A 55,620-nucleotide genomic window follows, 5' to 3' on the forward strand; every position below is an offset into this window, starting at 1 on the left:
CAGAGCTGCTTCTCGCCGGCCGTCCAGGCCAACCCGACGGCGGCGTCGCTGCGGGTGCCGAGGACGCCGGACACGGCCGGGTTCCAGGCGGGGTCGGCCCAACCTGACTGGTTGACGACGCTCACGAACTCGTAGCCCCGGCCGCTGGACACCTTGCCCGTGGCCAGCACCCGGTCGCCGAGCAGGGCGGTCGGCGCGGTGTCGGCCGGCACGTTGACGACGCCGAGGCGTGTGGTGCCCTCGCGGGTCAGGTCGGCCATGGTCAACTGGTTGTCGGTCACGACGGCGATGCGCTGACCGTCGTCGCCGACAGTCCAGCGGCTGCCCTCCGGAGCGATCTCCACCGACCGCCCGTCGACGGGCTGGAGGTAGACGCCTCCGCTCGCGTTGCCGTAGAGCCAGCCGGCCGGCACCCGGTAGACGCTTTCGACGTCGCCGTGGGCGCCCAGGTCGAGGCGGCGGCCGTCGGTGGTCCACAGCAGGTCGCCGATCCGCAGGTCGAGGCCGAGACTGGCGACGTCGTGCGGGTTGATCGACGCCGTCACCAGAGGCTCGGGCAGCGCGGTGGGGTCGGCCGAGAGGACCGAGGGGTCATAGCCGGTGCGCGTCGTACGCAGCAGTTGCCAGCCGAGCGCGCCACCGAGCAGCAGCGCGAACGCCAGGACCGCCGCGAGCGAGGTGCCCACGCGGCGCCACCGCCGGCCGCGACCGGTGCGGCGGATGATCTGGTCGGCGCGGTCGGTGCCGGCCGGCGTCAGCTCGACCCGGTCCTGGAAGGCTTCGCGCAATCTTTCTTCGAGCATCAGCGCCCCTCAACTCCTCCCGCCGGCGCGGGAATGCGGGGGGCGGGGGCACGCACCGGGCGCGGTGGCGCCGGTGCCTGCCGGGGGATCGGGGGCGGCCCGGACTGGGCCGCGGCCAGCTCGTCGACCCGGGCCTGCTCCGCGGCGCGTTCGGCACCGAGCCGGCCGCGCAGGGTGCTCAGGGCCCGGGACGTCTGGCTCTTCACCGTGCCGGTGGAGATGTCGAGGATGGCGGCGGTCTGCGCCTCGGACATGTCCTCGTAGAAGCGCAGCACCAGCACCGCTCGCTGGCGGGCGGGCAGCGCCTGCACGTGCCGCCACAGCGCGTCCCGTTCGAGCTGTTCGTCGACCCGGTCGGCTACGGCCCGCTCGGGCAGCACCTCGGTCGGGCGTTCGCCGTGCCAACGCCGGCGCCACCAACTGATCGACGTGTTGACCAGGACCCGGCGGGCGTACGGCTCGACGGCTTCGATCTCACCGAGGCGCCGCCAGGCCAGATAGATCTTGGTGAGGGCCGTCTGCAGCAGGTCCTCGGCGGTGGCCCAGTCACCGGTCAGCAGGTAGGCGGTGCGCAACAGGGCCGGCGAACGGGCGGCGACGAACTCCCGGAAGTCGTCTTCGACCGACTGCCTGTCCGTCACCGGACGCCCTCCCTCGGGTACGCGTGGGTGCAGACTTACACACGCGCATGGGTGGGGTCTACGGGGCGAACGGTCGCCGAGTAACGACTAATCGGCAACCGTCGTTAGGCCCTGTTTCGTATCTGAGGCCGGGCTGCGGCGGGCCCAGGTGTCGTCTGGCCGCACGGCACCTTCACCCGGATACAACACCGGTATCCGGGCAAAGCCGCCGCACACCCAGACGACACCTGGACTCCGCCTCGCCTCGACCCCAGATACGAAACAGGGCCTATGCGCCGTCGTCGGCGCGGGCCTCGTCGGAGTCCTTGCCGAGCCGGGCTTCGACCGCCTGCGGCTCGTACATCTCCTCGACGACGCGGAGGTAGAGCTCGTTGGGGTTCGGCAGGTGCTTGATCTCGCGCAGTGCCTGCTCCTGGCCCGCGGACTCGAGCACGAACGTGCCGTAGTTGAGCGCGCGGCCCAATGGCGACTGTTCGTATTTCATGTCGGTCACCCGCAGCAGCGGCATCATCGCGACCCGGCGGGTGATGATCCCGCTGACCACCATGACCCGCTTGTTGGTCAGGATGAACCGGTCGAAATACCAGTCGCCGACCTTCCAGGCGACCCACCCGAAAATCGCCACCCAGACCAGGATGGCGGCGGTGGTCATGCCGGCGGCCTCCTGCCGGAACAGGAAGCCCGACAGGTAACCGAGCACGAAGGTGGCCACGATGATCACCAAGAGCGGCGTGCTCAGGTGGATCCAGTGCCGCTTCCACTCGCCCCGGTAGCGCTCCGTCGGGAAGAGGTAGCGCGAGACCAGCGGGGTCGGCTCGTCTTCGAGCGGGAGCACCCGGCGCGGGCCCAGCGGCAGGCCGGACGCGTCGACCTGGAGCCCGGCCAACTCCTCTTCGGAGATCTCGGTCGCGGTGTAGCCGCCGGCCGTGCGCTGCCGGGCCGTGGTCTCACCGTGCGCGTAGTCGGCCGAGTCGCCGAACCCAGCGCCCTGGGCGTAGCCCGCGCTGGGTGAGTAGGCGGGGCCGTCGCTGTAGCCCGGGCCCTCGTCGACCGGGGGCACGTCATCGCGCGCCCAACGGTCGCGATCGGACTCGTCAGGGTCTGGAGAAGGTGCGGACGGTCGGCCCATAGGTGACTGTGGCGCCTAGGCGACGAGGCTCGTGAAGAAGTCGCCGAAGCCTTCCGCGACATCCATGATGCCGCCACCGATGTTCTTGAAGACATCGGCCGACTCGTTAGGTCGGAACGCAATGAAGAAAACGAGGAAGGCGATTCCACCCCAAGTGAGGATCTTCTTGAGCATTGCGGCCCAACCCCCTCTGTCGCGGCGCCGGCAACTTGCCGCGGCAGGACTCAGCGTATCAGTCGTTGCGCTCAGGTTGAATGAACTGCGCACAATCCGCACAAGCGGGAACGCCCCGCTCAGGCGAGCCCATGCAGGTACGGAGAAGGAGCACCGTACACGAGTTCCGGGGGCAACCATTCACAAAGATCGTGCAACATCACGTCTTCTGCGAGAACGTACCCGGCGTGTGCTGGCCAAGCTATGGCATAAAGCCACATTCCGCGCGCCTCACCGACGTACGCGCTGCGATCCTCGGCCGTGGAGATCGACCACAGTGGAGTCGGATGTCCGTCCACTTTGATCTTGGCATGCGCGCCGGTCGCCTGGCCCGGCCCGGGGTCCGCCGAGACCGAGGTGAGGTCGCGGACCAGGTGGGCGCCGGGATCGCTGCCGCGTACGCCGGCGAACCGGTTGCCCAGCCCCACTCCCGGCTCCTCGGCGACGATCACCAGGTCGGCGGGGCCGCCGCCGAACGGCGCGGGTCCGCTGCACGCCAGCGCCGCCGCGCGTACACCTGAATGGTCGTCACCCGCCCAGGCGACCCCGGTCACGGTCCAGTCGAGCAGCAGGGGCCAGGTGCACCAGAGCGGCACCGACGAGCGCCCGGTGGTGATCGAGTTGACCACGCTCTTCACGATCTCGGCGTTGTTGTGGTCGGCGATGTGCAACGGAGGGACGTCTCCGCACCCGTCACACCGCCAGTCGCGCATCAGGTCCGGTGGCCGCACCGCACCACCGCACCTCGGGCAACTCACCGACATGCCCACGTCCGTTACGTTCCTCGCGGTGCGGGTGGCGAGTCAAGCATTCCGGCTGTTTCGGTCAGCCTTACGAGGGCGGTGGCTCCCCGTACGTCCGGATCCAGGCGTGCATGGCGATGCCACTGGCCACGCCCGCGTTGATGGACCGGGTGGAGCCGTACTGGGCGATCGAGAAGAGCTGGTCGCAGGCGCCACGGGCGGTCTCGGAAAGGCCCGGACCCTCCTGGCCGAAGAGCAGCACGCACCGGCGCGGCACGATCACCGTCTCCAGCGGGCGCGAACCGGGCAGGTTGTCGATCCCGATCACGGGCAGGTCCGCCGCGTGCGCCCAGGCCACGAACTCCTCGATCGTCGGATGGTGGCGGACGTGCTGATACCGATCGGTCACCATCGCGCCCCGCCGGTTCCACCGCCGGTTGCCGACCACGTGCACCTCGGCGGCCAGGAACGCGTTGGCGTTGCGCACCACGGTGCCGATGTTGAAGTCGTGTTGCCAGTTCTCGATGGCCACGTGGAAGTCGTGCCGACGCAGATCAAGGTCGGCCACCACCGCCTCGTGCCGCCAGTAGCGGTAGCGGTCGACGACGTTGCGCCGGTCGCCGGCTTCCAACAGCTCCGGGTCGAATTTCGGATCGGCCGGCCACGGACCCGGCCACGGCCCGACCCCGACCTCACCCTCCGCTTCCACATCGGCAGATTAGAGGGGTACGCACGACGGGGCGGAAGCCGGCCCGATGATCAGACCATGCCCAGGGCGTGCCCGAGGTCGGCCAAGAACCTGCGGTCACCCGGGCCGAGCTGACCGACGGCCGGCCCGCGACCCCCGGTGCAGACGCGGGCGGCGATCGACTGGACCCACTGCCGGTAGGCGGCGGAGTCAGCGGGATCGGCACGATCGCCGAGGACGCGGACGGCGTCCCGGCACTCGTCGAGCAGGTCACGGGCGGGGCGGCTGGGGACGCTCGGCAACCGTTCGGCGTAGACGGCGGCGACCACCGCGCGGACCAGGTCGCTGTCGAAGGCGCGGCCGGCTGCCATCGCGTCCAGGCCCGCCAGCCCCTCACGAACCGACCGTCCCGGGCGACCGGTGTGGGTGGCCGCGACGATCACCCGCCCGGGCAGCCGCACCAGCAGCTCCCATTCCTGTGCGGTGAACACGTCGATCGCGACGTTGGGGAACGGCAGTGCTGACTTCAACTGGTACGAAAGCGGATCGCCGGGCGCGGGCTGGCTTGGCATAACGACCTCCCAAGGTCAGCATATGCCGCATTTGGCCCAGCGCGACCAGCCAGTTTCTAGGGGGTGATGGGCTCGGGAAAGCTCGGCCGCTCCGGGTCCCGTCCGTCGACACTCGTCGCGTGCTCCCGCTTGGGCACCATCACCTTGCGGCGGAAGACGCAGACCATCGTGCCGTCCTGGTTGTAGCCGCGGGTCTCCACCGCGACGACTCCGCGGTCGGGCTTCGACCCGGACTCCCGCTTGTCGAGCACCGTCGTCTCGCCGTAGATGGTGTCGCCGTGGAAGGTCGGCGCGACGTGCCGCAGCGACTCGACCTCGAGGTTGGCGATCGCCTTGCCGCTGACGTCGGCCACCGACATGCCGAGCAGCAGCGAGTAGATGTAGTTGCCGACCACCACGTTGCGACCGAACTCCGTGGACGTCTGGGCGTAGTGGGCGTCCAGGTGGAGCGGATGGTGGTTCATCGTCAGCAGGCAGAAGAGGTGGTCGTCGGCCTCGGTGACGGTCTTGCCGGGCCAGTGCCGGTAGACGTCGCCGACCTCGAACTCTTCGAAATAGCGCCCGAACCGCATGCCCGCACTTTAACGGCGGCAGGCCCCAGCGTTGGCAGGCTCAAAAAATGGTGCGGACGCAATGAGCGGCGGGGCCCTCCCCGGCACCCGCCGCCCACGCTTGTCCCTACGATTTTGCCGGACCAACCGGTACCAGAAAACCCTTCGGGAAGTGACGGGGGTCACCCGTTATGGTTCTGCAACATTACGTATCGTAAGAGTGATCGACTTTCGGACCGTTCGTCACCCGTGTCGTTTTCCCTTGCCCCGACAGTGATCGAGGGATAGCGGCAGCACGATGGACCTCACGGTATGGAATCGCTCCCATCACCGTACGCGATGCTGATCTTGAATGGTTCCAGAGTGGCCAAAGTGACCGCCGCCACCTTGCCCGACCCTGGCCGGGTTCGGAGGGGAATGGCATGGGGCGCTGCGTCGTTATGAACCACGGATGCCTCAGGTGGGGCACGCACCAGCACCGATCGGAGTGATCAATGGCGACCGTTGAGCTGACCACGGAGAACTTTGACAAGGTCACCGGCGGTGACGGCATCGTTCTTGTCGACTTCTGGGCGAGTTGGTGTGGGCCGTGTCTGCGGTTCGCGCCGGTCTACGACAAGCAGAGCGACAAGCACGAGGACATCGTCTTCGGCAAGGTCGACACGGAGGCCCAGGTCGAGCTGGCCGCCCGCTACGACATTCGCTCGATCCCGACCCTAATGGCGCTTCGCGACGGCGTCATCGTCTTCTCGCAGCCGGGCGCGCTGCCCGAGTCCGCGGTCGAGTCACTGATCTCCCAGGTCCGCGAACTGGACATGGAAGACGTACGCAAGCAGCTCGCGGAGCACGCCTCCCACGAGCACTGAGCCAACTTTCGACCAGGGCGTCCCGCTTCGCGCGGGGCGCCCTGTTCGCGTCTGTGAGCAGGGTGCTTGCAATCTTGCTCGTACACGTGTTCGAATCAGGCAATGCGTTGGGACAACCTGTCGGCTCTCCCCGCCTCGGTCGTCCCTGACCGGGCGGCGCCCGCGACACCACCCCTGCCGCTGGCGCTGCCCGGCGCAGTAGCCCGCACCTTCGACACCCCCGGCTTCGCCGGCATGACGTTCTACGAGGTACGCGCAAAGTCGATCATCAATCGGGTGCCCGGCAACTCGCGGATGGGCTTCGACTGGACGATCAACCCGTACCGGGGCTGCAGCCACGCCTGCACCTACTGCCTTGACGGCGACACCCGCATCCTGATGGCCGACGGCCGCACCCGCGCGCTGCGCGACCTCAAGGTCGGCGACCGCATCTACGGCACGGTCCGCAGCGGCAGCTACCGGCGCTACGTGATCACCGATGTGCTCGCACACTGGCGCACGACCAAGCCGGGCTACCGGGTCACCCTGGCCGACGGCACCGAGCTCGTGGCCAGCGGCGACCACCGCTTCCTCACCGAACGCGGGTGGAAGCACGTGACCGGCTCGATGGGCGGCGCCGACCAGCGCCCGCACCTGACCAGCGGCAACAAGCTGATGGGAGTCGGCCAGTTCGCCGCGCCGCCGGCCGACACGACCGACTACCGGGCCGGCTACCTGTGCGGCATGAGCCGCGGCGACCTCAGCGTCACCGACCGCGAGCCGCTCGACCGCACCCGCCGCTACCTCGCCGAGGCGCCGCCGTCGGTGGCCCGGCTGGCGGCCGAGGGTCGCATGGTCTTCCCGGCGTCCATCAGCGACGACTGGCGCAAGGGCTTCCTGGCCGGCGTCTTCGACGCGCAGGGCTCGCACGATGGCACCGCGTTGCGGATCGGCAGCATCGACCGCGAGACGATCGACCAGGTCGCGGCGGCGCTGCGGGCGCTCGATTTCGACTTCGCGGTCCGCCGCACCGGCGGCGCCAAGGGTTGGTACGTGCGGATCGTCGGCGGCCTGGCCGCGCGGCTGCGCTTCCTGCACACCACCGACCCGGCGGCCACGGGCAAGCGCTCGATCGAGGGCCTGGCCCTCAAGTCCAACGTCCCGCTGGACGTGGTCAAGGTCGAGCCACTCGGCGTCGACCTGCCGCTCTACGACATCACCACGGGCACCGGCGACTTCATCGCCAACGGCGTGGTCAGCCACAACTGCTTCGCCCGCAACACACACACCTACCTCGACCTGGACCCGGGCCACGACTTCGACAGCAAGATCATCGTCAAGGTGAACGCCGGCGACCTGGTCCGCAAGGAACTCTCGGCCCGCCGCTGGCAGGGCGAACACATCGCGATGGGCACGAACGTCGACGTCTACCAGCGGGCCGAGGGCCGCTACCGGCTGATGCCCCAGATCCTGTCGGCACTGCGCGACTTCGCCAACCCGTTCTCGATCCTGACCAAAGGCACCCTGATCCTCCGCGACCTCGAGTTATTGAGGCAGGCCGCTTCCGTGACCTCGGTAGGCCTGTCGTTCTCGATCGGCTTCGTCGACGAGGAGCTGTGGCGGCGGGTCGAGCCAGGCACCCCGAGCCCGCAGCGCCGCCTGGACGCGGTGCGCCGGTTGACGGACGCGGGCTTCCGGGTCGGGGTCCTGGTCGCCCCGATCCTGCCGGGCCTGACCGACAACGAGGAGTCCATCGACCGCACGGTGGCATCGGTGGCCGCGGCCGGGGCGGCCGGGGTAACCGGCATCTCGCTCCACCTGAGGCCCGGCACCCGCGAGTGGTACGCGAAGTGGCTGGGCCGCGAGTTCCCGGACCTGGTGCCGCGCTACCGGGAGCTCTATCGGGCGGGGTCCTACGTGCCGAAGGACTACCAACGCGAGATAACGGCGCGGGTACGCCAGGCCGCCCGCCGCCACGGCCTAGACCGCCAGGAGAGCTTCGAGTCGCGCCAACTCCCCGACTCCACACCGCCGGAGCCGGAGCAGCTCACCCTGCTTTGACGGTCAGGCGGCGTCGGCGACGTGCGATGGCAACAGATGAACCGCCCCGCCCGCGACGCCGATGGCGAACGCCAGCCCGGTCGCCCTGGTCAGTTTGGCGAGTGTGTCGAGCGTCGGTTGGATCTCGGCGTTCTCTAGTCGGGCGACGGCGGGCTGCTTGAGGCCGACCCGCTCGGCCAGATCGCGCTGGCTCAGGTCGTTGTCGGTGCGGTACCGCACAACCTGAACAGCGATTTCCCGGGCGATGGCGAGCCGGTCCCACGCCTCGCGGAACTCGGGATCCTTCCGACGGCGCTCCGCCACGATCTGGTCGGAGGTCTTGAGATCAGTGAGTTTCATCGGGCACACACCTCACGTCGTGGCGGCCGGCAGTCGCTGGGCCGGCGGTTCAAGAGTCTTCAATCGTCGCGAGCCGCTTGACGGCGGCGTCCACGGCCTGATCAAAACCGCGTTTGTCCTTCGCGGCCTCAGGCCCGATCGATCCGACGACGCTATGCGCGTCGTAGTCGCGGTAGAACGCCCGCCATGGACTAGCTCCGCGGCGCGGGCGCAGTTCTCTGAGCGGCTCGTCGGTGCCCCGCACATCGCTGCGATGGGGATGGGGCAATGCCCGGCCCATGGCCTTGAGCTTGTCGATGGCGAGCAGCATCGAGCGTTCCTCTTTCGCGGGCAACCGCAACAGCTCATCCTCGGCGTCGGGATGCACATAGACGGTCCAGCCCATGAGGTAGACGATAACATCGTTGTTATCGTCGTGCGACCGAAAAAGGCCCAGCCTCACCGAGACTTGGCCTTGCCGAAACCTGCCGCAGGACTACCCGACGCGAGATCACCGCACGGGTACGCCAGGCCGCCCGCCGCCACGGCCTGGACCGCCAGGAGAGCTTCGAGCCGCGCCAACTCCCCGACTCCACACCGCCGGAGCCGGAGCAGCTCACCCTGCTCTGACTGTTCGGTGTTCGGTAATGACCGGACACCGAACGCGGTACCCTGAGCGCCATGCGTGCAGGCCCTGGGTTGAACGGCGTCGAGGAGCTTCGGGACGCCGCACTGGCGGTGGGCTTGGTGGTCGAGGATCCGGCACCCGATTCCGGCGCTGACCTGATCCTGGTCAACACGGCCGGCGGCCGGACCCCGGTGCAGATCAAGCGGGTGTCACTCGCCGCGGAGGCCGACTTGGAAAAGCGGCTGGACAAATGGGAAGGCCGAGATGCGGGCATCCGGGTGCTCGTTGCCGACCGGATCACCGAGCAGGCGCGGCAGATCCTTCGGACCGCCGGCTGGGGTTGGCTGGACCTTCGCGGCCACCTTCACCTCGCAGCCGAGGGCCTGTTCGTCGACGCGAATGTGCCCAGGCTAGGACCGTTGTCGGACCAGTCACCGCCGCTCGCCGGCCGGGTGAGTGAAGAAGTGGCGGCGCTCATGCTGCTGCAGCCCGGTGAACCGTCAGCTGTTCGCGAGATCGCGCGAACTCTTGGTCGCTCAGCGAGCACGGTCTCGAAGGCGATTTCCGACCTGCGCACCGCCGGCCTGGTCGACGTGCACCGTAGGCCCGTTGTTCCCGACCTGTTCTGGCAACTCGCCGACCGCTGGAAGCCGATGCGTGCGGACCTAGGCCGGGTGCCCTTGGTAGGAACGGCCGGTCCGGTCAATGACGCGCTCCGGCTGGGGCGCGACGACGTCGCGACGACGACTGGCTGGGCGCTCACAGACAGCGTCGCGGCTGCGGCGTATGGCGCGCCCATCGGCATCAGGGCGGATCACCCGCCGGACTTCTACGTGCCCGACCAGATCATTCTGCGCAGGGCCTTGCAGTTGCTGGGTGCGGCGCCGAACCACGAATCGCGTGCCGCGACGATTCGGGTAGCTCCCTTTCCCTTGGTCTGCGGCCGCCGCGTCGAATGGCCGGGCGAGACCTGGCCGCTCGCGCGGCCCTTGTTCGTCGCGCTGGACCTGGCGAGCGATCCGGGACGCGGGCGCGAGGTCCTGGCGGGCTGGACCCCGCCGGCGGAAGCAGGTCCCCGTGTCTGGTAGCGACGCCCGGCCGGTCGTCGATCTGGCCGGCACGTCGATGTCGGCACTCGCCCTCGCCATACCGGCTGTCGCGGAACGCACCGGCCGCGACGTCACCGTCGTGGGTGGGCTCGCCGTAGTCTGCCGGCTGAGTCGGCCGTATCGAGCGACCACCGACCTGGACACCGTGCACCGGCGGCGCGACGACGAGCCCGCACAGCTCGAGCTGCTGCTGGCCAGTGGTGCGTCGCGCAGCGGTCCGGCCGGAGTCCTGGTGCCGACCGCGGTCGGGCAGGTCCAGGTGGACATTCTGGAGGTAACGGACGCCGACCTCGCTCGGCTGCCGGAAGACCCCACCGATCGTCTGCACGTGCTGTCGCACGCGTGGGCAGCGGCCAGCGCCACGCTGGTGACGATCCGTGCGGTCGGCGTTCCTGACCTGGCAGTGGGCGTTGCGGAACCAGGACCGCTCGTCGCCATGAAGCTTCAGCCAGTGATGAACCGCGGCCGAGCGAAGGAGGCCACGGACCTTCTCGACATCATCCGGCTCTGTCTCGACCCGGTTGCCGGGCCGACGGTGCTCACTCAGTTGGCGAACAGCGAGCCGCAGCTTCGGGAGGATGCCGGTCGCCATGCCGGTCGATGGTTCGACCATCAGGCGGGGAGATCATTGCGGGTCGTACGCGCCGTGCCAGAAGGGCAGGGAATCGAGTTGGACGACCTGCACCTCGTGGGTGAGTTGCTGCACAGCGTGTTGCCTGTTGGTGGAGCTGAGGGGATTTGAACCCCTGACCCCCTCGATGCGAACGAGGTGCGCTACCGGTCTGCGCCACAGCCCCGCCGCCAAACTTGCGTCTGGCGAACCGGCGATAAGGCTAACAGGTTGGCCCTCCGGACAGCGAACCAGGGTTAGGGGGTGTCTCGTGGATCAGGGCGGCACTCCGCCGGGCCCAGACGACGACCGACCGCACGCGAAGAGCGGCCAGATACAACACCGGTATCCGACCACTCTCCGCGCACGCCCGGACGCCGCCTGGACCTCGCCGCAGCACCACCCTGATCCACGAGACACCCCCTAAGCCGTGTTGCTGCGCCGCGCCTCGTAAGGGCGGCCTCGCAACCCGCCCGCCCTGCGGTAGGAGACCGAGCCTGTCGCGGCCGGGGGTAGGTCGGCCGGGCGGTCCAGGCCCATGGCGGCTCGGCGGACGGCCTCGCGCTGGGCGGCCAGCCGCCGCTGCTGCTCCCGGCGGAGCTCCGCCCGCCGGGCCTGCTCGGCCCGGACCTCGGCCTGGCGGGCGGCCAGCCACGCCGCCCGGCGGGCCTGGTGCCGGCGGCGGGCCCGGTCGGCCAGTGCCCGGCTGCGCAGGTGAGCGAGATAGATGAAGAGCAGGGTGCCGGTCACCGCGACGCCGACCCAGAAGCCCGGGCCGACCAGGAAGACGCCGACGAGCTCGACCAGGTTGAGCAGGATCAGGGCGGCCAGGACCCGGCGGCGGCGGTAGATCGCGGTCGCGTGCCGGCGGGCGGCCGGGCGCTGGCGGCGGGACGGGCGCGCCATGACGCCCGGCGGCACCGCGCGTAGGCGGGGCGAACGACGGCCGGCCGGCGGCGCGGAGACTGGTGGCGCCGAGACCGGGGGAGCAAAGACCGGCACTTCTGGGCGCAGCGGAGGGACCACCGCGCGGCTGCCGCGGATCGGGCGGCGGCCGGGCACGGTGCGACGCCGGCGGCGGCGGGACAACACGCGCGCCGTCGACAGTGCCCTCTCCGCGACCAATCGCTCGGTGGCGTCGTACCGGCGCACGAGGGCCGGTGCCAGAGCGAGCAGCCCGGCGGCGGCGAGGACAGCGAGGAGCACCGAGGTCGGCACCCTCACCCCTCCCGTCAAGATACGGTGACAACCCGATCATGCGGATTGATGAGGTTGCCGTACATTCGTAATTTGAGGTTACGGCCGGCCACCGAACAATGTGGCGCAACGCGCCGACTTGCTCAAGATCAGGATGTGGCGGTGCGTACGCGGTGCCAGCGGGCCAGCAGGCCGCCTTCGGCCACGACCTCCTCGCTGGTCATCGCGTATCCGATGTGGTCGCGCCAGGCGCCGTCGATGTGCATGTAGCGCGGGTGGTACGCCTCTTCGCGGAAACCTAGCTTCTCGACCACCCGCCGGGACGGCTTGTTCTCCGGCCGGATGTTGACTTCGATGCGGTGCAGGCCGCCGTAGCGGAAGGCGTGGTCGACGACCAACGCCAGCGCTGTGGGGATCACCGCGCGGCCGGCGATCCGGCCGTCGACCCAGTAGCCCACATAGGCCGAGCAGAACGCCCGGCGTACGACGTTGCCAAGATTGATGTGCCCGACGAAGCGATCCTCGAGGCACACCGCGAACGGCATGCTCTCACCGCGCCGGGCCGACTTGCGCTGGTCGCGGTGCACGAACCGGTACGCCGCGATCGAGTTGAGCTCGTTCCAGTCGCCGGGCGCCGACGGCTCCCACGGAGCCAGCCACGCCCGGTTCGCTCGGCGTACCTCCGACCAGGCCGCCGCGTCCGAGCGGCGGTAGGGGCGCAGCAGGACCGGCCCGTCACGTAGGACGGCGGGCCAGCCCGGAGCGGCGCCGAGTGGGATCACTTGCGTCTGTCCAGCAGCAGAACATCCACTGTGGAGCCGGCGGCCGCGGCGGTGACCCGCTCGCCGAGCACCACGAGGCCGTTGGCCTCCATCAGGCCGGACAGGGTGTACGGGCCGCCGTGCAGCGGCTGCACCGTGTAGCCGCCACCGCGGCGCTCGGCGACGTGGGCCGGGCGGAACTCGCGCAGGCCGGCCGGCGACGTGACCGTGTCGAGCAGGTGCGCCCGCACGCTCGGGCGGAAGACCGGCTCGGCGCCGGCCAGGAGCTGGATCGCGGGGCGGGCCAGCACCTCGAAACCGATCAGGGCGGCGCCGGGGTCACCAGGCAGGCAGACCACGGGCACCTCCTCCGCACCGACGGTGCCGAATCCGAGCGTGGTGCCAGGGTAGAGGGCCACCTCGGTGAATGCCACGGGTCCCGTGCGCCCGCCGTCGCGGCGGGACAGGATGCGGCGCACCATGTCGCCCGGGCCGGTGCCGGTGCCGCCGGTGGTCAGGATCAGGTCGGCCCGCAGCGTCTGGTCCTCCAGCAGCGCGCGCAGCCCCTCAGGGTCGTCGTCGCAGATGCCGACCCGGTAGGCCAGCGCGCCCACCTCGGCCGCCGCCGCGGTCAGGGCGTGCGAGTTGGCGTCGACCACCTGGCCCGGCTGGCTGCCTCGGCCGACCTCGACCAGCTCGTCGCCGGTGGCGATGATGACCACGCGCGGGCTGGACCGGACCACCACGTGTCCGATGCCGGTGGCGGCGAAGGCCGCGACGAGCGCCGGCGTGATCGTGGAGCCCGCCCGACCCAGGGTCGAGCCGGCGGCCAGCTCGTCGCCGGCGCGGCGCAGGCCGGAGCCGCGCTTCGGCGGCTGGAAGATCTCGACCGCGGCCATGCCCTGGTCGGTCCAACTGATCGGGACGACCACGTCGGCACCGCCGGGCAGCGGGGCACCGGCGGCGACCGAGAAGCACGTGCCAGGGGTCAGCCGCACCGGGCGCCAGCTCGACGCGGACAGGTCGCCGATCACGTTGAGCCGCACCGAGGTGCCGCGGCCCGCGGTGGCGACGTCTTCCCAGCGCGCGGCGTACCCGTCGATCGAGGCGAGGTCGAAGGCCGGGAACGGATGCGGTGCCACGACGTCCTGCGCCAACACGTTGCCGTACGCCTGGGTGAGCTCGAGGTCGAGCGGTGGTAGTGCGCGCAGCCTCCGCAGCGCGCTGCCGAGATAGTCGGCCAACGGTGTCAGTTCTCTGGCGGCTACCTCCGCGTCGGCTGTCTGCGTCATGAGCCGACCCCTCCCGCTCGCACGAACTCTTCGAGCCAGGAACGGAACGCCGGGCCCAGGTCTTCACGCTGACATGCGATCTGCACTACGGCCTGCAAATAACCCAGTGGCATTCCCGTGTCGTACCGGGTGCCGCGGTAGACGATGCCGTGGACCGGCGTGCCCTCGTCGAGCAGCGTCTGCATCGCGTCGGTGAGCTGGATCTCGCCGCCGCTGCCCGGCTTGGTGTGCTTGATGGTCTCGAAAATCTTGCCAGGCAGGACATAGCGGCCGAGTACGGCGAGGTTGCTCGGTGCGTCCTCCGGCGAAGGCTTCTCGACGAGGCCGGTCACCTTCACCACCTCGGCGCCGGGCACCAGGTCCGGCTCGGCCGGCGCGACCGAGGCGATGCCGTAGCGCTTGACCTCTTCGCGCGGCACCTCCAGGAACGCCAGCACGATCCCGCCGGTGCGCGCCTGGAGGTCGAGCATCGCCGGCAGCAACGGCTCGTCCTCGTCGACGAACTCGTCGCCGAGCAGCACCGCGAACGCGTCGTCGCCGACGTGCGAGTCGGCCATGCCGACCGCGTGCCCGAGCCCGAGCGGCTCGCCCTGCCGGCAGGTGTAGATCTCGGCCAGCTCGGCCGGTCGACGGACGGCCGCGAGGCGTTCGAGGTCGCCCTTCTCCTCGAGCCGGCTCTCCAGATAGGGCTGGCGGTCGAAGTGGTCGACCATCGAGGTCTTGCCGCGGCCGGTCACCAACAGGATGTCGGTGATGCCGGCGGCCGCCGCCTCTTCGACGATGTACTGAAGGACGGGCCGGTCGACGACCGGCAGCAGCTCCTTGGGTACGGCCTTGGTCGCGGGCAGGAAGCGGGTGGCGAGACCGGCGGCCGGGATGACCGCCTTGACCGCGCGCCGGCGCGGCTCGCTAGACGGGGATGGCGGTCGTGGGGTCGCTGGCTCGTCCGACATTCCGCGAGACTATCCGCCCCTCGTCTGTCGCGGTGGCTGCGTCCCGCGTGACGCGCCGCCAGCAGGTCGGATCGGTTGTCCGCCCCCGGCCCGGGGCAGGTTGTCGTCGGGTGGCACGGCACCCGCGGCGACCGGTATCTCGGCCACCACCGCCGGCGCACCAGCGGCGGTGCGGAAGTCGTCGCGGCCGGCCGCCTTGGCCGCGTACAGCGCGCCGTCGGCCGCGTTCAGCACCGCCTGCGCGGTGGCGGCGTGAGCCGGGAACACCGCGATTCCAATGGAGACGGTCACGTCGATCCCGGTGGTGCCCTCGATGTCGAATGTGTCGTCGCGCACGGCGGCGCCGATTCGGCGCGCCACGATGGCCGCACCGTCGGCGTCGGTCTCCGGCAGCAGCACCACGAACTCCTCGCCGCCCTGGCGGAACGCCAGGTCGACCTCGCGCACGACGCCGCGGATCCGGTGTGCGAACTCGACCAGCACCGCGTCGCCCGCGGTGTGGCCGTAGGTGTCGTTGACCTCCTTGAACCGGTCGAGGTCGAGGGCGAGCACGGCCAGCATCCGCCCGAACCGGCTGGCCCGCTCCACCTCGCGGCGGATCGACTCGCGCAGGTAGCGGTAGTTCCAGAGCCCGGTGAGCGGGTCGGTCAACGAGAGCCGCTGTGCCTCCTGGTGCACGCGGACGTTGTCGACGGCGACCGCGGCCTGGCCGGCGAACGTGCGCAGGGTGATCAGGTCGGCGTCGTCGAACTCGTCGGAGCCCAGCCGGTCGTAGAGCGCGAGCACGCCGGACGCGGTCGGCGGCTCCGGCGGTTGGACGCCCGGCACCAGCGCCGGCTCCGTGACGGGACTAGAGACGTTGAACGGCACCACGACGTACGTGCGGCAGGGCGGCTCGAACGGCGACAGCACCGGACCGTCGCGGTCGACCCGGCCGCGCCTCGGCACCCCGGTCGCCGCGACGCCGCCGAGCAGGCCGTCGCCGACCGGAATCCGGCGGCCGGCGACGTCGACCGCGAGGCCGCACTGGCCGACCAGCGTGCCGGTGGCGGGGTCGAGCAGCAGCACGCCGCCACCGCTGGCGCCCGTCGCGGCCTGGGCCGTCTCCAGGATCACCTGGAGGATCCGTTGCAGGTCGTGGGTGCTCGACAGGGTGTCGCCGAGCACCGCCAGGTGGCCGCGCAACTGGTCGCGGCTGGTGGTCAGGGCCCGCACGTACGCCTGCGTCTCCCGGGTCATCCGGTTGAACGCGAGCGCCAGCCGGCCGACCTCGTCCCGGCCGCGCACCGGCACCCGGGCGGCGAGGTCACCCCCGGCCACCCGGGCGACCGCGGCGGCCAGCTCGGCCAGCGGATGGGTGGTCGACCGGGCCAGCCACCAGGCCGCGGCGACCGCGAACAGGCCGGCCAGCACGACGGCGGCGATCAGCAGCGCGTAGAGGCCCTGCGGCTGGCCGGTCGGCACGGACAGCACCAGCGGCAACGGCTGGCCGGGCGCCGGGCCGACCCGCCGCACCACCCGGCCGCCGGCGGTCTCGGCCACCGCGTCACCGCGTACGCCCGACGCCGCCGCGACCACCGCGGGCAGCGCGCCGGGCGACTCCGTGCTGTGCACCGCGCCCGCCGGTGTGCCCCCGAGCAGGGTGACCGCCGTGCCGGTCGCGCCGGCGAGCCGGCCGATGGTGCCGGTGTCGAGGTCATGGGTGGCCCAGATCGTGCCGAGCGGCACGCCGGCAGCGTCCCGCGCCTCGATCCCGACGGCCAGACCGCGGAACGGGCCGGCGTCCAGGCCGGGCCGGGCGCAGTCGGCCCAGGGCCGGTCCGGGGATCCGACCGTGCGCAGCGTCTGCACGCCGTCCGCGCCCTCGACGACGACGCCGGAGGCCAACCCGCGGGCGACCACCTGGCCGGCGATGTCGGTCTGGCGGGCCGGGTCGGCGACCACCGCGACCGCGTCGGCGGCGGCCTGGAGTTGCTGGCACAGGGAGCTGACCGAGGTGCGCAGCGCGGTGGCGGCGACGCTGAGCCGATCCTTCGCCCGATCCTGGGCCACGGCGCCGACGGTGCCACCCACGAAGAGCGCACCCAGCAGCACCGGTCCCAGCACGACGGCGAGGAACGCGGCGGTCAGCCGCCCGCGCAGCGTCACAACTCCCCCTTCGGACTGCCATGCTCGGCGTCGGCGTCTGTCCAGGGTCTAACCGGGTAAGGGTCGGGAGTGTTGCGTGCCGGATTTATCGCATAGTGGGGTGACTAAGGCTGACATGCGGGCTGCGGTGCTGGCCCGTCGCCGGTCGCTGTCTCCGGCGGAGGTGGCCGCGGCGGCCGAGGCGGTGACCGCCACGCTGGCCGAGCTCATCAGAACGAGCGCGCCAAGGCTGGTCTGCGGGTACGTGCCGGTCGGCAGCGAACCCGGCGGTGGCGACCTGGCGGCGGCGGTGCGAGCGGCGTTGACCGGGGCGGCCGACCTGCTGCTGCCGGTGCTCCGGGCGGACAACGACCTGGACTGGGCCCGGTACGCGGGCACTCTCGTGCCGGCGGGGCGGGGTCTGCGGGAACCCGACGGTGAGCGCCTCGGGCGCACCGCGGTGGCCGATGCCGAGCTGATCGTGGCGCCGGCGCTCGCGGTCGACCGGCGCGGAATGCGGCTGGGTCGCGGAGGCGGGTCCTACGACCGGGCGCTGGCCCGGGTGCCGGCCGGCGTGCCCGTGGTCGCCCTGCTGCACGACGGGGAGTTCGTCGACCGGGTGCCGGAGGCGGCGCACGACCAGCGGGTGACCGGGGTGATCACCCCGGCCGGCGGGCTGGTGCGGCTTTAGGAAGCGGCGGGGGAGGCGGCCTTGGCCGGCTCGGACTTCGGCTTCGACTCGGTCTTGGTCTCGGACTTCGACTCCGACTTGGTCTCGGACTTCGACTCGGACTTGACCTTGGGAGTGTCGCTGCCGGTGGAGCCGTTGCGGGAGTCGGTGCGGTAGAAACCGGAGCCCTTGAACACGACGCCGACGGCGCTGAAGACCTTGCGCAGGCGACCCTCGCACTCGGGGCACACGGTCAGCGCGTCATCGGAGAACGACTGCACGGCCTCGAGCTGGTGTCCGCACTCGGTGCAGGCGTACTGGTAGGTCGGCACGGCTTCCTCCGGATCTTGCTGGGGCCTTTCGGCACTCAGCCTAGCTGAGTGCCAACAGAACGAGCTTCAGCGATATCAACCCCAGTGCGGCGGCTTGTCTTCCCAGAGGCGCTCGTCGTTGGTGTCGGTTCGCTCACCCCAGCCCCGATCGGTGTCGTCGGAGGTCTGCTCAGGGAGGACGTACTCGTCGCCGCTGAGGTCGACGGGACGGTCGTCGTCTGGTGTGGCGGGCGATTGCGCGCGGTTCACGCAGGCAGCGTACCCGCGCGTTCGGTAGCGTCGTTCGCCGTGACGTACGACGACCCGAACGCCGCACCGTGGCAGCGGCCCGGCCCCGGTGGCGAACCCGGCCCGGCGAGCACGGGTGGACCCGTACCCCCGGTTGGCTACTCGGGGCCGCCACCGACCGAGCCCCCGCCGACGGGGTGGCGACCGCCGACCTACATCCAGCCGCCGCCGCCCCGCCAACTGGCACCGCAGGACCTCGACAAGATCGACTCGCAGGAGAAGGACGCCCGGACTGTGACGTACGGCATCGGCCTGGTCGCCGCCGCCGTGCTGGTCGTCCTCTCCTGCCTGCTCTGCTCGCGGGTGCTCTTCTAGCCGGTTACGGGACGGCGCCTTCCCAGACGGCGTGGGCGCCGCTGTCGCCGGTGAGGAAGACGTAGATCGCGGTGGCGACGGCCAGCGCGATGACCACCACGCTGATCGCCAGGGTGACGCCGACGGGCACATGCTGCGGCGCCCGGCGGCTGCCGCTGGTCATGAACAACAGGACGAGCGTCACGACGCCGAGGGCGAGGGTGAACCACCAGGTGCGGTCGCCGTAGCTCTGATGCTGGTTGACCTTGTCGAGGATCTCCGGGGAGAAGCCCGCGGCGACCAGTCGGTCCCGCAGGTTCTCGCCGGACGCCTTCGCGAACCAGGCGGCGATGGGCGAGATCACCGCCAGGGCCGTGACCGCCCACCCGATCTTGCTGCGGAACCGCGGGACCAGCGCGTAGACGACGGCGCCGAGGCAGAGCAGGGGGATGAAAACGACAGCCACGTGGATGATCAGCGGGTGGGCCGGTATGCCCAGAATGTTGTTAAGCACGCGGCCTCCTGTGGATTTCTGTGACAGCGTACGGCCGGACCCGTCGCTGAACAGTCCTTACGAAGGGGACACGTGAGGTGAGCGGGATGTGGTTCAACGCTTGACCAAAACAGCCGTCGAACTCCCCGTATCTTGAACGTTTCCAGCTTGCGTGTTTCCATAGCGGCATGTCAGAGCCGGTGGAGGACCAGGGCGCGGCCCTGCTGCGCGCCCGCGGCATGCGGGTCACGCGGCCGAGGCTCGCCGTGCTCGGGGTGCTGGCGGGCGGTGGCCATCTCGAGGTCGACGAGATCGCGAGCGCGGTGCGCACCCGGCTCGACTCGGTTTCCACGCAGGCGGTCTACGACGTGCTCGGCGCGCTGTCCCGAGCCGGTCTGGCCCGGCGGATCGAGCCGGCCGGCAGCCCGGCCCGGTTCGAGGCGCGCACCGGTGACAACCACCACCACGTCGTCTGCCGGGCCTGTGGTGCCATCGCCGACGTCGACTGCGTACACGGTGCGGCACCCTGCCTCGACCCGGTCGGAGCCGGCGGGTTCGTGGTCGACGAGGCGGAAGTGACCTTCTGGGGCCTCTGTCCGGTATGTCAACAGGCTAAAGCAGCCGACGACTAGGCTTGTGTCGATGGCAGACCTTGGGCTTTTCGGACCCGACACGGTGACGTGGCGGGTGCACGCCGAGCCCATTCTGTTCGTCGGCGGCCTGCGCTCGCTCTATCTCCAGGCGTTGCATCCCCGGGCGATGGCCGGGGTCGCGCAGAACTCGCACTACAAGGACGACCCGTGGGGCCGGCTGGTCCGCACGTCGATCTACGTCGCGACGGCGGTCTACGGGACCACGGCGGAGGCCGAGGCGGCCGGTCGACGGTTGCGCGCCATCCACGCCAAGATGCGCGCCCGCGACCCGTTCACCGGCGAGGAGTTCCGGATCGACGAGCCGGACCTGCTGCGCTGGGTGCACGTGGCCGAGGTCGAGTCGTTCATCACCACCGCTCGCCAGGCCGGGGTGCCGCTCACCGACGCCGAGGTCGACACCTACTACGACGAGCAGCGCCGGGTCGCCGCCCTCGCCGGTCTGGACCCCTCGACCGTGCCGGGGTCGGCCTCCCAGGTCGCGGCGTACTACAAGTCGATGCAGCCCGAGCTCAAGATCACGAAGGACTCCGCCGAGGCCCTCGTCTTCCTGACGGCGCCGCCGGTGCCCTGGAAGCTCAACCCGGCCGTCCGGGTCGGCCTCGAGCTCGGCGGTCCGCGCCTGGCTTACCTGGGAGTGGCCTCGACCGCGCTTGGCCTGCTGCCGCCGTGGGCGCGGCGGCTCTACGGCGGCCTCGGCCTGCCGATAGAGGGCTTCACCGCCGGCCTGTCGGCCCGGGCCTTGCGCGCCGCGTTGGCCGCGCTGCCACGCCGCTACGTCGAGGGACCGATCTACCAGCGCGCGATGGCCCGCGCAGCCGCCGCCGCGGCGAGCTAGCCGGCGCGGTCAGCTACGGCGCGACGGTCCGTGCCGTCGCCGTGACGTAGCCGCTCGCCAGCGCGGCCAGTTCCGGATCCGACCGCCCGGCGATCACTCGCACCGTGCCGGCGACGATGTCGGCGACCTGGACCCGGGGGTCGTCGTTGGAGTCGACCAGCGTCAGGTCGGCCAGGTCGGGCGCGGCTTCGCGGAGCCAGGCGACCCGCGTCGGGGTGAGGGAGCTCTGGAAGTCGTGTGTGATCCGCACCGGACCCCAGTGGGCCACCGCGTTGACGATCGCCGGCGCCAGCAGGTCCACCGGCGCGAACGCGGGCGGGTCGGTGCGGCGTCGATCCAGAAAGTCGTCGGCCCGCGCGCGGTTCTTGCCGAGCAGGGCCAGCGTCTCGTCGGCAGCGGGCGGGACGCCGGTGCGGCGCAGGTCGCCGATCGCCTGGAAGAGCACGTCCGCCGCGGTCGGGTCCAGGGGTTCCCGGGTGCGCAGCAGCGCGTTGCCCGCCATCAGGAAGCGCCGCCAGCGTGGTTCGGCGGTGACCGGCAGGGTGTCGACCCGGTCGGGCGCGTCGATCAACTGGTCGAGCAGCGTGCGCACGAGGAACCGGGGCTTGTCGACGAGTTGGACGTAGGCGTGCCCGTGCACCGGACCGCCCGTGCCCAGCAACCAGACCAGGACGGCGCGGTGCTTCTCGCGCAGCAGGTGGTTGGCCTTGTATTCGGTGGCCGGCGACTTGATCCGCGCCCGAAGCTCGGCCATGCACTCGGCCGCGGCCGCCCACGACAAGTGCACGCTGCCGTGGGCGAACACCGTGGTCGGCGAGCTGACGAGCTGTTGGCCCTCGTAGCCGGACTCGTCGCAGGCGATCTCCCGGATCTCCGCGGCCATCCAGCCACACTCCCACAGCGGGGTCAGCCGGTGACAGCGGATTTCCGTGACCGGCGGACCGCCAGCGCCGCGAAGACGATCAATGCGAGCACTCCCGGCCCACAGTGGACGGCAAGCACGCCGGCCAGCCCGGGCCCACCCCAGTCGTTCTGATAGGTCGACGGGTCGTCGAAGTCGATCACGAACGGCTCCAGCACCGCCCGCCCGATCAGGTAGACCCCGAACACGATCCCGATGACCGCCAGCACCTTCTTCATAGGGTCCAGCGTCGTCGCCCGGAAACAAGGTAACCATCCGGCTGGCCGCCCTTCGATGGTGCGGCCAGCCGCACCTAGAGGTCCGCGCAGACCTCGCGCAGGTAGCGCAGCCCGTTGATGGCCAGGTCGTCCTGGGTCGGTGCGAACGGGCGCCAGATCGAGGCGGCCACCGCGATCGACTCGTTCTCGCCGGTGAAGGACTCGATGCAGAGCGGGCCGCGATAACCCGTCAGCGCCAGCGTGCGCAGCCAACGCGGCCAGTCGATGTGGTCGTCGCCCGGTGCGCCGCGGTCGCTGCCACTGACCTGGACGTGCACCAGGCGTGGGCCGGCGGCCCGGATGGCCGCGTACGGGTCGGCCTCCTCGATGTTCATGTGGTAGCTGTCGAGCATGATCCCGACGCTGGGCGGCAGGCCCTCGAGGGCGGCGAGCGTCTGCGCGACCGTGTTGAGCACCGAGGTCTCGTAGCGGTTGAGCGCCTCCAGCCCGATCCGGACCCCGCGCGCGCTGGCGTGATCGGCGACGGGGGCCAGGGCGTCCCGGAGCGATTCGTAGCAGTCCGACCGTTCTGCGGGCGTCATCCGCCAGACGCGGCCGACCGCCGCGTAGGCCGGGCCGCAGACGCTCGGTGCGCCCAGGACCACCGCCGCGTCCACAAGGGAGCGAAGGTAGTCCTGGGTCGCCCGAACCGTGCCAGGATCGGTGTTGACCAGGTCACGCCCGGGTGGCGTGACCGAGAGGACTGCGGCGGCGGTCAACCCGTGCTCCGCGAGCAGGTCGCGGGTCTTCTCGGGTGACCAGTCGCCGAGGTTCTCCACCGGGATCTCGATCGCGTCGAACCCCCAACCGGCGATCTTCGGCACCAGCGAGGCGAGCGCCGCGTCGTCGACAGGGGACGTCCAGATCCAGGGGTTAGCACCGATCGTGAACATGATGGCTACTTACCGCCCCAGTCGCCCGGGTAGCCCGGGAGGTCGCTGCACCCGCACATCGCGTAGTGCAGCGGCGGCATGCTGGGGTCGACGTACTGGGACAGGTTGGCGTCGGTGATCGTCGGCTGGGGCAGCTTCCACGGGCTGGGCACCTGCTCGCCCTTGAGGATCTTCAGGGCCGCGATCACCGGCGTACGCCACTGGTAGGTGGGGTAGGTCGGCGCGACCGCGGTGAGCTTCTTGTCCTGCCACATGCGCAGGAAGTCCTGCTGGTCCTCGCCGACGATCGCCGGGAACGGCTTGCCGAGGTCCTCGAACGCCTCCGCCGCGGCGACGGACGTGGCGCCGGCGTCCATCCAGATACCGTCGATGTTGCCGAAGCGCTGGATGTAGTTGTTGACGATGGTCTTCGTCTTGGCCGCGTCGCCGTCGGTGAACTCGACACCGACGACCTTGAGCTGCGACTTGTCGAAGGCCACCTTGGCCGCGCCCCAGCGGGCCTCCAGCACGTCGACGCCGGGCAGGATGCGCAGCGCCAACACGTTGCCGCCCGGCTTGACCTTCTCGATCAGGAACTCGGCGCCGGCGGCGCCGAACGCGTACCCGCCGATCGGGTTGATGAAGGTGACCGGGCACTTGGTGTTGACGCCGCGGTCGAAGACGATCACCGGCACCTTGGCGCATGCCTGCTCGACGGCCGGGGTCAGCGTCGCGGTCGTGTTGGGCGACACGATCAGCGCGTCACAGCCCTTGCCGAGCAGGTCGGTGATGTCGGAGATCTGCTTGTCGTCCTTGCTCTCCGCGTCGGCCACCTGGAACGACTTGATCTCCGGGTGCAGCTTGACCTCGGCCTGCATGTTCTTGAAGCCGACCTGGCGCCACGGGTTGCCGACGCCGGCGTTCGAGAAGCACAGGTTGTACGGCCCGGCCTTCTTGTATTTCGCGGTGTCGGCGTTCTGCGGGTTGAGCGCCTGCTCCCATGGCTTGTCCGAGGGACCGGTCGCACTGGTCGTGCGCAGTGCGATCTCGTTGTCGTAGTCGGCCTGGACGAAGAACTCCGACGTCTCGCCGGTGCCGGCGCCCGCATCCGCGGAAGCGCTGGCGCTCGGGTTGGTGGCCGGCACGTCGCTGGAACAGCCCGCCAGGATCAGGGCCGTTCCAGCGGCGAATATGGCAAGGGCAGTACCTGTTTTCTTGCGCAACTCTCCTCCTACTGGTGGTGGGTGCGTGGTTCAGGTGCGTGCCCGTAGCCCGCCGATGGCCACGGCAGCGAGGATGATCAGGCCCTGCACCGCCGACGCGAGTGCGCCGGCGACGCCGAGCAGGTTCAGCAGGGTCAACAGGGTTTGCAGGGTGAGCGCGCCGAGCATGGCGCCGACGACCGAGCCGCGGCCGCCGCCGAGCACCACGCCGCCGAGCACGACCGCGGTGATCGCGGTGAACTCCAGCCCGGCGCCGACCTGGAAGCTCACCCCGCCGAAGCCGCCGAGCAGGATGGCCGCCACGGCCGCGCAGCCGCCGCTGACCACGAACGCGATGGTGCGGACGCCGGCCACCCGCCCGCCGGCCAGCCGGGCCGCGCGGGGGTTGTCGCCGACGGCGAGCAGCACCTTGCCGAAGTCCGAGCGCATCGCCAGGATCGCCAGCCCGGCCAGGACGAGCAGGATCAGCACCGCGTACGGAATCTCGCCCAGCCAGGGCACGCCTTCGATGCCGCGCCGGCCGAGCATCCGGAACTCCTCGGACAGCGCACCGCGGGGCGAGCCGCCGGTCCAGGTGTAGACCGCGCCGACCAGGATGAGGTACATGCCGAGGGTGGTGATGAACGACGGCACCAGCAGCAGCGTGGTGACCAGCCCGTTGACCAGGCCGACCAGCAGGCCGAAGCCGAGCACCAGGGCGACCACCGGCCACGTCGCACCCGGGTCGCCGTCGATCAGCCGGGCCGCGATCACCACCTCGGCGGTGACCAGGGAGCCGACCGACAGGTCGAAGTCGCCGGCGACGATCACGAAGTATTGCCCGGCGGCCAGGATGATCAGCGGCGCGGCCCGCTTGAGGAAGGCGAGCAGGGCCGGCGGGTCGTAGAAGTCAGGTTGCCGGATGCCGACCGCGACCAGCAGCAGCACCAGGATCACCACGACGGGCGCGATGCTGCCGGCACCCCAGCGACCGCGGCGGGACTGGCCGAGGGCGGCGGGGCCGGTGGGTGCTTCGACCGTCATGCCGCCGCCTTCCGGACCACTTTGCGGCGCAGCCGCATGGCGTAGATCGCGACCGCCGCGACGATCACGACGCCGCGGACCACCTGCTTGAAGAACGGGTCGACGGCGAGCTGGTTGAAGATGCCGTCGATGACCGCGAGCAGCAGCACGCCGCCGACCGTGCCGGCGACTCCGCCCTTGCCGCCGGCCAGCACCGTGCCGCCGAGGACCACCGCGGCGATCGACTCGAGGTCGTAACCGCCCTCGGCGCCGACCCGCGGCGCTCCGGCGCCGAGCCGGCTCGCCAGGTAGAGACCGGCGATGCCGGCGCAGAGCGAACAGATCACGTGGGTCCGGATCAGCACCCAGTCGGTGCGGACGCCGGAGAGCCGGGCGACGTCGAGGTCGCCGCCGGTGGCGATCAGGTGGTGCCCGAAGCGGCTGCGGTTGATGACCACCCAGGCCACTGCCGCGACGCCGATGAAGAGCAGGAACGCCACCGGGACCGGGCCGACCCGGTCGTAGCCGAGGTGCTGGAAGGAGACCGGCACCGAGCCGGCCGGGCCCGCGTACCCCTGCTCCAGGTAGCCCTTGATCAGCAGCCCGACGCCGAGCGTGGCGATGAAGGCGTTGATCCGTAGTTTGGTGATCAGTAGGCCGTTGACCAGGCCGATCGCGCCGGACACCGCGACCACGGCGAGGATCGCCGGCAGCACGCGGCCGTCGCTGCCGGCCATCGTCTCGGCCGCGATCAACGAGGTGAGGCTGATGACGTACGCGACGGAGAGGTCGAGCGACCCGGCCAGGATGGCGAACGTCTGCCCCACGGCGACGATGCCGAGCCCGGCCGCCCGCTGCAACAGGCTGACCGTGCTGTTCTGGCCGAACAGCGAACCACCGTCGGTGGCGACCAGGATGCCGCCGATGATCAGCGTCATGCCGAGCGCCAGCCAGACGCCGTTGGTGGAGTCGATGCGGGGCCGCCGCGCGGTCAGGGTAGTCATGCGGGCACCTCGTGCGGTGTGCCGGTGGCCAGGCTCAGGACCGCCTCCTCGCTCGCGTCACCGGGTAGCTCCCCGGCCAGGGCGCCGTCGCGCATGACGACGATCCGGTCGCTCATGCCGAGCAGCTCGGGCAGCTCCGACGAGATCATCAAGACCGCGGCTCCCTTGTCTGCCAGGTCGCGGATCAGCTCGTGGATGGCCGCCTTGGCGCCGACGTCGATGCCCCGGGTGGGCTCGTCGAACAGCAGCACCCGTGGCGCCATGGCCAGCCAGCGGGCCAGCACCACCTTCTGCTGGTTGCCGCCGGACAGATAGCGGACCTCCTGGTCGACGCCGGCCGCGTGCACCTCGACGGCGGCGAGCAGGGCGCGCACGCTGGTCGTGCGGGCGCCGCCGCCGAACCATCGCGGCGTGGCGGCGCGGCTGGCCAGCAGCGCGTTGTCGAGCACCGACTGGCTCAGCGCCAGCCCTTCGCCCTTGCGGTCCTCGGTCACGTACGCGATGCCGGCCCGGACCGCCTGTCGCGGCGACCGGGGCCGCACCGGCTTGCCGTCGAGGGTCATCTGCCCGGCGGTGAAGCTCTCGACTCCGAACAGCGCGCGAGCGAGCGCCGAGCGCCCGGACCCTTGCAGGCCGCCGACGCCGAGCACCTCGCCGGAGCGCAGCTCGAGGTCGATCGGGCGGAGGCGGCCGTTGCCGGCGCCGGCCAGCGTGACCAACGCCGCGCCGGGCGCGCCGGCCTTGGGCGGGTAGTAGCTGGCGAGCTCGCGGCCCACCATGTGCCGGACCAACGCCTCGGGCGTCGCGTCGGCGGTGTCCACGGTGACCACCCGGCGGCCGTCCTTGAGCACGGTGATCCGGCTGGAGAGGTCGAACACCTCGGCGAGCCGGTGCGAGACGTAGAGGATGCCGATGCCCCGGGCCTGGAGGCGGCGGACCAGCGCGTAGAGCAGCTCGACCTCGTGGTCGGCCAGCGCCGCGGTCGGCTCATCCATGATCAGGATGCGGGCGTCGAGGGAGAGCGCCTTGACGATCTCGACCACCTGCTGCTGCGCGACGCCGAGTTGGCCCACCCGGTCGGTCGGCCGGACCGTCTCCGCGCCGACGGAGGCGAGCAGCTCGGCCGTACGCGCGCGCATCGCCCGGCGGTCGACCAGGCCGCGCCGCGTGGGCTCGCGGCCCAGGAACACGTTCTCGGCGACGGTGCGCTCCGGGAGCAGGTTGAACTCCTGGTGGATGATCCCGACGCCGGCTGCCTGTGCTTCGCGTGGGTTGTGCAGCACGACCGGCTCACCGGCGATCCGCAGGCTGCCGCTGTCGGGCTGGTGCACGCCGGACGCGATCTTCATCAGCGTGGACTTGCCGGCACCGTTCTCGCCGACCACGGCGTGCACTTCGCCGGGATACACGTCAATGTCCACATTGGACAATACGGACACACCGTAGAACGACTTTCCGACGTCGTGCATCGCTAGGAGCGCGTCCGGTGGTTCAGGTGAATCCATTGTGATCACCGAAACTTTCGCTTGTCAGGCTTGAGCTTTTGCTGAGCTGACCGAAAGCGCCATTGGCGTCGCATCGTAAGCGCCCGAACACAGACCGATCAAGACCGTAACGCGCTGGAGACGATCACAGTTCTGCATTGATTGATCTTTCCGCGCGATCCGGTCCGTTGACGGGTCGCCGCGAAGCGAGTCAAACTCAGCAGCGTCGATGCGCTGCGGCGCTTCGACCCCCACGCGTACTTCGGCGGACGCGTTGCACCGCAAGCCCTCGCACGGCATTGCCCTCGCACGGCAACGACGAAGGAGACCGCATGCGCCGCCGCAGACCTGTCCTCACCCTGCTCACGATCCTCATCACGCTGCTCGGCCTCGGCATCGTCCAGGCGCCCGCCCAAGCCGCGCCCGCCTTCCGGGCGCTGGTCTTCAGCGAGACCGCCGGCTACCGGCACGACTCGATCGCGGCCGGCGTCACGATGTTCACGCAGCTCGCCGCGGCCAACAACTTCGAGGTGGTGTTCAGCGAGGACTCCACGGTGCTCAACGCCGCCAACCTCGACACGTACGACGTGCTCGTGATGTTCCAGACCTCGGGCATGGTGTTCGACAACGACTCGCAGCGCACGGCGGTGCAGAACTACCTGCGCGCCGGCAACGGGATCGTGGCGATCCACAACGCGACCGACATGGGCATCGACACGACGTTCCCGTGGTGGGACCAGACGATCAACGGTGGCGCGCACATGCCGTCGCACTCGCCTGGCTCACTGCAGGGGTACGCCCGCGTCGCCGACAAGGCCCACCCGTCGACCGCGGGCCTGCCGGACAACTGGCAGCGCACCGAGGAGTGGTACAACTTCGACGTCAACGCGCGCGGCAACGTGCACGTGCTGGTCACCGCCGACGAGCGCACCTACAACCCGGGCTCCGACGCGATGGGCATCGACCACCCGATCTCCTGGTGCCGCGAGACCGAGGGCGGCAAGGTCTGGGCGACCGCGATGGGGCACGACATCGCGTCGTACAGCGAGACGAACTTCCGCAACCACGTGCTCGGCGGCGTCCGCTACGCGGCGGGCAACCTGCCCGGCGACTGCGGCGGCACGGTCTGGGGCAACTTCGAGAAGGTCAGCCTCGACTCCAACACGGTCGACCCGATGGCGCTGGACATCGCGCCGGACGGTCGGGTCTTCTACGTGCAGCGGGCCGGCCAGATCAAGATCTTCAAGCCGGCGCAGCAGAGTACGGTGACCGCCGGCACGCTGTCCGTCTACACCGGCGGTGAGGACGGGCTGGTCGGGATGGCGCTCGACCCCAACTTCGCCAGCAATGGGTGGATCTATCTCTATTACTCGCCGTCCTCCTCGTCGACGGACATCAACCGGTTGTCCCGGTTCACCGTCAGCGGCGACACCCTCAACCTGAGCAGCGAGGTCGTGCTGCTGTCCGTGCCGGCGTACCGCGACCGGACGTTCCCGGAGCCTGGGCACACCGGCGGCTATGTCGCGTTCGGGCCCAACGGCAACCTGTTCCTGTCGACCGGTGACGACACCCCGCCGAACCTCGACCCGGCCTGGCAGGGCTACGCGCCGCTCGACTGGCGCTCCGGCAAGTCCAACTTGGACGCCGCGCGCAGCGCGGGCAACACCAACGACCTGCGCGGCAAGATCCTGCGGATCCACCCCGAGACGAACGGGACGTACACGATCCCGAGCGGCAACCTGTTCACGCCCGGCACCGCGCAGACGCGGGCGGAGATCTACGCGATGGGCTTCCGCAACCCGTTCCGGTTCGAGGTCGACAAGCAGACCGGCTGGATCAACATGGCCGACTACGGGCCGGACCGCGGCCTGCCGACCACCAACCGTGGCCCCGAGGGGCTGGTCGAGCTCAACGTGATCAAGCAGGCGGGCAACTTCGGCTGGCCGTTCTGCCATGGCAACAACCAGGCGTACGCGCCGTACAACCCGGACACCGGTGTGGTCGGCTCGAAGTTCAACTGCAACGCGCCGGTCAACGACTCACCCAACAACACCGGCCTGCGGACGCTGCCTTCCCTGGTGCAACCGCAGATCTGGTACGGGTACGGCGCTTCGTCGAACTTCCCGGAGATGGGCGAGGGCGGTGCGGCGCCGATGGGCGGCCCGGTCTACCGCTACAACGCGTCCAGCACCTCGGCCACGAAGTTCCCGGCGTACTACAACGGCGTGCACTTCTTCTACGAGTGGGCCCGCAACTACGTCAAGGAGATCCACTTCGACTCCTCCGGCGGCCTGGTGAAGATCAACCCGTTCCTGCCGGGCGAGTTCTTCAACAAGCCGATGGCCATGCGGTTCGGGCCGGACGGGTCGCTCTATCTGCTCGAGTGGGGCGCCAACTTCGGTGGCGGCAACAACGACTCCGGCCTATACCGGATCGACTACGTCAAGGGCGGCCGGGCACCGGTCGCGGTGGCCACGGGCACGCCGACCAACGGGCTCGCATCGCTGACCGTGCAGTTCTCCAGCGCCGGCACGCACGACCCGGACACCGGCGACACGATCAGCTACGCGTGGGACTTCGAGAGCAACGGCAGCACCGACTCGACGGCCGCCAACCCGTCGAAGACGTACACCACGAACGGGAACTATGTGGCGAAGTTGACCGTCACCGACAACACCGGTCGGTCCTCGTTCGCCAACGTGCCCATCACCGTCGGCAACAACGCGCCGGTGGTGACCGTCACCGGGCCGCCAAACGGCGGGATGCTCGACTTCGGGCAGAACGTGGCCTACTCGGTGACGGTGACCGACGCGCAGGACGGCACGGTCAACTGTCAGCAGGTGTTCACGAACCCGGCGCTCGGGCACGACGACCACGAGCACGGCACCACCGACCTGCCCGGCTGCTCGGGCACGGTGTCGACGGGCAACCTCGGCGGGCACCCGGACGGCGCCAACCTGTTCTACGTCCTGAACGCGCGCTATCAGGACAACGGAAACGGGTCCGTGGCCCGGCTCACCGGCTACGCCAAGGCGATCCTCCAGCCCAAGCACAAGCAGGCGGAGTACTACACGGCGCAGTCCGGCACCCGGATCGTCGCGCAGACGGGCGCGGAGAGCGGCGGCCGGATCGGCGACATCAGCAACAACGACTGGATCATGTTCGACCCGATGAGCCTCCAGGGGATCACCACCGTCAGCTACCGCGTCTCGTCGCCTTCAGGTGGTGGCAGCATCGAGCTCCGGGCGGACTCGCCGACGGGCACGTTGCTGGCCACGAACCCAATCGCGGCAACGGGCGGCTGGGACACGTACGTGCAACAGGCCGCGGTCAACGTGGCGGCGCTGTCCGGCACGCACAAGCTCTACATGGTGTTCAAGACCAGCTCGACGAACAGCTTCGACGTCGACGCGTTCACCTTCGGTGGCAACGGCGTCGGCACCACGCCGAGCGGCGGCATCGCGGGTCGGACGTACACGGTGACCGCCAACCACAGCAACAAGCTGGCCGACGTCAGCGGCCAGTCGACGGCCGACAACGCGGTCGTGCACCAGTGGGCCTCGACCGGCGGCGCGAACCAGCGTTGGCAGGCGGTCGACGCGGGCAGCGGCAACGTGTACCTGAAGGCCGTACACAGTGGTAAGTGCATGGCGGTGGCCGGTGGCTCGACCGCCGACGCCGCCGCGGTGGTGCAGTTGACCTGCAACAACCAGACGAACCAGCAGTGGACACCGGTCGCGTCCGGTGGCGTCTACCAGTTCCGGGCGGTGCACAGCAGCAAGTGCCTCGACGTCAACGGCGGCTCGACCGCCGACGGCGCGGCGCTCATCCAGTGGCCGTGCCACACCGCTACCAACCAGCAGTGGCGCCTGACCCAGCAGTGAGAAAGGAAGGGACCCTTGCTAACGCGCCGTGTTAGCAAGGGTCCCTTCCGCTGCGGAAAGCGTTAATAAGGGGCCCTTGCTTCGCGGTGGCGGAGGCCGGGGGTGATGGGCATGTCGAGGCGGATCGGCTCCGTCGCGGTCGCCCTCGCCCTCGCTGTCGCCGTCGGCGTCGCGGAGAAGCCGGCTGCGGCCAGGCCGACGGGCTCCGGCTTGGTCAGCGTCGCGGGACCGTCGCCGGCGAACTCCTCGGTGGTCATCGCCTGCAACGCCACGGTGGCCATCACCGTCATCGTCACCGCCGAGACCAGCGCGACGGCGACGATCAGGCCGAGCGGGCGCACGCCCTCGACCACGCTCAGGCCGGTCCGGTCGAGCTCGACACCGACCGCGGCCATCGCCGTGTAGTGCATGCCGCACACGCCCGCGGCCATCAGCGCCGACGCGCCCGCGATCGGCAGGCGGCCGTCGACGGTGGTGCTGAACCAGAGCGCCGCGGTCGCCGCGACGACCGCGATCAGCGCCGACAGTGCGACGAGCTTCGGGCCATAGGTGATCTCGCCGGCCACGTCGACCGCGGCCATCCCGGTGAAGTGCATGCCGAGCAGGCCGGCACCGGTCACGCCGCCGGCCCGCAGGATCTGCGCGGTGCTGGGCTCGCGGTAGCCGACCAGGAACAGCCCCACCCCGACGGCGCCGAGCGAGAGGGCGAGGCTGGCGGCGGTCAGCGCCGGGCTGTAGCGCACCGGGCTGTCGACGACGTCGAAGCCGAGCATGGCGGTGAAGTGCGCGAGCCAGACGCCGGCACCGCCGATCGCCACGGTCGCGATGGTCAACCACTTCACCCTGGCCGCGCCTTCGCTCACGGCTCGCGCCCGGCCGGTGCAGTAGAGGCCGATCAGGGCGCCGATCACGGAGACCGTGTACGCGAAACCGGGATTGAGCCAGCCGTGCGTGAAGTGGTGCACTTCTGCCATGCGAGCAGTGAGCCAGCTAGATAAGGTGGGGTGTCGCACAGCTCGTCCGTCACCCACCCGATCGAGGTGGCTTGCGCTAAATGTCCTTTTGGCCCGTTGACCCGCGGAAGTGGCCGCGCATACGGTCGCTCGCCGTGGGACGACACATTCGACGGTACGGCTGGCCGATCGCCGCGGTGGTGACCGGCGCGGCCGTCATCGCTCTGGCCGGCACTCTTTCCGCGCACGCCGAACACACTCCGGGCGACCCCGGCGGACTGGCCGAGCGCACCGGCACCGGTTGGCGTGACTCCGACGACGGCTGGTCGCAGCCCGCGTCGCCGCCGCCGGCCCTGTCATCGACCGCGCGGCCGGCGGAAGCGGTGCCCGAACGGTTCGCCACGTTGCCGCCGGGTGCCGCACTGCCGACCGGGGCACAGTGCGCGACCTGGGTGCGGGCTCGGCCGTCGGCCGAGAACAAGCGCATGAACCTGATGGCGAACGCGGCCACGGGGCACCGGATCGGGGCCGACATCTTCGACGACAACCGGGCGGACACCCTGGTCGCGACCAGGGTCGACGGTGCGTTCACCGGGTCTACAAAGGACATCCTGCGGTGGGCGGCGTGCAAGTGGGGCGTCGACGAGGACCTGGTGTTCGCACAGGCCGCGATCGAGAGCTGGTGGCGGCAGACGGTGTACGGCGACTACACGGCTGATCCAGCGCGCTGCGCCCCGGGCCACGGGCTGGGTGACGACGGCCGGGCCGGGGAGTGCCCAGAGAGCTTCGGCATCCTCCAGGACCGGCATCCGTACCAGAAGTCGGCCTGGCCGGGTGTCGCCCGCTCGACCGCGATGAACGCCGACCTGGCGTACTCGATCTGGCGGGGCTGCTTCGAGGGCTACGAGGCCTGGCTCGGCAAGGAAGAGCGGGGCAGCGCGTACGCGGCCGGTGACCAGTGGGGCTGTGTCGGGCGCTGGTACAGCGGGCGCTGGCACACGGCCGACAGCGAGGGCTACATCGCCAAGGTCAAGGACTACCTGAACCGCCGCATCTGGGAGACCCGCGACTTCCAACAGCCCTGAGTCCTGGCTGGGTGCAACGGATCTCCGTGCGGTGGAGTTCTGGGTGGCATGCGGGTTGATCACATCGTCGAGCGGCTGTACCGCGTCCTTCTCGGGTCGGCATTGGCGGTCGGCGTCGTCGGTGTGACGCACGTGTGGTGGGCCGGGTTGGGGATGTGGAAGGACGAGGCGAGCATCGCCAACAACCTGCGCCGGTGCTACCTCGCGCTGACCGGGAACCTGCACTACGACCAGGTCGCGCCGGTCGGCTGGCTCTGGTTGGAGAAGACGTTGCTCGGGGTGGTCGGCGCTGACGACCGAGTGCTCCGGCTCCCGTCGTACGCGGGTGCGCTGGTTGTGCTCGGGCTCGGTGCGTTCATCGCGCGCCGGGCGATCGGCCGGGCCGGTGCGGTCGCTGTCGTCGCCCTGCTCGCGGTCTCGCCGATGTTGCTGGTCTACGCGGGCGAGCTCAAGCAGTACACCTTCGAGGCCGCGGTGGCGTTGGCGCTGCTCGTACTCGGCGCGTGGGCACACGAGGCGCTCCGGTGGAACGGTTTTAGCTACGACTGGCGCTCGGCGACGTGGGTCGCGGCGACCGGGGTCGCGGTGTTCGTGTCGTTCAGCGCGATTCTGGTGACAGCGGCGGTCACGATGGCGCTCGTCGGGCTGCTTGCGTTGCGGCGTGCGTGGGCCGACGCCGGTTGGCAGGCCGCGCTGTCGGCGCCGGCCGCTCTCGCCGCCGCGTTCCTCGTGTGGTGGCGGCACCGCTTCTCGTTCTATCCGAACCAGGCGGACTATTTCGTCAACGGCACCGCACCCAGGAACGCGGGACCGAGCGAGTTGCTGGCCTGGCTGCCGAAAATGTGGACCACCTTTGTCACGGCGCCGATGAGTTGGCGGTTCGGATGGCTGGTGCTGCTGCTCATGATCGTCGGGGTCGTCGCTCTCTGGCGGCGTGACCGGTTGTGGGCGGCCATGCTGACCATGGTCTTCGTGACCGCGGTCGGGGCCGCCGCCCTGCGCGGGTTCCCGATGGTCGGCCGGCCCGCGATCTACCTGATCGCTCCCACCGTGCTGCTGGTCGTCGCGGGACTCGTCGGGATCGTGCGTGCCGTCGTGGCCGGTGCGACCTTCCGCGGCCGGGCGGTCGTGGCAACGCTCGCCGTCCTGGCCTGTGGGCTTGCGATGGTCCGGCCGGTCGCCGGAACCGTCCGAAAGGAGATCGCGGCGCCGTTGGGCAAGGAAGCGCTCCGCGATGCGCTCAGGGACGTCTCGGGTCAGGTCCGGCCGGGCGATGTCGTCCTTGTTTACTATTTCGGCAACCCGGTCACTACCTGGTACAGCCCATATCTCGACCTCGGAAACGACGTTTTCCATGTGCGGCTCTGCCAGCCGACCAGCCCCGAGGAGAAGAAAATCCGCCTGTACGAGACGCTCGCCGGTGCCAAACGAGTCTTCTACGTCCAAGGCCGGTTGAACGCGACCACGCGGCGCGACAACTTCGACGTCTCGCTGCGAGCCCTCGACGCGATCGGCACTGTCCAGGAACGCCACGATGCCCCACGGGACCGCATCGGACCGCATTCCTGGGCGCTTGTCGACATCACGGAGGCCCCGCCGTTCTCCCCACCGGCGTCGCCGCCCAACCCATGCCTTGAGATGTACTGACCTGCCTGGGGGGTGTCTCGTGGATCATGCCGGCGCCGCGCCGGGCCCAGATGGCGTCCGACCGCACGCGGAGACCGGCCAGATACAACACCGGTATCCGACCGGCCTCCGCGCACGCCCGGACGCCATCTGGACCTCGCCGCCGCACCACCCTGATCCACGAGACACCCCCTAGGAGATTCCGTTGAAGCTCTCGATCCTGATGCCGGTCTACAACGAGGAAGAACGCGTCGCGGAGGCGCTCAAGCAGGCGCTCGCGGTCGAGTACCCGTGCGAGATCGAACTGGTCGTGGTCAACGACGGCAGTCGTGACGGCACCGGTGCGATCCTCGACGCTGCTGCCGATGACGCGCGCCTGCGGGTGATCACGCATCCGCGTAACGCGGGTAAGGGTGCGGCGATCAAGACCGCGGTCGACAGCGCGGACGGTGACTACATGGTCATCCTTGACGCGGACCTGGAGTACGACCCGCTGGACATCCCTCGGTTACTGGCCCCTGTGCTGGACGGGCGGGCGAAGGTGGTTTACGGCAATCGGACCTTCGGTAGCCACAGTGCGTACAGCTTCTGGTACGTGATGGGTAACAAGGCCGTCACCACCGCGGCGAACGTGCTCTTCAACTCGTACATCGGTGATCTGGAGACCTGCTTCAAGTTGTTGCCGGTCTCGTTGTATCGGTCGTTGGAGATCAAGTCGCGGGGCTTCGGTATGGAGGCGGAGGTGACCGGGAAGCTGTTGCGCCGCAAGATCCGGCCGTATGAGGTGCCGATCAGCTACCGCGCCCGTGGTCGTGAAGAGGGCAAGAAGATCACCTGGAAAGACGGCGTCGAAGCACTGTGGATCCTGGGCCGCGAGCGCGCCCGGAAGCGCTGACGCCACGTCCGCAGCCTGGGTGTGGCTCAGCGCAGAGTGGTGGCGACCAGCGCGGCGAAAGCGGATGCGGCGCGCTCGTCGGTGCGGCGCTCTGACCAGTTCATGTGACCCAGGAAGGCGTGTTGGAAGCAGGCGCCGACGAGCAGGCCGGCCGCCCCGTCCAGGTCGGCGTCCGCGGAGACGACGCCGAGGGTCTGGTGGCGGCGCAGGTATTCGACGACTGCCTCGTTGACGCGCTGCGGTCCGGCGCCCACCAGGCGTAGGCCCGCGGTGTGCGCGGCCAGGATCGTCGGCTCGGAGAAGATCGAGGCGAGCATCGGGAAGCTGTCGGTGTAGAACGCGATCGCCGCCCCCGCGATGGCGGTCAGGCCTTCGACCAGGTCGTCGTCGTCGCTGTCCATGGCGCGGGTGAGCTGGGCCATGGCCGGTGACCGCTCGCGCAGCACCGAGACCAGCAGCTCGGCCTTGCCGGTGAAGTGCTTGTAGAGCGTGGCCTCCGAGTAGCCGGCCTCCCTGGCGATCTCGCGCGTGGTCGTCTTGGCCATGCCGCGATGGCGGATGACCGAGGCGGCGGCGTCGAGGATCAATTCCCTGGTATCCATTGGGCTCCCATTGACAGGTTAGTGAGCGCTCACCATCCTAGTGGTTAGTAAGCGCTCACTAACCACGGGAGGCAGCCATGAAACTGACCGTTCTCGGTGCGACCGGCGGCACGGGCCAACACGTCGTACGCCAAGCGCTCGACGCCGGCCACCACGTCACCGCGGTCGTCCGCGACCCGGCCCGGCTGCCCGTCGGCGCCGACCCACGACTAGAGGTGGTCGTCGCCGACGCGTTCGACCCCGACTCGATCGCGGCCGCGGTCAGCGGGCGCGATGCCGTCATCGACACGCTGGGCCCGCGCCCGAAGACCGAGGCGACCGTCTGCTCGCGGGGAGCGGCGGCAGTGGTGGCCGCGATGAGCGCGAACAACCCAGCGGCGCGGCTGCTCGTGGTCACCGGCAACGGCCACGCGCGGGACGCCGGGGACGGGCCGTTCACCCGCTACGTGATCAAGCCGCTGATCGGGAACACCGTGTTGAAGAAGCAGTTCGACGACTTCGCGCGCACCGAGCGGCTGGTGTTCGACAGCAAACTGCGGTGGACCGTGCTGCGCCCGCCGCAGCTCACCGACGGCGGGCGCAAGCCGTACCGCACGGCCGTCGACCGCAACGTCCGCGGCGGCTTCCGGCTGTCCCGGGCCGACCTGGCCGACGCGATCATGGTCGCGCTCGGCGACCCCCGCACCGTCGGCCGCACCGTCGGCCTCGGCTACTGACCCCGCGTTAGTAAGGGCCCCTTGCGCTGCGGAAAGCGTTAACAAGGGGCCCTTCCTTACGCCGAGATCACCAGGCAAGAACGCCGTTCTGGTCGCCCTCGATGGTGATCAGGTGGCCCCACAGAAGCCCGGACGGGCCGTCGGCCGGCAGCGTGGCGAGGTGCGCGCACACCCGCGCCGCCTGCTCCGGTGTGCGAAAGCCGTGGTGGGAGTTGAAGTCAGTCGCGGTGTAGCCAGGGTTCGCCGCGTTGACCTTGATCGGGGTGTCCCGCAGCTCCTTGGCGTACATCGCGGTGATCATGTTGAGGGCCGCCTTCGAGGCCGGGTACGGCACGGAGGTCAGCGCGAACAGCGGGCTCGCCGGGTCGGTCAGCGACGAGATCGAGCCGACCTCGCTGGACACGTTGACGATCCGCGCGGCCGGTGCCTGACGCAGCAGTGGCAAGAAAGCGTTGGTGACCGTGACGACGCCGTACACGTTGGTCTCGAAAACCTCCCGCAGCGTCGGGAGCGTGGTCGCGCTGGGCGCCCCGGCCGGGCCGTCGACGCGGAGGATGCCGGCGTTGTTGACCAGGATGTCGAGCCGGCCGAACTCCGCCGTGACCAGGTCGGCCGCGGCCGTGACGCTGGCCGCGTCGGTGACGTCCAGTGCGACGAACCGCGCGTCCAACCCGGCGCCGCTCAGCTCCTTGGTCGCCGCAACCCCGCGGGTTTCGTCCCGGGCACCGAGCAGCACGGTCATGCCGAGCTCGCCCAGCAAGCGTGCCGTCGCGTACCCGATGCCCTTGTTCGCGCCGGTGATCAAAGCGATCTGTGTCATGCGGTCGAGCCTGCCGGGCCGAAAAGCGGCGCGGCAGGACCGGTTCTGCCTGGTACCGGCCGTACCACCCACGCCGGCGCCGAAGCAGGCACTCTTGAGTCGTGACGGTCAACCGGTCCGAGCTCGCCGCGTTCCTGCGCACCCGCCGCGCGCGGTTGCGGCCCTCCGACGTCGGCCTGCCCGGCAGTGGCACCGGGCCGCGACGGACGCCCGGCCTGCGTCGCCAGGAGGTGGCCGAGCTGGCCGGGATGTCGATCGACTACTACATCCGGCTGGAGCAGGCCCGCGGACCGCAGCCGTCCCGGCAGGTGCTGGCCGCGCTGGCCCGGGCGTTGATGCTGACCATCGACGAGCGGGAGTACCTCTTCCGGATCGCCGGCGAGACGCCGCCGGCCGTGGTCGGTCCCAGCCGCGAGCTGCTGCCGGCCATCCGCCACCTGCTCGACACGATGCCGCTGACTCCGGCGTACGTGGTCGACGCGAAGTACGACCTGCTGGCCTGGAACTCGCTCGCGACCCGGTTCATCGGCGACCTGTCGGCGTACCCGCTGGACGATCGCAACATGATTCGCTGGATGTTCCGCCGGCCGCCGGAGGACGTGCACTGGCGCGACGAGGACGCGATGGCGTTCACCGCGGCGTCGGTCGCCGACCTGCGTGCCGCGTACGCCCGCTATCCCGGTGATCCGGGCATCCAGCAGCTCGTCACCGAGTTGCTTGCGCTCGCGCCCCTGTTCGCCCGGCTCTGGGCCAGCCACGACGTGGCCGTGCGGCGTGGGGTGCGCAAGCGGGTCGACCACCCGGACGTCGGCCCGCTCGAGTTCGAGTGCCAGGTGCTGCACATCAGCGACAGCGACCAACGCATGATCGTCTACTGTGCCGAGCCGGGCTCGCCGACCGAGGCCGCCTTCCACCGGCTCGCCTCCCTGCCGGCGCTGCGCGCGATGCCCGCCGTCCGGGATTAGGGCGTCGTCGCTCCCCAGTCCTCCGGCTTCGTGTCGTGGAGATGCTGGCTGAACATCCAGCGGTGGCCTTCGGCGTCTTCGACCCGATAGCTGCGGACGCCGTACGGCTGGTCCTCGGGCTCGCTGAGCAGCTTCGCACCGGCGGCCCGGGCTCGTTCGGCGTGCGCGTCGACGTCGTCGACGTAGATCATCACGCCGTTGATCACCCATGGCTGCTCGGTCCAGCGCATCGCGGACGTGCAGTGCTCGCGGTGGTGCTTCGGGCTCTCGTAGCCGATGCCCTGCGGTGTCGCGAGCGCGATCACCGCGTCGCCGAGGGCGAGCTCGGCGTGCCCGATGGAGCCGTCGTCCGCCGTCAGCCGCATCCGCTCGGTGAAACCGAACGCGGCGCCAAGGAACTTGATGGCCGCCACGCCGTCTTCGTACGCGAGCATCGGCATGATCGCCGCCGGGTAGTCGCTGGGGCGGGTGTTGCGCTCCGGCCCCGTCTCGGTGTCAGTGGTCATGTCCCGAACGGTATCGACGTGCGCCGCGCTGCGCTTGGACAAATGGGAAGCCGGCGCAACCCTTGATCGGCCCACGCGTTAGCCGTGTCGTGGGTGTGGCCGGCACGCTGACCGCGCGGCTGGTCGAGGTGGTCCTCGCCGTCGGCGGGCTGTTGTTCACCATCATGGGCAGCGAGAGCGAGCCGAACGTCGTGCTCTTCCTGCTGTTCTGGAGCCTGCTCGCGGCCGCCTACCTGTTCGTCGGCACGCTGCGGGTGCGGCGGGAGCGGCTGACCGACCCGAACGTGCCACCACCGCCGGTCACGGGCATGAACGCCCGGCTGACGGGCCGCCGGTTCAGCTTCTTCTTCACCGTCGCGGCGAGCATCACCGGGCTCGGCGCCTCGCTCGACGTGCTGGCGGTCGACGAGAACAGCGACTACAGCGGGCTGGTGCAGGGGCTGGGCGCGTTCGTCACGATCTGCGCCTGGCTGTTGTTGCAGCTCGGGTACGCCCGCTTCTACGCACAGTGGACGGACTGGCGGTTCCCCGAGTGCCCGTACCCCCGGCTGATCGACTTCCTGTATTTCTCGGTGACCGTCGGCGTCTCGTTCGCCGCGTCGGACGTGGAGGTCCGGGGCCGCACGGTGCGCTACCACGTGATGGTGCACAGCGTGATCAGCTTCCTCTACAACGCGATCGTGCTGGCGATCGCGGTCAACATCATCACTGGATAGCTGTCCTCCGATCAGGGGATTCCATTGGGGCCTATTGGGTGTGTCCCGGCATATAGGATGTTTGACGAGTATGACTGTCAAGTGACGTCCGAACCCCCGAAGACGCCCGCGCCGGAACCTGAGCCTGTCCCCGCGCCCGGCAAACCCTGCGCACGCGTGGTCGGCGGCTGCTACGAGCTGGTCGAACAAATCGGTGCCGGCGCCAGTGGCACCGTGTGGCGCGCCCGCAGCCAGGCGACCGGCGAACAGGTCGCGATCAAGCTGCTGCGTGACGAGTTGGTGCCACAGCCCAAGGCCGTGATGCGGTTCGTGCAGGAGCGCGCGATCCTCGCCGCGCTGGAGCACGAGAACATCGTGCCGGTCCGCGAGCTGCTCACCATCGGCGAGTCGCTCGGCCTGGTGATGGAGCTCGTCCCCGGCGGCAGCGCCCGCGAGGTGCTGCGCGCCCGCGGCACGCTGACGCCCGCCGAGGCGGCCACGGTGATGGCCGCGGTCGCCGACGGCCTCGCGCACGCGCATCACCTCGGTGTCGTGCACCGCGACCTCAAACCCGACAACATCCTGGTGGGTACGCCCGACGCATTGGCTCGCGATCCCCAGGTCCGGCTCACCGACTTCGGCATCGCCCGGGTCGTCGACGCGCCCGCGCTGACCACCACCGGCGCGCTGCTCGGCACGCCGAACTACCTGGCACCGGAGATCATCAACGGCGCACGACCGTCACCCGCATCCGACATGTACGCGTTCGGGATGGTGCTCTTCGAGCTGCTGACCGGGCGGCCACCGTACGCCGGGCACACGCCCCGCTCGGTGTTCCGCCGGCACGTCGAGACTCGGCCGCGCCGCAACCCCGGCATCCCGGACGTGCTCTGGAAGCTCATCGCGTCCTGTGTGGACAAGAACCCGTCCCGCCGGCCCGAGGCGGCCTCGATCGGTGTCGCCCTGCGCACGGCGGCGCTCCGGCTGGGCGCGACTCCCGCGCTGCCGAAGCTGCCCCGGCTGCCGATGCAGTCGACGCTCACCGCGCGGCCGTGGATTCCCACCCAGCGCCGTCGGGCACCGGCCTGGCACGCGATCACCACGGTGGTCACCGCGTTCGTGCTGATCGCGGTCGCGCTGGTCGCCTTCGAGTGGCCGGGGCCGGGCAACGGCAGCACGGCCGACGCCAGCCGCCCGACAGCGTCGCCGCAGTCGTCGGCCAAGGCCAAGGGCGCGAACCCGGCCCGCGGCGGCGATCCGGTGGAGACCGCGGCCGCCGGGCTGACCGCCAACCGGATGGTCAAGCCGCAGCCGGCCACGGCGCGGGCGTCGCGGGAGGCCAAGGTGGCGCCGCTGCCGACCGCGTTCGGCGCTGCGAAGTGCACCGGATACCAGTGGAAGTTCCTCCAGCCGGCGTTCTCCAACACCTGCTACGCGACCGGACCGGGAGTGCGGATCTCCGGGGGTCTGCGGTCCAAGGAGGTACGCGCGGACATCACGCTCACGCTCCAGGACACGGCCGGCCGGACCGTCGGGACGCCGCACACCTGCCGTGGTCTGGTCTTCGGACCCGAGCTTTCCGAGCGGCTCTGTGGTCCGACGACGTTGACCCCGCCCAGGGGCAAGCGGTTTGTCCTGGTGCAGAGCTGGCGCGTGTACGACAACGACGGCACGGCGATCCGTGGCGAGGCGAAGAGCGCGGAGTTCGCCTACTGAGCGGGGCAGCGCGTCGGGCGGCGGTGGGCTACGGTCTCGTCTCGTCGATTTCCCGCCCTTGCCCGAGGAGCCCCCGCCATGCGCCGGATCCTGGTCACCGTCCTTGCCGCCTCCGCCTTGGCGCTCGCCGCGTGCGGCTCCGACACTGACGCCGCACCAGCCGGCGGCACGTCGGCGGCTGCCGGCGAAGGCGAGGCGGCCGCAACCGCCAGCGCGTGCGGTGAGGCCGTCGCGGTCAGCAAGACGGGTGCGAGCGGCTTCGACGAGGGCGTCGAGAACCTGCTCAAGGTGGCGCTGGAAGGCGACGAGGCCAAGACCGACGCGGCGGAGAAGGAGTTCCGCGCGGTCCTGACGAGCTGGTCCGACAAGCTCACCGAGCTGTCCGGCGAACCGGTCGCGGCGGACGTCAAGGCCGCCTTGACCGAGGGCGCGGCGACCGTCAAGAAGATCGCCGACCCGGACGACAACACCCCGGTCAACGCGGCGAAGGAAGAGCTCGCCGGGGTAGCCGACAAGATCGGCGCGGCCTGCGCCTAGGGTTTGATGCCCTTGAGGACCACATCCAGGTACGGCGGGACGGTCGTGCCGCGTTCCGGGTCCTTCGGCAGAGCCGAGATCATCGTGAACAGTTGGAGCGCGGTGAGGTCCGGCCGGACCAGGCCGGCCGCGCGGGCGCGGTCGAAGAGGTCGCCGAAGCTGGCCCTCATAGGCGTGCAGGCGACGGCGACCGGTGAGGAGTCGTCGGCGATGCCTTCGGCGACGACCCTCGTCATGCCTCGGTAGCGTGCCGCGCTCTCGTCGTAGAGCCGCAGCCACTGGACCAGTGCGTCCCACGGGTCCGGTGCGGTGAGCAGTTCACGGGCGGTGCGGTCGAGCAGGTCGATGCTCTCCGACATGATCGCCGCGAATAGGTGCTCGCGGGTCGGGAACTGGCGGTAGAGGGTGCCCTGCCCGACGCCTGCCCGGCGGGCCACCTCCTCGAGCGGCGCCTGCGTGCCAGATTGCGCGAAAACGGACTTGCCCGCGGCGAGCAACGCCTCGTAGTTGCGCTTGGCGTCCGCCCGCTGCGGCCTTGCCCTGCCCGGAGTCGCGGAGTTCACAACTCGATCGTACCGGAAAGCGGACAGCCCGTCCGTATCGTTGGAAGTGCAATCGGACGGACTGTCCGGATTCGTGCGCTGAAGGGGATGATCATGACTGACACCACCGAGGCCGTAACCACCGAGTTCCTGCGCCGGCTCTCTGTGCAGGACGCACACGGCCTTGCCGAGCTCTTCGCCGATGAGATCGACTGGAACGTCCCAGGCGAAGCCGACCTCCCATGGACCGGCCGCCGATCCCGGCAAGACCAGGTCGCCGAGTACTTCGGCCTCCTCTGGCAGGCCTTCGTAGCCGGCGAGAGCACCGCGGCCGTCGACAAGGTCGTCATCGACGGCGCCGAGGTGGTCGTCCTCGGCACGTTCGCACACACCGCCGTCTCCACGGGCAAGCGCTTCGAAACGCCGGTCGCCATGCACCTCACGGTCACCGAGGGCAAGATCGTGCGGCTGCACCTGTACGAGGACACGCTGGCCGTGAGCAAAGCCTTCGAGGCCTGACGCTATTTGCCGCGGCCGCCGCTCGTGGTGAGGTCGCGTTGGGCGAGCCAACGGGTGTACTCGGCCCGGTCCACCGGGTTCCCATCCGTTCTGGGTCGCCGGGGAGGCCGGCCCTGGACGGGGCGGTCGCCGGCTTGGGTGGAGGTCCAGAGTCCCTCACCGTTGGTCAGGTTCGGCAGCCGCCGCTGAGCCTCGGTGACCGCCCGGGCCGGAATGGAGCCGGTGATCCGCCAGGTCTCGCCGGTCCCTGCCCCGGTAGGCACCGTCTCGTCGACCAGGCCGCCGAGGTGGGCCAGGGCGCTAGTGACCGGGCCCAATGCCACGACGGGCACGTCCACCTCAAAGCTGTGGCAGGGCTCGAACACCCGGGTGCCGGCCTGCGCGAGCGCCTGCATCAGCACGTGCGGAGTCAGGTCGCGGAAATCCCCGGCCACCGTGATCGGCGACCAATAGCCGCTGTGCGTCAGAGTCACCCGCACGTCGGTCACCGGCCAACCGCACAGGCCCTGCTCCAGCGTCTGCACGACCGAATCCTCGATCGCCTTGTGGTACGCCAGCGGCAGCGAACCCAGCTCGACCTCAAGGTCGTACTCGATGCCGGTGCCGGGCTCCACTCGCAAACCGACCGTGCCGAAGAAGCCGTTGCCGATGATCTCCACAGCGTTGCCCACGCCTGTCGGGCGTTCCAGGTGGATGAGCTGGCTCGGTGCGAACTCGGCGGCGATGCCGTACGCGTCGGCCAGCGTCGTCGCGATCACCTCCTTCTGCACCTCGCCGTAGAGCCGCAGCCCCGTCTCGCCGGACGCGGTCACCCGGGCCTGGATCAGCGGATCTTCGTCAGCCATACGGAGCAGCGCGGCATGCAGCGCCGTGGCCGGTCCGCCGTCCCGGCGCTTCACCACCGTCTCCAGGCTGGGTCGGGGGAAGTGGCTGGCGGTGTCCAGGCCCGCGGTGGAGCCGATCTGGTCACCGATCCGCACGCTGGACAGTCCGTGCAGCGCCGCGATGTAGCCGGCGGTCAGGGCGGACGCGGATGGGTCGCCGACCACCGCGACGCCGGTGAGTTGGGCGCGGTGTGACTCCACCCGGCCGTCGGCAGCGCGCCGAAACACCGGGAGGCGCTGGCGGGCGGTGAGGGCGCCGCCGTACGAGCGGGCGTAGGCCACCTTCGCGCCGCCGGGTCCTCGGGTGATCGCGAAGACCCGGGCGCGGGGCTCCGGCTCCGGGGGCGGTGCCGGTGGCAGCAGGTCGCCGATGGCGTCGAGCAGTTCGGGCACGCCTGTCCCGGACAGCGCCGACCCGAACAGCACCGGATGCACCAGCCCGGCGGCGGTCTGGGTCCGCAGCGCATCCCACAGGGCGTCGCCAGGCACCGGGCGGTCCTCGACGTACGCGGCCAGCAGCCCGTTGTCATGCTCGGCCAGCAACGGCAACCAGTCGGGCATGGCCGTCGGGGACGCGGTGAACCGTGCCTCGGCCGTGCCGATCGCGTCGACGGTGCCCAGCGGCGCGATCGCCGGCGTCAGCAGCCGGCGAACGTCGGCCAGCAACTCCGCCTCGCGAGCCCCGGACCGGTCGATTTTGTTGACGAACAGCAGCGTGGGCAGGCGCAGGGCGCGGCAGGTGCGCATCAGCAGCCGGGTGTGCGGTTGCACGCCCTCGACCGCCGAGAGCACCAGGACCGCGCCGTCCAGCACGCCGAGTGCGCGTTCGACCTCGGCCATGAAGTCGCGGTGTCCCGGTGTGTCGAGCAGGTTGACCTGGCGATCGCCGACGCGGAACGCGGTGACCGCTGACCTGATCGTGATGCCGCGCCGGCGCTCGATCTCGCCGGTGTCAGTCTGTGTGGTGCCCGAGTCGACGCTGCCGAGCCGGTCGATGACCCCGGTGTCGAACAGCAGGCGCTCGGTCAGGCTTGTCTTACCGGCGTCGACATGCGCCAGAATCCCGATGTTGACGGTGTGCATGGGCAGCGTTGTCCTCGAAAACTCGCACGGATGGGCGGAAGTTTTCGATGCCTCGCATTGCCATGCTCCTGTCGTCGGGACCCGGTTGCTGCCGAGCCTGGCAGACGCGCGCCAAGCCGGCCAGCGGTTTATCCCTCCTGGTCGGCCACCCAGGCCCCGGTCAGGCCGCGGAAATGCGCCACGAACCGGTCGTGCTCATGCTCCGGGTACGTCGCCCGCACGGTCTCCACCAGCAGCGTGTCGAAGTCCGGCGAGCGGACCCAGTCGTAGACGAGCTCGTCGACGTGGGCCAGGCGGGACGCGCAGAAGTCGGCGTACCGCTCGGTGTCGAAGTAGTCGTCGGCCAGCTTGCGATAGGCGGCGAGCTTCTCCTGGTAGCTCAGGTCGGTCCGGTCGGCGATCTCGAAGTACTGCCTGGTGTTGAGGTCGACCTGGAACCGCCGGTCGGTCACCACGCAGAACGTGGTCCACCGCAGCAGCGCCTTCATCGCCCAGGGGAAGTAGTAGTGCAGCGAGGTCAGCGCGACGTCCGGGCAGGCGTTGGCGTAGTCGATCGGGTACACCTCGGTCCCCCGGACCAGCGACTCGCACGAGTTGAACTCCCAGCCGAAGAACGCGTTGACCAGCCGGGAGATGGTGACCACCTCGTCGCCGGTCTCGTCGCTGAGGAAGCCGTGCTCCACCGCGTACCGGTCGTGCATCGGCAGCTCGGGCCGGAACTTCATCACCATCGTCTCGGGGCCGATCGACAGCGACCGGCTGAACACGTCGTAGCCCTCGACCGACTGCTGGAGGTGCATCAACCGCTCGCCCGACTCGTCGTACGCGGCATGCAGCTCGGCACTGTCCTTGATCTTCGAGACACCGACCCAGGCGCCACCGTCATAAGGCTTCATGAACAGCGGATATCCCAGCTCCGAAGCCACCGAGTCCAGGTCGAACGACTGGTTGTAGCGGGCCGCCGTGTAGGCCCAACGGGAGTTCTCGAGCGGATGCTTGTACGGCACGAGCACGGTCTCCGGCACCTTGAGCCCGAGCCGCATCATGGCGCAGTACGCCGCATGCTTCTCCATCGACTGGAAGGTGAACGGGCTGTTCAGCAGGTAGACGTCGTCCATCATGGACACCTTTTTGAGCCACTCGCGCGGGTGGTAGTACCAGTACGCGAGCCGGTCGATGACCAGCGAGTGGCGGGGCTTGTCACGCAGGTTGAACGGCTCGATGGTGACCCGGGTGGTCTTCAGCCGGTGCTTGCGCCCGGAACCGTCGACCACCGGGCCGAGCCGGTCGACCAGCGCCTCGTAGGCGCGCGGCCAGTCGTCCTCCGTGCCCAGCAGCAACCCGATGATGTGTTCGACGTCGGCCACGTGATGCCTCCCCAGTCAACAGAAGCGGGGCAGATGATGTGCCCATTGCGCGCGCCACGACGGCCAGTCGTGCGGCACGTCGTGGCCCCACAGATCCAGCTCGTGCCGGATCCCCTTGGCGGCAAGCAGTCCGGCCACCTGCCGCGTGGAGTCGAGGGCACCGGTGGTGTCCTCCCATTGCCCCTGACCGCAGACCAGCAGCACTGACAGCCGCGAGCGCAGCCAGTCGAGGTGGTCGCCGTTCAGGTGCCCGAGATAGTCGGTCGGGCTGTTGAAGTAGGTGGAATCGCCGCGCTCGCCCCAGCCGTTCCAGGCCGCCGGGTCGTAGTTGCCCGAGAAGCACATCGCCAGCGGAAACAGGTCGGCCCGCTTGCAGGCGAAGTTGAGCGAGTGGAATGCGCCCATCGAGCAACCGGCGACAGCGATGTCGGCGTCGTCACCGCTTTGGTCATCGCGGATGAACGGCACGACCTGCTCGACGATCCACGACTCGAACGCGCCGTGCCGCCGGGCGCGTTCCTCGAGCGGCAGGTCGCGGGCCGCCCACGAGGCCGCGTCGTGCGAGTCGACGCAGAACAGCTTGACCCGGCCCGCGTCGAGCAGGTCGGCCACCGCGTCGACCATGCCGTTGGCGGCGAAGTCGCTGGCCCGGCCCTGTTCGGACGGGAACACCAGCACCGGGCGGCCGTAATGTCCATATCGGACGACGGATCCGGCCGTCCCGATGGCCGGGGAGAACAGCTCGACCCAGTGTTCCCGCACGCTAGCCTCCCGACGGCCTACCCCACGAACCCGGGCCGAACGAGCCCAGGCTCCACGACGTCTCGCCCCACGACCGGGCCAGCAACCGGGTCAGGTGCGGGTCGAACGCGTCCCGCCAAGCGGTGAAGTGGTGCCCGTCGGGCACCTCGACCAGCTCCGCCGGATAGCCCTGCCGGGCCAAAGCGTCCGCCATCTCCCGGTTGTTGGCTAGGTTCTCCTCGACGGTGCCACAGGTGAGCCGAGTCGGCACAGGATGCGCGGCGAACGCGGACGCCACCACGGGCCCCGTGAACCGCGTGATCCGTTGGAAATAGCGGAAGCCGGACTCCTGCGGGTCCAGCTTCGGCCGGAAGAAACTGCCCGACTGAAGGAACAGCCCCGCGAACGCGGCCGGATAGCGGCGCTGGGCGTGCAGCATCGCCAGCCCGCCGAGGCTCGCACCCATCCCGGTGAACCGGCCTTCGAAGCCGAGCTCACTGCGCAGCGCGTCCAGCACCGGGCCGGTGAGCGTCGCGGCATAGGCGTTGTTGGCGGAGTACCAGTCGTCGCGTGCGCCGGGACCGAGCAGCACCAGATGGAACGGCGGCAGCGTGCCCGAGCCGACCATCGCCGCGGCGTAGTGGCCGAGGTCGCCCAGCTTGTCGAACTCGGGACCGTCGTGCGCGACCAGCACCCGGTCGCCGGCGCTCGGTGGCGACCAGGCCCGCACGGTGACCTCGGCGTCCAACGCCGGTGCCGGCACGGTCAGCTCACGCCACGTGCCACGGGCGCCGGGCAGGTCCAGCCAGATCGGCTCGACGTAGTCGGCGCGACGAAGCACCGACTTGTCGCCGAACGCGCCACCGACCCGCGCCGGGTTGGCCGGGTCGTTGACCCACTCCTCGCGGCCGTCGAGGTGGCGGAGCTTGAGTTGGTATTCGAGCCGCCACGCCGCCGGCGCCGGCACGTCCAGGAGCCAGGCCTGGTCGCGGTAGTCGAAATCCAGCCGGTCCGTGGGCAGGCCGGCATGCTGTGCCAGGCGTACGCCGGCCAGCCGGTGATCCGGATCGGCGTAGCGGAACGTCAGCCGGCCGTCGACCCATCCCATCGGGGAACCTTAGCCCTGATCACGGTCGCACCGCGAGGAAGATGAATGCGGCGAGCAGTGACAGGTGTACGCCGCCCTGCAGCGCGGTGGCTCGCCCCGGCACGACGGTCAGGATGCCGATCAGCACCGTGAGTGTGAGCAGCACGAGCTCGGTGGCCGGCAGACCAAGGGTGAGCGGCCCGTCGAGCCAGATCGACGCGATCGCGATCGCTGGGATGGTCAGTCCGATGCTGGCCATCGCCGACCCGTACGCGAGGTTGAGGCTGGTCTGGACCCGATCGCGCAATGCGGCCCGCACGGCGGCGAGCGTCTCCGGCAGCAGCACGAGCAGCGCGATGACCACGCCGACGACGGTGGGCGGGAAGCCGGCCGCGGCCACGCCCTTCTCGATGGTCGGCGACACCGCCTTCGCGTCGCCGACCACCGCGACCAGCGCGACGACCAGCAGCGCGAGGCTGCCGAGCGCGGCCTTGGTGCTGGGTGGGTCGGCGTGTTCCTCGCTGTCGACGACGGTGCCGCTGGTGGTGATCGGCAGGAAGTAGTCGCGGTGCCGGACCGTCTGCACGGCGACGAACAGGCCGTAGAGGGCGAGCGAGGAGATGGCGGCGAAGGTGAGCTGGGAGGCGGAGAACTCCGGGCCGGGCTCACTGGTGGTGAAGGCCGGGAACACGAGGCTCAGCGTGGCCAGAGTGGCGACCGTGGCCAGTGCGCCGCCGGTGCCCTCCGGGTTGAACACCGCGACCCGCCGGCGCAGCGCGCCGACCAGCAGGCTGAGCCCGACGATCCCGTTACAAGTGATCATCACGGCGGCGAACACGGTGTCCCGCGCGAGGCTAGCGGTCTTCTCGGGCGTACCACTGATCATGAGCGTGACGATCAGGGCGACCTCGATGAAGGTGACCGCGACCGCCAGCACGAGAGAGCCAAAGGGCTCGCCGACCCGAGCGGCGACCACCTCGGCGTGGTGCACAGCGGCGAGGACGGCGCCGGCCAGACAGATCGCCACCAGCGTGACGGCCCACCCCGGCAGGTCGCGGTTCCAGCTCAGGAAGAGCGCGACCAGGGCGATGATCGGCACACTGATTGTCCAGTTTGTCAGGTACGCGCGTCTGGTTGCTGCTGCTGCCATGCGCACAAAGGTGCCAGACGCAGGGCCGATCAGCCCATGGTCGCGCTTGGGGCAGGGCTTGGGGTGGGGCTTGGCTTTGGCCTGGTCAACATGCCGCCGATGAACTGGAACGCTTGCGGGACAACGGATTTCCAGTAGTCCATGTCGTGCCCGCCGTCGCTGTAGCCGCCCGCGATCGGTGGCATGGGCAGCGCGAGTTGGAGGGCCTTGACGTCATCCAACAGCGGGTCGTCGAGCCCGCACCAGAGCCCGAGGGGCTGCGTGCGCAACCGGCCGACGCTCTGGAAGACGTCGTCGCCGCGGCTGACGGCGGGGGAGAAGGCGGCGACCCCCTTGGCGAAACCGCGGAAGGTCTCGGCCAGCCGCAGCCCGCCGGCGCCACCCATCGACCAACCCCAGATAGCGAGCCGACCGACGTCGAAGCCGCGCTCGGCACACCAGTTCGGGATCTCCTCGTACACCATCCGCTGCGGGTCGTCCCCGTCATGCGGCCGCCAACCGCGCCGCCCACCGTCGGCGCCGGCCAGCACGAACGGCGGACTGCCCTTCTCGACGGCCCGGGTGAGCGCGCGCCCGAACCCGAGACCGCGAAAATCATCAGGCCGCGTCGAGGCGCCGTGCATGACGAGACAGATCGGCAGCCCTTTGCCGTCGCCGTGGCCTGCGGGAACGGCGGTGTAGAAGTCGATGGTCTTGCCCCGCGCGACCGATTCCTTCTTCTCGACCCGCTCATCCCCGGCGGCGGCTTCGGGTTCGGTCGTCTGTGCGCTCGAGAGCCCGCCGACGGCGGCGACCCCGAGCCCGACAGCACCGACAATGGCCGCATTGAGCAACGTCCGACGTCTCACACAGGAACAACGCCCCGCTCCAGTCGGCCGTTATGCACCAACTTCAGGTGGTTTCCAGAAACAGATCGAGCGCACTGAACGCCTCAGGGTCGAACTCGTCAGTCCAGCCGTAGGGGAGCAAGGTCCGCCGCAGGACGTCGGTTGATCCCCGCAGCTCGTCGACGTCGGGATCGCTGATGACCACGACTGCCACCCGCGGATGACTGCGTCGAATGACTCCGGCAAGGTCGTCCCCGACGACCAGCGCGAGCGGAAGCCGCTTGCTGATCTGACACACAATGCGCCGGTCGACGACATGTACCCACTCTTCGTCGCCCGGCTCCCACTGGACGTGGAGGGACCGCTCGGCCGCGACACTCTCCGCGACCTGCACGGCCTGCCGCTCATCCCACCCGCTCGGGTCCTCCGCCTGATCAAGGACAACGGTTAGGGTGCGCTGACGGGAAGAGGAGGCCGGGTGCCGAGTGTCGCTGACTATCTCGATGTGACCGTGCCGGCGGCTCGTGCCCAATGGCGTGCGATTCGGTTGCGGCGGCCGGTAGCCGGCGGACGCCAGGTCGATTTCACGCCTGTCGAGACTCTGCTCTGTCTGGCCGCCGGCCTGTTGGTCAACCGTCGGCGGTACGGAGGGAAGTCGGCGCATCGGGCCGAGGAGCCGCTGCCGACGCTGGCGCTGCTGTTCGCGCGGTCCAACGGCAGCCTGCTCGCCAAGATGGCCAACCTCGAAGGGAGTTGGCCCAACGGCGCCAAGCACGAGGTCGAGGTCGCAGCCGCGCTGTTGGCTGATCCTGAACGGCTCGTCGCGGTTTACCGACTGTTGCTCCGGGCCGCCCGTGCGGAAGGCCTGACCACCGACGACCTGCCTGACTTTCTCGGTCTCGAACCTGAGGACACTGCTTTCGTGCTGCTCGGGCAGGAGGAGCTCAGCCACGGCGAGATCGAGTCGGACGTGGCGCCTCTGGTGGGTACCTGGGCCGAGAAGCGCCCGGACGTGGCCACCACGACGACGGAGAAGCTGCTCGTCGCCGCCATCAGGGTCGGCCAGCACCAGTTCGCCACCAAGGTGTTGCGAAACCATGGTCACCGATGCGCGTTCTGCGGTCTGCGGGTCGACGTCGACGGCGGCCGTGCCCCGCGGATGCTGGTCGCAAGTCACATCAAGCCATGGGCCAAGAGCACTGCGAGTGAGCGCCTTGACGTTCGGAACGGGTTGGCCGCCTGCCCCACGCATGACGCGGCCTTCGACACCGGGCTGCTCACCGTCAACGGCGGGTTGCGTATCCACGTCAAACCCGAGTTACGGCGACAGGTGAAAGAGAACGCGGTGGTGGCGGCCGCGTTCGGGTCGCCGCCGTTGGCCGAGAGGTTGCTCGTGCCGGACGGTGCGGTCACCCCGGGCGAGCGATATCTCGCCTACCACCACGAGAACATCTATCGGCTGGACCTTGGCTGGGCCAAGATATCGACCTAAGCTGCTGCGTCGGGACGCGGGCGCCGCCAAGGTGAGTGGTGCGGGTTGTCCCTTGACTCGACCCTTCACCTGACCCTTGTCGGGAGCTTTGAGGGTTTGGCGCGCGTCTATGCGGCCCATAGTCTGCCGTCCATGTTGGGCATCCCTCGTGCTGGGCGGCGCCGCTCGGCTGCCGTGCTGGTCGCTGCCGCGACCCTGTCCGCGTTCACCCTGACCAGCGCCTCCGCGCAGGCCGCACCGCCTGCGGTCGGCGCGGCGGGTGCGCCTACGCAGACGTACATCGTGCAGACGTCCGAGGCTCCGGCCGCCACCTACAACGGTGGTGTCGCGGGGTTGGCGCCCACCCGGGTCGCCGCGGGGGCCAAGCTCGACGGTTCCGCCAAGAACGTTCGGGCGTACCGGCAGCATCTTGCCCAGGCCAGGAATCGGGTGCTCGACCGCGCCGGGGTGAGTAGCGGCAAGGTCAAGTATGACTACACGCTGGTGTTCGCCGGGTTCTCCGCCGAGCTCACCGTGGCCGAGGCCGCGCGGCTCAAGAAGACGCCGGGCGTCGCCAACGTCTGGAAGAACGAGGTCGTGCATTCCGAGACGTTCACGACGCCGGCGTTTGTGGGGCTCGACGGGAAGAGTGGGGCCTGGCGCAAGGAGTTCGGCAGCCCCGAGCGGGCCGGCGAGGGAATGATCATCGGTGTCATCGACTCCGGCTTCTGGCCGGAGAACCCGAGTTTCGGGCCGCTGCCGACGCCGCGCAGGGACCAGAAGACGATCGACGCCAAGTGGCACGGCTCCTGTGACCCGGGCGTCGAGCGGCCGATCACCTGCAACAACAAGGTGATCGGTGCGCGCTGGTACGCGTCGGACGGGGAGATCTCCCACGCCAACGCGGGTGAGTTCGACTCGCCGCGCGACTACTACGGGCACGGTTCGCACACCGCCAGCACGGCGGGCGGCAACCACAACGTGACCGCGACCATCAACGGCGGCGTCGCCGGTGTCATCTCCGGCATGGCGCCCGCGGCCCGGTTGTCGATCTACAAGGTGCTGTACGCGAACAACGCCGGCACCCAGTCGACCGGCAACAGCACCGACATCGTCGCCGCGATCGAGCAGGCCGTCGCCGATGGTGTCGACGTCATCAACTACTCGATCGGCGACAGCCTCGACAGCTTCAGCGCTGTCGAGCTCGCCTTCCTCAACGCCGCCAACGCCGGCGTGTTCGTCGCCACCTCGGCCGGCAACTCCGGTCCGGACGCGGCCACCGTCGACAACGGCATGCCGTGGACGACCACCGTCGCCGCCGGCACCCACGACCGGTCGGCGACCAAGACCGTGACGCTCGGCAACGGGCAGGTCTTCCAGGGTGCCGGCACCGGGCCGGTCGCGGCGTCCGCGCCGATCGTCGACGCTCGCACCAGCGGCGCCGCGGGCAGCACCGAGCAGTCCGCCGCGCAGTGCGTCAGCAACCCGCCGTCGCTCGACCCGGCCAAGGTGGCCGGCAAGATCGTGCTCTGCGAACGCGGCAACAACGCCCGGGTCGACAAGAGCCTCGCGGTCAAGAACGCGGGCGGTGTCGGCATGGTGCAGTTCAACCCGACGGCCAACTCGCTCAACGCCGACTTCCACGCGGTGCCGTCGATCCACGTCGACCAGACCGCGGGCGCGGCGATCAAGGCGTACATCGGCGCCGGAGGCAACCCGACCGCGACGATCTCGGCCGCCAGCAACGCCAAGGTCCGCGCCCCGTTGGTGGCGACGTTCTCCAGCCGCGGCCCCGGCGCCTCCACCGGCGGCGACCTGCTCAAGCCCGACATCATGGCGCCCGGCGTCGACGTGGTCGCCGCGACCGGGCCCGAGAGCCACAACGGCAACCTCTGGGACACCAACAGCGGCACCTCGATGGCCAGTCCGCACATCGCCGGCATCGGCGCGCTGATCCTGGCCAAGCATCCGAACTGGTCGCCGATGATGGTCAAGTCGGCGCTGATGACCACGGCCGGCGTGCGCGACAACGAAGGCCAGCCGATCCAGGACCAGGCCGACGGCACCGACGCCAACCCGCTGGAGATGGGCGCCGGACAGGTCGCCGCCAACGAGGCGTTCGACCCGGGCCTGGTCTACGACTCGGGGATCACGCAGTGGCTCCAGTACGCGTGCGGCATCGGAGCGGACGTCGGTGACGCCTGTGACAGCGTCGGCTCGGTCGACCCGAGCAACTTCAACAACCCGGCGCTCTCCGTCGGGGACCTGGCCCACAAGCAGACCCTGACCCGCACGGTGACCAACGTGAGCAAGCTGCCGGCGCTGTACTTGCCGACCGTGCAGGCACCGCCCGGCATCAAGGTCGACGTCTCGCCGAAGATCATCGCGCTGCTGCCGGGCAAGAAGCAGTCGTTCAAGGTGACGTTCACCCGTACCACCGCCGCCCTCGGTGAATGGTCCTTCGGCTCGCTGCGCTGGCGCGACCTGCTCGGCCACGACGTGCGCAGTGCGATCGCGATCCGGCCGGTGGCGGCCGCGGTGCGGCTCGAGCAGAGCGGGTCGGGCGCGTCGGGTCAGGTCGCGCTGCCGGTGACGCCCGGCTACACGGGCACGCTCGGTGCGTCAGGCCACGGGTTGCAGGCCGCCACCGTCGACCGGTGGACCCTGGCGCCCAACGAGGCCGTCACGGTCGATGTGACCGTGCCGGAGGGCACCAAGGTGGCCAGGTTCGCGACGTTCGACGCCGACTACCCGACCGGGACCGACATCGACCTCACCGTCTATCGGCTGAACCCCAGCGGCCCGCCGACGCAGGTCGGGCAGAGCGCCGGAGGCACCGCGGAAGAGTCGGTGACGCTGACCCAGCCCGGCACGTATGTGGTGGAAGTCGTCCTGTTCGCCGCATCGGGTCCGCTCGAAGTCAAGCACCACCGTTGGGCCGTACCGGCCGGCAACGCCGGCAACCTGACCGTCACTCCGCCCAGCCAACCGGTGACGGCCGGCGGAGCGGCCAGCGTCACGGCGGCGTGGAGCGGCCTGACGCCGGGCCAGCGGTATCTCGGCGTCATCGAGTACACCGACGGCACCACGACAGTGGGAAGCACCAACCTCTTCGTCGTGGCGTAACCCAGGTTGAGGGGGCGTCCGCGATCTTTCGCGGGCGCCCCTTTCAGATCCGGACCATTTCCCGGGTTCGCCGTGGGCACGACCGTCGCTCCCGCCGGGGATCGCTCCGCTTCGCTGCGCTTGCCAGGTCCGCGGCTGGTCACCCGCGGGCGATACGGTTTTCCGATGGCGCTGGACATCTCGATCGAGCACTCCGTCGACATTGCGGAGGTCACTCACCTGATCAACCGGGTCTACGCCGACGCCGAGAAGG

The 55,620-nt window shown here is 70.0% G+C and carries 59 protein-coding genes and 1 tRNA gene (2 of these 60 only partly in view); 21 read left to right on the plus strand and 39 right to left on the minus strand.

Translation table 11 applies throughout. The features are described 5' to 3' along the window. From BLV39_RS14830 to BLV39_RS14860, 8 genes are all read right to left on the minus strand, one after another. A protein-coding gene (locus BLV39_RS14830) for a hypothetical protein (protein ID WP_143049766.1) crosses the window boundary here: on the minus strand, window positions 1–803 show its 5' portion. 370 nt of this gene lie to the left of the window's left edge; the window shows 803 of its 1,173 coding nt (coding positions 1–803); the start codon lies at window positions 801–803; the stop codon falls past the left edge of the window. Further along, the gene (locus BLV39_RS14835) at window positions 803–1,444 is read right to left on the minus strand and encodes a SigE family RNA polymerase sigma factor (protein WP_090791845.1); all 642 of its coding nucleotides are present in this window, start codon (window positions 1,442–1,444) and stop codon (window positions 803–805) included. Before BLV39_RS14835 ends, BLV39_RS14830 begins: the two co-directional genes overlap by 1 nt. Window positions 1,445–1,712: 268 nt before the next feature. Next, complete coding sequence (locus tag BLV39_RS14840) at window positions 1,713–2,573, minus strand: PH domain-containing protein (RefSeq protein WP_090791847.1); 861 nt, start codon at window positions 2,571–2,573, stop codon at window positions 1,713–1,715. A gap of 15 nt (window positions 2,574–2,588) precedes the next feature. After that, the gene (locus BLV39_RS42990) at window positions 2,589–2,747 is read right to left on the minus strand and encodes a hypothetical protein (protein ID WP_176984925.1); all 159 of its coding nucleotides are present in this window, start codon (window positions 2,745–2,747) and stop codon (window positions 2,589–2,591) included. A 119-nt stretch (window positions 2,748–2,866) separates the two neighbouring features. Beyond that, window positions 2,867–3,550, minus strand: a complete 684-nt coding sequence (locus tag BLV39_RS14845) for a DUF6758 family protein (RefSeq protein WP_308442682.1) — start codon at window positions 3,548–3,550, stop codon at window positions 2,867–2,869. 67 nt (window positions 3,551–3,617) lie between these two features. Continuing rightward, complete coding sequence (locus BLV39_RS14850; protein ID WP_090791850.1) at window positions 3,618–4,238, minus strand: TrmH family RNA methyltransferase; 621 nt, start codon at window positions 4,236–4,238, stop codon at window positions 3,618–3,620. A gap of 50 nt (window positions 4,239–4,288) precedes the next feature. Next, the gene (locus BLV39_RS14855) at window positions 4,289–4,789 is read right to left on the minus strand and encodes a hypothetical protein (protein WP_090791852.1); all 501 of its coding nucleotides are present in this window, start codon (window positions 4,787–4,789) and stop codon (window positions 4,289–4,291) included. Between the two features lie 56 nt (window positions 4,790–4,845). Beyond that, the gene (locus tag BLV39_RS14860; RefSeq protein ID WP_090791854.1) at window positions 4,846–5,361 is read right to left on the minus strand and encodes a MaoC family dehydratase; all 516 of its coding nucleotides are present in this window, start codon (window positions 5,359–5,361) and stop codon (window positions 4,846–4,848) included. Between the two features lie 473 nt (window positions 5,362–5,834). Between BLV39_RS14860 and BLV39_RS14865 the strand changes: the two genes are divergently transcribed. Next, complete coding sequence (locus BLV39_RS14865) at window positions 5,835–6,206, plus strand: thioredoxin family protein (protein ID WP_090791857.1); 372 nt, start codon at window positions 5,835–5,837, stop codon at window positions 6,204–6,206. 102 nt (window positions 6,207–6,308) lie between these two features. After that, entirely contained in the window at window positions 6,309–8,246 is a 1,938-nt protein-coding gene (locus tag BLV39_RS14870) for an intein-containing Rv2578c family radical SAM protein (protein WP_090791860.1), read from the plus strand. A 3-nt stretch (window positions 8,247–8,249) separates the two neighbouring features. Here BLV39_RS14870 and BLV39_RS14875 read toward each other — a convergent pair whose 3' ends face one another. Next, entirely contained in the window at window positions 8,250–8,585 is a 336-nt protein-coding gene (locus BLV39_RS14875; RefSeq protein WP_090791864.1) for a helix-turn-helix domain-containing protein, read from the minus strand. A gap of 49 nt (window positions 8,586–8,634) precedes the next feature. Then, window positions 8,635–8,970, minus strand: a complete 336-nt coding sequence (locus BLV39_RS14880; RefSeq protein WP_143049767.1) for a type II toxin-antitoxin system RelE/ParE family toxin — start codon at window positions 8,968–8,970, stop codon at window positions 8,635–8,637. Window positions 8,971–9,245: 275 nt separating this feature from the next. On the opposite strand from BLV39_RS14880, the gene BLV39_RS14885 reads away from it, so the two are divergent. Further along, window positions 9,246–10,280 carry a MarR family transcriptional regulator gene (locus BLV39_RS14885; protein ID WP_143049768.1) on the plus strand — a complete coding sequence of 345 codons (1,035 nt, stop codon included), beginning with the start codon at window positions 9,246–9,248 and terminating at the stop codon, window positions 10,278–10,280. Further along, a complete protein-coding gene (locus BLV39_RS14890; protein ID WP_090791872.1) occupies window positions 10,270–11,043 on the plus strand; it encodes a hypothetical protein in 774 nt (257 codons plus the stop codon). The genes BLV39_RS14885 and BLV39_RS14890 overlap by 11 nt, the downstream gene beginning before the upstream one ends. On the opposite strand, the gene BLV39_RS14895 is transcribed toward BLV39_RS14890, so the two are convergent. From BLV39_RS14895 to BLV39_RS14920, 6 genes are all read right to left on the minus strand, one after another. After that, window positions 11,022–11,098 (minus strand) — tRNA-Ala (locus BLV39_RS14895). The two genes, BLV39_RS14890 and BLV39_RS14895, sit on opposite strands and share 22 nt — an antisense overlap. 236 nt (window positions 11,099–11,334) lie before the next feature. After that, a complete protein-coding gene (gene sepX, locus BLV39_RS14900) occupies window positions 11,335–12,129 on the minus strand; it encodes a divisome protein SepX/GlpR (protein ID WP_090791875.1) in 795 nt (264 codons plus the stop codon). A 128-nt stretch (window positions 12,130–12,257) separates the two neighbouring features. Further along, window positions 12,258–12,887 (minus strand): GNAT family N-acetyltransferase, encoded by a 630-nt coding sequence (locus BLV39_RS14905; RefSeq protein ID WP_090797307.1) that lies wholly within the window; start codon window positions 12,885–12,887, stop codon window positions 12,258–12,260. Beyond that, entirely contained in the window at window positions 12,887–14,161 is a 1,275-nt protein-coding gene (locus BLV39_RS14910; protein WP_090791877.1) for a molybdopterin molybdotransferase MoeA, read from the minus strand. The genes BLV39_RS14905 and BLV39_RS14910 overlap by 1 nt, the downstream gene beginning before the upstream one ends. Beyond that, window positions 14,158–15,114 carry a UTP--glucose-1-phosphate uridylyltransferase gene (locus BLV39_RS14915; protein ID WP_090791880.1) on the minus strand — a complete coding sequence of 319 codons (957 nt, stop codon included), beginning with the start codon at window positions 15,112–15,114 and terminating at the stop codon, window positions 14,158–14,160. Before BLV39_RS14915 ends, BLV39_RS14910 begins: the two co-directional genes overlap by 4 nt. Window positions 15,115–15,123: 9 nt before the next feature. Further along, on the minus strand, window positions 15,124–17,262 hold the full coding sequence (locus tag BLV39_RS14920) for a GGDEF domain-containing protein (protein ID WP_090791883.1): 2,139 nt from the start codon (window positions 17,260–17,262) through the stop codon (window positions 15,124–15,126). 115 nt (window positions 17,263–17,377) lie between these two features. Between BLV39_RS14920 and BLV39_RS14925 the strand changes: the two genes are divergently transcribed. Continuing rightward, entirely contained in the window at window positions 17,378–17,932 is a 555-nt protein-coding gene (locus BLV39_RS14925) for a 5-formyltetrahydrofolate cyclo-ligase (protein WP_090791885.1), read from the plus strand. On the opposite strand, the gene BLV39_RS14930 is transcribed toward BLV39_RS14925, so the two are convergent. Both BLV39_RS14930 and BLV39_RS42995 read right to left on the minus strand, forming a co-directional pair. Next, entirely contained in the window at window positions 17,929–18,243 is a 315-nt protein-coding gene (locus BLV39_RS14930; protein WP_090791889.1) for an FmdB family zinc ribbon protein, read from the minus strand. The genes BLV39_RS14925 and BLV39_RS14930 overlap by 4 nt on opposite strands. A 75-nt stretch (window positions 18,244–18,318) precedes the next feature. Further along, complete coding sequence (locus tag BLV39_RS42995) at window positions 18,319–18,492, minus strand: hypothetical protein (RefSeq protein WP_176984927.1); 174 nt, start codon at window positions 18,490–18,492, stop codon at window positions 18,319–18,321. 39 nt (window positions 18,493–18,531) lie between these two features. On the opposite strand from BLV39_RS42995, the gene BLV39_RS14935 reads away from it, so the two are divergent. Beyond that, window positions 18,532–18,846: a hypothetical protein gene (locus BLV39_RS14935; protein WP_090791892.1), complete on the plus strand. Its 315-nt coding sequence runs from the start codon at window positions 18,532–18,534 to the stop codon at window positions 18,844–18,846. 4 nt (window positions 18,847–18,850) lie between these two features. On the opposite strand, the gene BLV39_RS14940 is transcribed toward BLV39_RS14935, so the two are convergent. Continuing rightward, the gene (locus BLV39_RS14940) at window positions 18,851–19,339 is read right to left on the minus strand and encodes a DUF2231 domain-containing protein (protein ID WP_090791895.1); all 489 of its coding nucleotides are present in this window, start codon (window positions 19,337–19,339) and stop codon (window positions 18,851–18,853) included. 167 nt (window positions 19,340–19,506) lie between these two features. Here BLV39_RS14940 and BLV39_RS14945 point away from each other — a divergent pair, with 167 nt between their 5' ends. Together BLV39_RS14945 and BLV39_RS14950 are read left to right on the plus strand one after the other, a co-directional pair. Further along, complete coding sequence (locus BLV39_RS14945) at window positions 19,507–19,950, plus strand: Fur family transcriptional regulator (RefSeq protein ID WP_090791898.1); 444 nt, start codon at window positions 19,507–19,509, stop codon at window positions 19,948–19,950. Between the two features lie 4 nt (window positions 19,951–19,954). Beyond that, window positions 19,955–20,806, plus strand: a complete 852-nt coding sequence (locus tag BLV39_RS14950) for an oxygenase MpaB family protein (RefSeq protein WP_090791900.1) — start codon at window positions 19,955–19,957, stop codon at window positions 20,804–20,806. Between the two features lie 13 nt (window positions 20,807–20,819). Here BLV39_RS14950 and BLV39_RS14955 read toward each other — a convergent pair whose 3' ends face one another. The 8 genes from BLV39_RS14955 to BLV39_RS43000 all read right to left on the minus strand — a co-directional run bounded on the left by BLV39_RS14955 (window position 20,820) and on the right by BLV39_RS43000 (window position 27,825). Then, on the minus strand, window positions 20,820–21,689 hold the full coding sequence (locus BLV39_RS14955) for a hypothetical protein (protein WP_090791903.1): 870 nt from the start codon (window positions 21,687–21,689) through the stop codon (window positions 20,820–20,822). A 23-nt stretch (window positions 21,690–21,712) separates the two neighbouring features. Further along, window positions 21,713–21,946 (minus strand): hypothetical protein, encoded by a 234-nt coding sequence (locus BLV39_RS14960; RefSeq protein WP_090791905.1) that lies wholly within the window; start codon window positions 21,944–21,946, stop codon window positions 21,713–21,715. Window positions 21,947–22,020: 74 nt separating this feature from the next. Next, window positions 22,021–22,878, minus strand: a complete 858-nt coding sequence (locus tag BLV39_RS14965) for a sugar phosphate isomerase/epimerase family protein (RefSeq protein ID WP_090791908.1) — start codon at window positions 22,876–22,878, stop codon at window positions 22,021–22,023. A 5-nt stretch (window positions 22,879–22,883) separates the two neighbouring features. Beyond that, window positions 22,884–24,080 (minus strand): substrate-binding domain-containing protein, encoded by a 1,197-nt coding sequence (locus BLV39_RS14970; RefSeq protein ID WP_204082771.1) that lies wholly within the window; start codon window positions 24,078–24,080, stop codon window positions 22,884–22,886. 30 nt (window positions 24,081–24,110) lie between these two features. Next, window positions 24,111–25,103, minus strand: coding sequence for an ABC transporter permease (locus tag BLV39_RS14975; protein ID WP_090791911.1), 993 nt, complete (start codon window positions 25,101–25,103; stop codon window positions 24,111–24,113). Further along, window positions 25,100–26,086: an ABC transporter permease gene (locus BLV39_RS14980; RefSeq protein ID WP_090791913.1), complete on the minus strand. Its 987-nt coding sequence runs from the start codon at window positions 26,084–26,086 to the stop codon at window positions 25,100–25,102. The genes BLV39_RS14975 and BLV39_RS14980 overlap by 4 nt, the downstream gene beginning before the upstream one ends. Then, window positions 26,083–27,591, minus strand: a complete 1,509-nt coding sequence (locus BLV39_RS14985; RefSeq protein ID WP_090791916.1) for a sugar ABC transporter ATP-binding protein — start codon at window positions 27,589–27,591, stop codon at window positions 26,083–26,085. Before BLV39_RS14985 ends, BLV39_RS14980 begins: the two co-directional genes overlap by 4 nt. A 24-nt stretch (window positions 27,592–27,615) precedes the next feature. Then, a complete protein-coding gene (locus tag BLV39_RS43000) occupies window positions 27,616–27,825 on the minus strand; it encodes a hypothetical protein (protein ID WP_176984928.1) in 210 nt (69 codons plus the stop codon). A 77-nt stretch (window positions 27,826–27,902) separates the two neighbouring features. On the opposite strand from BLV39_RS43000, the gene BLV39_RS14990 reads away from it, so the two are divergent. Continuing rightward, a complete protein-coding gene (locus BLV39_RS14990) occupies window positions 27,903–31,454 on the plus strand; it encodes a ThuA domain-containing protein (RefSeq protein ID WP_090791919.1) in 3,552 nt (1,183 codons plus the stop codon). Between the two features lie 62 nt (window positions 31,455–31,516). Here BLV39_RS14990 and BLV39_RS14995 read toward each other — a convergent pair whose 3' ends face one another. Beyond that, entirely contained in the window at window positions 31,517–32,428 is a 912-nt protein-coding gene (locus BLV39_RS14995; RefSeq protein ID WP_090791921.1) for an MHYT domain-containing protein, read from the minus strand. A gap of 134 nt (window positions 32,429–32,562) precedes the next feature. Here BLV39_RS14995 and BLV39_RS15000 point away from each other — a divergent pair, with 134 nt between their 5' ends. From BLV39_RS15000 to BLV39_RS15010, 3 genes are all read left to right on the plus strand, one after another. Beyond that, a complete protein-coding gene (locus BLV39_RS15000; RefSeq protein WP_090791924.1) occupies window positions 32,563–33,492 on the plus strand; it encodes a hypothetical protein in 930 nt (309 codons plus the stop codon). A gap of 48 nt (window positions 33,493–33,540) precedes the next feature. Then, a complete protein-coding gene (locus BLV39_RS15005) occupies window positions 33,541–35,139 on the plus strand; it encodes a hypothetical protein (protein WP_090791927.1) in 1,599 nt (532 codons plus the stop codon). Window positions 35,140–35,323: 184 nt separating this feature from the next. Further along, window positions 35,324–36,013, plus strand: a complete 690-nt coding sequence (locus BLV39_RS15010; protein ID WP_090791930.1) for a glycosyltransferase family 2 protein — start codon at window positions 35,324–35,326, stop codon at window positions 36,011–36,013. Window positions 36,014–36,039: 26 nt separating this feature from the next. Here BLV39_RS15010 and BLV39_RS15015 read toward each other — a convergent pair whose 3' ends face one another. Beyond that, a complete protein-coding gene (locus BLV39_RS15015; RefSeq protein WP_090791934.1) occupies window positions 36,040–36,615 on the minus strand; it encodes a TetR/AcrR family transcriptional regulator in 576 nt (191 codons plus the stop codon). Between the two features lie 77 nt (window positions 36,616–36,692). Between BLV39_RS15015 and BLV39_RS15020 the strand changes: the two genes are divergently transcribed. Next, window positions 36,693–37,331 (plus strand): NAD(P)-dependent oxidoreductase, encoded by a 639-nt coding sequence (locus tag BLV39_RS15020; protein ID WP_090791937.1) that lies wholly within the window; start codon window positions 36,693–36,695, stop codon window positions 37,329–37,331. A gap of 67 nt (window positions 37,332–37,398) precedes the next feature. Here BLV39_RS15020 and BLV39_RS15025 read toward each other — a convergent pair whose 3' ends face one another. Continuing rightward, the gene (locus tag BLV39_RS15025) at window positions 37,399–38,151 is read right to left on the minus strand and encodes an SDR family oxidoreductase (protein WP_090791940.1); all 753 of its coding nucleotides are present in this window, start codon (window positions 38,149–38,151) and stop codon (window positions 37,399–37,401) included. Window positions 38,152–38,252: 101 nt separating this feature from the next. Here BLV39_RS15025 and BLV39_RS15030 point away from each other — a divergent pair, with 101 nt between their 5' ends. Further along, window positions 38,253–39,116 (plus strand): helix-turn-helix transcriptional regulator, encoded by an 864-nt coding sequence (locus BLV39_RS15030; protein ID WP_090791943.1) that lies wholly within the window; start codon window positions 38,253–38,255, stop codon window positions 39,114–39,116. Here BLV39_RS15030 and BLV39_RS15035 read toward each other — a convergent pair. Next, window positions 39,113–39,622, minus strand: coding sequence for a VOC family protein (locus BLV39_RS15035; protein ID WP_090791946.1), 510 nt, complete (start codon window positions 39,620–39,622; stop codon window positions 39,113–39,115). The genes BLV39_RS15030 and BLV39_RS15035 overlap by 4 nt on opposite strands. 95 nt (window positions 39,623–39,717) lie before the next feature. On the opposite strand from BLV39_RS15035, the gene BLV39_RS15040 reads away from it, so the two are divergent. The 3 genes from BLV39_RS15040 to BLV39_RS15050 all read left to right on the plus strand — a co-directional run bounded on the left by BLV39_RS15040 (window position 39,718) and on the right by BLV39_RS15050 (window position 42,570). Next, window positions 39,718–40,338: a DUF1345 domain-containing protein gene (locus BLV39_RS15040; protein ID WP_090791950.1), complete on the plus strand. Its 621-nt coding sequence runs from the start codon at window positions 39,718–39,720 to the stop codon at window positions 40,336–40,338. 81 nt (window positions 40,339–40,419) lie between these two features. Next, window positions 40,420–42,033 carry a serine/threonine-protein kinase gene (locus BLV39_RS15045; protein WP_176984929.1) on the plus strand — a complete coding sequence of 538 codons (1,614 nt, stop codon included), beginning with the start codon at window positions 40,420–40,422 and terminating at the stop codon, window positions 42,031–42,033. A gap of 78 nt (window positions 42,034–42,111) precedes the next feature. Then, a complete protein-coding gene (locus BLV39_RS15050; protein ID WP_090791956.1) occupies window positions 42,112–42,570 on the plus strand; it encodes a hypothetical protein in 459 nt (152 codons plus the stop codon). Here BLV39_RS15050 and BLV39_RS15055 read toward each other — a convergent pair. Then, entirely contained in the window at window positions 42,567–43,133 is a 567-nt protein-coding gene (locus BLV39_RS15055) for a TetR/AcrR family transcriptional regulator (RefSeq protein WP_176984930.1), read from the minus strand. The two genes, BLV39_RS15050 and BLV39_RS15055, sit on opposite strands and share 4 nt — an antisense overlap. Window positions 43,134–43,226: 93 nt before the next feature. Here BLV39_RS15055 and BLV39_RS15060 point away from each other — a divergent pair, with 93 nt between their 5' ends. Beyond that, the gene (locus BLV39_RS15060; RefSeq protein WP_090797321.1) at window positions 43,227–43,631 is read left to right on the plus strand and encodes a nuclear transport factor 2 family protein; all 405 of its coding nucleotides are present in this window, start codon (window positions 43,227–43,229) and stop codon (window positions 43,629–43,631) included. Between the two features lie 2 nt (window positions 43,632–43,633). Here the strand turns inward: BLV39_RS15060 and BLV39_RS15065 are convergent, their stop codons facing one another. The 7 genes from BLV39_RS15065 to BLV39_RS42345 all read right to left on the minus strand — a co-directional run bounded on the left by BLV39_RS15065 (window position 43,634) and on the right by BLV39_RS42345 (window position 51,164). Beyond that, on the minus strand, window positions 43,634–45,598 hold the full coding sequence (locus BLV39_RS15065; protein WP_090791959.1) for an elongation factor G: 1,965 nt from the start codon (window positions 45,596–45,598) through the stop codon (window positions 43,634–43,636). A 128-nt stretch (window positions 45,599–45,726) separates the two neighbouring features. Further along, window positions 45,727–46,965, minus strand: coding sequence for an ATP-grasp domain-containing protein (locus BLV39_RS15070; RefSeq protein WP_090791960.1), 1,239 nt, complete (start codon window positions 46,963–46,965; stop codon window positions 45,727–45,729). A gap of 15 nt (window positions 46,966–46,980) precedes the next feature. Beyond that, window positions 46,981–47,727 (minus strand): esterase family protein, encoded by a 747-nt coding sequence (locus BLV39_RS15075; protein WP_090791963.1) that lies wholly within the window; start codon window positions 47,725–47,727, stop codon window positions 46,981–46,983. Between the two features lies 1 nt (window position 47,728). Then, a complete protein-coding gene (locus tag BLV39_RS15080) occupies window positions 47,729–48,814 on the minus strand; it encodes an alpha/beta hydrolase (protein WP_090791965.1) in 1,086 nt (361 codons plus the stop codon). Window positions 48,815–48,833: 19 nt separating this feature from the next. After that, window positions 48,834–49,943 carry a calcium:cation antiporter gene (locus BLV39_RS15085; protein WP_090791968.1) on the minus strand — a complete coding sequence of 370 codons (1,110 nt, stop codon included), beginning with the start codon at window positions 49,941–49,943 and terminating at the stop codon, window positions 48,834–48,836. 29 nt (window positions 49,944–49,972) lie between these two features. Beyond that, window positions 49,973–50,791, minus strand: a complete 819-nt coding sequence (locus BLV39_RS15090; protein WP_090791970.1) for an alpha/beta hydrolase — start codon at window positions 50,789–50,791, stop codon at window positions 49,973–49,975. A 43-nt stretch (window positions 50,792–50,834) separates the two neighbouring features. Continuing rightward, window positions 50,835–51,164, minus strand: coding sequence for a hypothetical protein (locus BLV39_RS42345; protein WP_143049770.1), 330 nt, complete (start codon window positions 51,162–51,164; stop codon window positions 50,835–50,837). Between the two features lie 84 nt (window positions 51,165–51,248). Between BLV39_RS42345 and BLV39_RS15100 the strand changes: the two genes are divergently transcribed. The 3 genes from BLV39_RS15100 to BLV39_RS15110 form a co-directional block, all read left to right on the plus strand. Beyond that, window positions 51,249–52,262 (plus strand): HNH endonuclease, encoded by a 1,014-nt coding sequence (locus BLV39_RS15100; RefSeq protein WP_090791976.1) that lies wholly within the window; start codon window positions 51,249–51,251, stop codon window positions 52,260–52,262. Between the two features lie 132 nt (window positions 52,263–52,394). Beyond that, complete coding sequence (locus BLV39_RS44790; protein WP_090791979.1) at window positions 52,395–55,367, plus strand: S8 family peptidase; 2,973 nt, start codon at window positions 52,395–52,397, stop codon at window positions 55,365–55,367. Window positions 55,368–55,532: 165 nt separating this feature from the next. Further along, window positions 55,533–55,620, plus strand: partial view of a GNAT family N-acetyltransferase gene (locus tag BLV39_RS15110; protein ID WP_090791982.1) — the 5' end (the start) only. It continues 428 nt past the right edge of the window; the window shows 88 of its 516 coding nt (coding positions 1–88); its start codon is at window positions 55,533–55,535; its stop codon lies beyond the right edge, outside the window.

Source organism: Asanoa ishikariensis, assembly GCF_900107455.1.
In the GTDB taxonomy this organism is placed as follows: domain Bacteria; phylum Actinomycetota; class Actinomycetes; order Mycobacteriales; family Micromonosporaceae; genus Asanoa; species Asanoa ishikariensis.

Excerpts from the sequence above, each read along its gene's own strand:
- BLV39_RS14865 (WP_090791857.1), top strand. The coding sequence starts at position 5,835 with ATGGCGACCGTTGAGCTGACCACGGAGAACTTTGACAAGGTCACCGGC.
- BLV39_RS15025 (WP_090791940.1), bottom strand. The coding sequence starts at position 38,151 with ATGACACAGATCGCTTTGATCACCGGCGCGAACAAGGGCATCGGGTAC.
- BLV39_RS14845 (WP_308442682.1), bottom strand. The coding sequence starts at position 3,550 with ATGTCGGTGAGTTGCCCGAGGTGCGGTGGTGCGGTGCGGCCACCGGAC.
- BLV39_RS14860 (WP_090791854.1), bottom strand. The coding sequence starts at position 5,361 with ATGCGGTTCGGGCGCTATTTCGAAGAGTTCGAGGTCGGCGACGTCTAC.
- BLV39_RS14965 (WP_090791908.1), bottom strand. The coding sequence starts at position 22,878 with ATGTTCACGATCGGTGCTAACCCCTGGATCTGGACGTCCCCTGTCGAC.
- BLV39_RS15085 (WP_090791968.1), bottom strand. The coding sequence starts at position 49,943 with ATGGCAGCAGCAGCAACCAGACGCGCGTACCTGACAAACTGGACAATC.
- BLV39_RS14955 (WP_090791903.1), bottom strand. The coding sequence starts at position 21,689 with ATGGCCGCGGAGATCCGGGAGATCGCCTGCGACGAGTCCGGCTACGAG.
- BLV39_RS15005 (WP_090791927.1), top strand. The coding sequence starts at position 33,541 with ATGCGGGTTGATCACATCGTCGAGCGGCTGTACCGCGTCCTTCTCGGG.
- BLV39_RS14880 (WP_143049767.1), bottom strand. The coding sequence starts at position 8,970 with ATGGGCTGGACCGTCTATGTGCATCCCGACGCCGAGGATGAGCTGTTG.
- BLV39_RS14990 (WP_090791919.1), top strand. The coding sequence starts at position 27,903 with ATGCGCCGCCGCAGACCTGTCCTCACCCTGCTCACGATCCTCATCACG.
- BLV39_RS15080 (WP_090791965.1), bottom strand. The coding sequence starts at position 48,814 with ATGGGATGGGTCGACGGCCGGCTGACGTTCCGCTACGCCGATCCGGAT.
- BLV39_RS44790 (WP_090791979.1), top strand. The coding sequence starts at position 52,395 with ATGTTGGGCATCCCTCGTGCTGGGCGGCGCCGCTCGGCTGCCGTGCTG.
- BLV39_RS15060 (WP_090797321.1), top strand. The coding sequence starts at position 43,227 with ATGACTGACACCACCGAGGCCGTAACCACCGAGTTCCTGCGCCGGCTC.
- BLV39_RS15020 (WP_090791937.1), top strand. The coding sequence starts at position 36,693 with ATGAAACTGACCGTTCTCGGTGCGACCGGCGGCACGGGCCAACACGTC.
- BLV39_RS14875 (WP_090791864.1), bottom strand. The coding sequence starts at position 8,585 with ATGAAACTCACTGATCTCAAGACCTCCGACCAGATCGTGGCGGAGCGC.
- BLV39_RS14960 (WP_090791905.1), bottom strand. The coding sequence starts at position 21,946 with ATGAAGAAGGTGCTGGCGGTCATCGGGATCGTGTTCGGGGTCTACCTG.
- BLV39_RS14995 (WP_090791921.1), bottom strand. The coding sequence starts at position 32,428 with ATGGCAGAAGTGCACCACTTCACGCACGGCTGGCTCAATCCCGGTTTC.
- BLV39_RS14870 (WP_090791860.1), top strand. The coding sequence starts at position 6,309 with ATGCGTTGGGACAACCTGTCGGCTCTCCCCGCCTCGGTCGTCCCTGAC.
- BLV39_RS14885 (WP_143049768.1), top strand. The coding sequence starts at position 9,246 with ATGCGTGCAGGCCCTGGGTTGAACGGCGTCGAGGAGCTTCGGGACGCC.
- BLV39_RS14915 (WP_090791880.1), bottom strand. The coding sequence starts at position 15,114 with ATGTCGGACGAGCCAGCGACCCCACGACCGCCATCCCCGTCTAGCGAG.
- BLV39_RS15035 (WP_090791946.1), bottom strand. The coding sequence starts at position 39,622 with ATGACCACTGACACCGAGACGGGGCCGGAGCGCAACACCCGCCCCAGC.
- BLV39_RS42990 (WP_176984925.1), bottom strand. The coding sequence starts at position 2,747 with ATGCTCAAGAAGATCCTCACTTGGGGTGGAATCGCCTTCCTCGTTTTC.
- BLV39_RS15015 (WP_090791934.1), bottom strand. The coding sequence starts at position 36,615 with ATGGATACCAGGGAATTGATCCTCGACGCCGCCGCCTCGGTCATCCGC.
- BLV39_RS14855 (WP_090791852.1), bottom strand. The coding sequence starts at position 4,789 with ATGCCAAGCCAGCCCGCGCCCGGCGATCCGCTTTCGTACCAGTTGAAG.
- BLV39_RS15050 (WP_090791956.1), top strand. The coding sequence starts at position 42,112 with ATGCGCCGGATCCTGGTCACCGTCCTTGCCGCCTCCGCCTTGGCGCTC.
- BLV39_RS14925 (WP_090791885.1), top strand. The coding sequence starts at position 17,378 with ATGCGGGCTGCGGTGCTGGCCCGTCGCCGGTCGCTGTCTCCGGCGGAG.
- BLV39_RS14975 (WP_090791911.1), bottom strand. The coding sequence starts at position 25,103 with ATGACGGTCGAAGCACCCACCGGCCCCGCCGCCCTCGGCCAGTCCCGC.
- BLV39_RS14980 (WP_090791913.1), bottom strand. The coding sequence starts at position 26,086 with ATGACTACCCTGACCGCGCGGCGGCCCCGCATCGACTCCACCAACGGC.
- BLV39_RS15065 (WP_090791959.1), bottom strand. The coding sequence starts at position 45,598 with ATGCACACCGTCAACATCGGGATTCTGGCGCATGTCGACGCCGGTAAG.
- BLV39_RS14840 (WP_090791847.1), bottom strand. The coding sequence starts at position 2,573 with ATGGGCCGACCGTCCGCACCTTCTCCAGACCCTGACGAGTCCGATCGC.
- BLV39_RS14985 (WP_090791916.1), bottom strand. The coding sequence starts at position 27,591 with ATGGATTCACCTGAACCACCGGACGCGCTCCTAGCGATGCACGACGTC.
- BLV39_RS14910 (WP_090791877.1), bottom strand. The coding sequence starts at position 14,161 with ATGACGCAGACAGCCGACGCGGAGGTAGCCGCCAGAGAACTGACACCG.
- BLV39_RS14945 (WP_090791898.1), top strand. The coding sequence starts at position 19,507 with ATGTCAGAGCCGGTGGAGGACCAGGGCGCGGCCCTGCTGCGCGCCCGC.